This window comes from Pseudomonas sp. RG1 (genome assembly GCF_025910115.1).
GTDB classification, from domain to species: Bacteria; Pseudomonadota; Gammaproteobacteria; order Pseudomonadales; family Pseudomonadaceae; genus Aquipseudomonas; species Aquipseudomonas atacamensis.
Genome location: NZ_JAPCIK010000046.1, coordinates 286,379 through 331,730 on the forward strand (window position 1 = coordinate 286,379; position 45,352 = coordinate 331,730).

The 45,352-nt window shown below is 60.5% G+C and carries 43 protein-coding genes, 2 tRNA genes and 1 pseudogene (1 of these 46 only partly in view); 27 read left to right on the forward strand and 19 right to left on the reverse strand.

All coding sequences use genetic code 11. From position 1 onward, the window contains the following. The 8 genes in view from phrB to OK411_RS23515 are tightly spaced (at most 52 nt apart) and all read left to right on the forward strand, a layout consistent with a single transcriptional unit that may run on beyond the window. Nucleotides 1–730 carry the 3' portion of a deoxyribodipyrimidine photo-lyase gene (gene phrB, locus OK411_RS23480; protein ID WP_136492720.1) on the forward strand. It extends 716 nt beyond the left edge of the window, so only the last 730 of its 1,446 coding nucleotides appear in the window; the start codon falls outside the window, past its left edge; it ends in the stop codon at nt 728–730. After that, the gene (locus OK411_RS23485; protein ID WP_016773220.1) at nt 723–1,145 is read left to right on the forward strand and encodes a nuclear transport factor 2 family protein; all 423 of its coding nucleotides are present in this window, start codon (nt 723–725) and stop codon (nt 1,143–1,145) included. The genes phrB and OK411_RS23485 overlap by 8 nt, the downstream gene beginning before the upstream one ends. Next, nucleotides 1,142–1,924, forward strand: coding sequence for an SDR family NAD(P)-dependent oxidoreductase (locus OK411_RS23490; RefSeq protein WP_016773219.1), 783 nt, complete (start codon nt 1,142–1,144; stop codon nt 1,922–1,924). Before OK411_RS23485 ends, OK411_RS23490 begins: the two co-directional genes overlap by 4 nt. Further along, on the forward strand, nt 1,921–3,168 hold the full coding sequence (locus OK411_RS23495; RefSeq protein WP_136492719.1) for an NAD(P)/FAD-dependent oxidoreductase: 1,248 nt from the start codon (nt 1,921–1,923) through the stop codon (nt 3,166–3,168). The genes OK411_RS23490 and OK411_RS23495 overlap by 4 nt, the downstream gene beginning before the upstream one ends. Beyond that, nucleotides 3,165–3,980, forward strand: a complete 816-nt coding sequence (locus tag OK411_RS23500) for a DUF1365 domain-containing protein (RefSeq protein WP_136492718.1) — start codon at nt 3,165–3,167, stop codon at nt 3,978–3,980. Before OK411_RS23495 ends, OK411_RS23500 begins: the two co-directional genes overlap by 4 nt. After that, nucleotides 3,967–5,232, forward strand: a complete 1,266-nt coding sequence (locus tag OK411_RS23505; protein WP_024014288.1) for an SAM-dependent methyltransferase — start codon at nt 3,967–3,969, stop codon at nt 5,230–5,232. The genes OK411_RS23500 and OK411_RS23505 overlap by 14 nt, the downstream gene beginning before the upstream one ends. Beyond that, on the forward strand, nt 5,225–5,716 hold the full coding sequence (locus OK411_RS23510) for a DUF2878 domain-containing protein (protein WP_136492717.1): 492 nt from the start codon (nt 5,225–5,227) through the stop codon (nt 5,714–5,716). Before OK411_RS23505 ends, OK411_RS23510 begins: the two co-directional genes overlap by 8 nt. A 52-nt stretch (nt 5,717–5,768) precedes the next feature. After that, a complete protein-coding gene (locus tag OK411_RS23515) occupies nt 5,769–6,074 on the forward strand; it encodes a YkgJ family cysteine cluster protein (RefSeq protein ID WP_024014290.1) in 306 nt (101 codons plus the stop codon). Between the two features lie 135 nt (nt 6,075–6,209). On the opposite strand, the gene OK411_RS23520 is transcribed toward OK411_RS23515, so the two are convergent. The 6 genes from OK411_RS23520 to hemA form a co-directional block, all read right to left on the reverse strand. Then, the gene (locus OK411_RS23520) at nt 6,210–6,728 is read right to left on the reverse strand and encodes an acyloxyacyl hydrolase (RefSeq protein ID WP_122507863.1); all 519 of its coding nucleotides are present in this window, start codon (nt 6,726–6,728) and stop codon (nt 6,210–6,212) included. Between the two features lie 111 nt (nt 6,729–6,839). After that, nucleotides 6,840–7,631 (reverse strand): glutamate racemase, encoded by a 792-nt coding sequence (gene murI, locus OK411_RS23525; RefSeq protein ID WP_264365754.1) that lies wholly within the window; start codon nt 7,629–7,631, stop codon nt 6,840–6,842. After that, nucleotides 7,624–8,379, reverse strand: coding sequence for a molybdopterin-synthase adenylyltransferase MoeB (locus tag OK411_RS23530; protein WP_264365755.1), 756 nt, complete (start codon nt 8,377–8,379; stop codon nt 7,624–7,626). The genes murI and OK411_RS23530 overlap by 8 nt, the downstream gene beginning before the upstream one ends. Next, on the reverse strand, nt 8,373–9,203 hold the full coding sequence (gene prmC, locus OK411_RS23535; protein WP_264365756.1) for a peptide chain release factor N(5)-glutamine methyltransferase: 831 nt from the start codon (nt 9,201–9,203) through the stop codon (nt 8,373–8,375). The genes OK411_RS23530 and prmC overlap by 7 nt, the downstream gene beginning before the upstream one ends. Then, nucleotides 9,204–10,286, reverse strand: coding sequence for a peptide chain release factor 1 (gene prfA / locus OK411_RS23540; protein WP_016773210.1), 1,083 nt, complete (start codon nt 10,284–10,286; stop codon nt 9,204–9,206). It abuts the gene before it with no gap. After that, entirely contained in the window at nt 10,283–11,569 is a 1,287-nt protein-coding gene (hemA, locus tag OK411_RS23545) for a glutamyl-tRNA reductase (RefSeq protein WP_016773209.1), read from the reverse strand. The genes prfA and hemA overlap by 4 nt, the downstream gene beginning before the upstream one ends. 182 nt (nt 11,570–11,751) lie before the next feature. On the opposite strand from hemA, the gene OK411_RS23550 reads away from it, so the two are divergent. From OK411_RS23550 to ychF, 8 genes are all read left to right on the forward strand, one after another. Next, entirely contained in the window at nt 11,752–13,476 is a 1,725-nt protein-coding gene (locus OK411_RS23550) for a tetratricopeptide repeat protein (protein WP_041480005.1), read from the forward strand. Between the two features lie 3 nt (nt 13,477–13,479). Beyond that, nucleotides 13,480–14,097, forward strand: coding sequence for a lipoprotein insertase outer membrane protein LolB (lolB, locus tag OK411_RS23555; protein WP_123444159.1), 618 nt, complete (start codon nt 13,480–13,482; stop codon nt 14,095–14,097). A gap of 3 nt (nt 14,098–14,100) precedes the next feature. Further along, the gene (gene ispE, locus OK411_RS23560) at nt 14,101–14,952 is read left to right on the forward strand and encodes a 4-(cytidine 5'-diphospho)-2-C-methyl-D-erythritol kinase (protein WP_264365757.1); all 852 of its coding nucleotides are present in this window, start codon (nt 14,101–14,103) and stop codon (nt 14,950–14,952) included. Between the two features lie 37 nt (nt 14,953–14,989). After that, a tRNA-Gln gene (locus OK411_RS23565) sits at nt 14,990–15,064 on the forward strand. Nucleotides 15,065–15,109: 45 nt separating this feature from the next. Continuing rightward, entirely contained in the window at nt 15,110–16,051 is a 942-nt protein-coding gene (locus OK411_RS23570) for a ribose-phosphate pyrophosphokinase (RefSeq protein WP_003171603.1), read from the forward strand. Between the two features lie 141 nt (nt 16,052–16,192). Then, nucleotides 16,193–16,795 carry a 50S ribosomal protein L25/general stress protein Ctc gene (locus tag OK411_RS23575; RefSeq protein WP_264365758.1) on the forward strand — a complete coding sequence of 201 codons (603 nt, stop codon included), beginning with the start codon at nt 16,193–16,195 and terminating at the stop codon, nt 16,793–16,795. 171 nt (nt 16,796–16,966) lie between these two features. Beyond that, nucleotides 16,967–17,551 (forward strand): aminoacyl-tRNA hydrolase, encoded by a 585-nt coding sequence (gene pth, locus OK411_RS23580; protein WP_016773203.1) that lies wholly within the window; start codon nt 16,967–16,969, stop codon nt 17,549–17,551. Between the two features lie 22 nt (nt 17,552–17,573). Next, a complete protein-coding gene (gene ychF / locus OK411_RS23585) occupies nt 17,574–18,674 on the forward strand; it encodes a redox-regulated ATPase YchF (RefSeq protein WP_016773202.1) in 1,101 nt (366 codons plus the stop codon). A gap of 182 nt (nt 18,675–18,856) precedes the next feature. Here ychF and OK411_RS23590 read toward each other — a convergent pair whose 3' ends face one another. After that, a complete protein-coding gene (locus tag OK411_RS23590) occupies nt 18,857–20,074 on the reverse strand; it encodes an MFS transporter (protein ID WP_264365759.1) in 1,218 nt (405 codons plus the stop codon). Nucleotides 20,075–20,405: 331 nt separating this feature from the next. On the opposite strand from OK411_RS23590, the gene OK411_RS23595 reads away from it, so the two are divergent. After that, a complete protein-coding gene (locus tag OK411_RS23595) occupies nt 20,406–22,463 on the forward strand; it encodes a methyl-accepting chemotaxis protein (protein WP_136492709.1) in 2,058 nt (685 codons plus the stop codon). A 115-nt stretch (nt 22,464–22,578) separates the two neighbouring features. Continuing rightward, a tRNA-Met gene (locus tag OK411_RS23600) sits at nt 22,579–22,655 on the forward strand. Nucleotides 22,656–23,017: 362 nt separating this feature from the next. Here OK411_RS23600 and OK411_RS23605 read toward each other — a convergent pair. Continuing rightward, nucleotides 23,018–23,242, reverse strand: coding sequence for a type I toxin-antitoxin system SymE family toxin (locus OK411_RS23605; RefSeq protein ID WP_264365760.1), 225 nt, complete (start codon nt 23,240–23,242; stop codon nt 23,018–23,020). A gap of 76 nt (nt 23,243–23,318) precedes the next feature. Then, on the reverse strand, nt 23,319–23,711 hold the full coding sequence (locus OK411_RS23610) for a helix-turn-helix domain-containing protein (protein WP_232013042.1): 393 nt from the start codon (nt 23,709–23,711) through the stop codon (nt 23,319–23,321). 364 nt (nt 23,712–24,075) lie between these two features. Between OK411_RS23610 and OK411_RS23615 the strand changes: the two genes are divergently transcribed. Together OK411_RS23615 and ggt are read left to right on the forward strand one after the other, a co-directional pair. Further along, nucleotides 24,076–24,531: a hypothetical protein gene (locus OK411_RS23615; protein ID WP_264365761.1), complete on the forward strand. Its 456-nt coding sequence runs from the start codon at nt 24,076–24,078 to the stop codon at nt 24,529–24,531. Between the two features lie 183 nt (nt 24,532–24,714). Beyond that, a complete protein-coding gene (gene ggt, locus OK411_RS23620) occupies nt 24,715–26,547 on the forward strand; it encodes a gamma-glutamyltransferase (RefSeq protein WP_264365762.1) in 1,833 nt (610 codons plus the stop codon). Nucleotides 26,548–26,600: 53 nt separating this feature from the next. Here ggt and OK411_RS23625 read toward each other — a convergent pair whose 3' ends face one another. The 4 genes and pseudogenes from OK411_RS23625 to OK411_RS23635 all read right to left on the reverse strand — a co-directional run bounded on the left by OK411_RS23625 (nt 26,601) and on the right by OK411_RS23635 (nt 30,162). Next, entirely contained in the window at nt 26,601–27,200 is a 600-nt protein-coding gene (locus tag OK411_RS23625; protein ID WP_264365763.1) for a flavin reductase family protein, read from the reverse strand. A gap of 217 nt (nt 27,201–27,417) precedes the next feature. Beyond that, a complete protein-coding gene (locus OK411_RS27250) occupies nt 27,418–27,978 on the reverse strand; it encodes a methyl-accepting chemotaxis protein (RefSeq protein WP_241663599.1) in 561 nt (186 codons plus the stop codon). Continuing rightward, nucleotides 27,958–28,734, reverse strand: a pseudogene (locus tag OK411_RS27255) (PAS domain-containing protein); the annotation flags it as partial. The pseudogene OK411_RS27255 and the gene OK411_RS27250, both read right to left, overlap by 21 nt. 114 nt (nt 28,735–28,848) lie before the next feature. Continuing rightward, nucleotides 28,849–30,162 (reverse strand): MFS transporter, encoded by a 1,314-nt coding sequence (locus tag OK411_RS23635; RefSeq protein WP_264365764.1) that lies wholly within the window; start codon nt 30,160–30,162, stop codon nt 28,849–28,851. Between the two features lie 350 nt (nt 30,163–30,512). Between OK411_RS23635 and OK411_RS23640 the strand changes: the two genes are divergently transcribed. The 3 genes from OK411_RS23640 (at nt 30,513) to OK411_RS23650 (ending at nt 33,960) form a co-directional block, all read left to right on the forward strand. Beyond that, the gene (locus OK411_RS23640; RefSeq protein ID WP_125917584.1) at nt 30,513–31,931 is read left to right on the forward strand and encodes a short-chain fatty acid transporter; all 1,419 of its coding nucleotides are present in this window, start codon (nt 30,513–30,515) and stop codon (nt 31,929–31,931) included. Between the two features lie 157 nt (nt 31,932–32,088). Then, nucleotides 32,089–33,261, forward strand: coding sequence for a hypothetical protein (locus OK411_RS23645; RefSeq protein WP_264365765.1), 1,173 nt, complete (start codon nt 32,089–32,091; stop codon nt 33,259–33,261). Between the two features lie 174 nt (nt 33,262–33,435). Then, nucleotides 33,436–33,960: a lysine methyltransferase gene (locus tag OK411_RS23650; RefSeq protein WP_110602981.1), complete on the forward strand. Its 525-nt coding sequence runs from the start codon at nt 33,436–33,438 to the stop codon at nt 33,958–33,960. Between the two features lie 9 nt (nt 33,961–33,969). On the opposite strand, the gene can is transcribed toward OK411_RS23650, so the two are convergent. Then, nucleotides 33,970–34,614 carry a carbonate dehydratase gene (gene can / locus OK411_RS23655; protein WP_039761245.1) on the reverse strand — a complete coding sequence of 215 codons (645 nt, stop codon included), beginning with the start codon at nt 34,612–34,614 and terminating at the stop codon, nt 33,970–33,972. A 140-nt stretch (nt 34,615–34,754) separates the two neighbouring features. On the opposite strand from can, the gene OK411_RS23660 reads away from it, so the two are divergent. Further along, nucleotides 34,755–35,159, forward strand: coding sequence for a serine kinase/phosphatase (locus tag OK411_RS23660; protein WP_264365766.1), 405 nt, complete (start codon nt 34,755–34,757; stop codon nt 35,157–35,159). Nucleotides 35,160–35,280: 121 nt separating this feature from the next. On the opposite strand, the gene rimI is transcribed toward OK411_RS23660, so the two are convergent. Continuing rightward, a complete protein-coding gene (gene rimI / locus OK411_RS23665; protein ID WP_016773192.1) occupies nt 35,281–35,733 on the reverse strand; it encodes a ribosomal protein S18-alanine N-acetyltransferase in 453 nt (150 codons plus the stop codon). Then, the gene (locus tag OK411_RS23670) at nt 35,726–36,472 is read right to left on the reverse strand and encodes an energy transducer TonB (protein WP_110602976.1); all 747 of its coding nucleotides are present in this window, start codon (nt 36,470–36,472) and stop codon (nt 35,726–35,728) included. Before OK411_RS23670 ends, rimI begins: the two co-directional genes overlap by 8 nt. Before the next feature lie 242 nt (nt 36,473–36,714). Here OK411_RS23670 and mksB point away from each other — a divergent pair, with 242 nt between their 5' ends. Genes mksB through mksF form a run of 3 tightly spaced genes read left to right on the forward strand, consistent with a single transcriptional unit; the run spans nt 36,715 to nt 41,523 of the window. Then, on the forward strand, nt 36,715–37,995 hold the full coding sequence (gene mksB, locus OK411_RS23675) for an Mks condensin complex protein MksB (protein ID WP_160768349.1): 1,281 nt from the start codon (nt 36,715–36,717) through the stop codon (nt 37,993–37,995). Beyond that, nucleotides 37,985–38,686, forward strand: coding sequence for an Mks condensin complex protein MksE (gene mksE, locus OK411_RS23680; RefSeq protein WP_016773189.1), 702 nt, complete (start codon nt 37,985–37,987; stop codon nt 38,684–38,686). The genes mksB and mksE overlap by 11 nt, the downstream gene beginning before the upstream one ends. Next, on the forward strand, nt 38,683–41,523 hold the full coding sequence (gene mksF / locus OK411_RS23685; RefSeq protein WP_264365767.1) for an Mks condensin complex protein MksF: 2,841 nt from the start codon (nt 38,683–38,685) through the stop codon (nt 41,521–41,523). Before mksE ends, mksF begins: the two co-directional genes overlap by 4 nt. Before the next feature lie 177 nt (nt 41,524–41,700). Here the strand turns inward: mksF and OK411_RS23690 are convergent, their stop codons facing one another. From OK411_RS23690 to OK411_RS23700, 3 genes are read right to left on the reverse strand one after another with little or no spacing between them, the layout of a single operon-like run. Next, a complete protein-coding gene (locus OK411_RS23690; RefSeq protein WP_016773187.1) occupies nt 41,701–44,004 on the reverse strand; it encodes an intermembrane transport protein PqiB in 2,304 nt (767 codons plus the stop codon). Beyond that, entirely contained in the window at nt 43,997–44,620 is a 624-nt protein-coding gene (locus tag OK411_RS23695) for a paraquat-inducible protein A (RefSeq protein ID WP_071173597.1), read from the reverse strand. Before OK411_RS23695 ends, OK411_RS23690 begins: the two co-directional genes overlap by 8 nt. Continuing rightward, entirely contained in the window at nt 44,607–45,266 is a 660-nt protein-coding gene (locus tag OK411_RS23700) for a paraquat-inducible protein A (protein WP_024014315.1), read from the reverse strand. Before OK411_RS23700 ends, OK411_RS23695 begins: the two co-directional genes overlap by 14 nt. Nucleotides 45,267–45,352: the final 86 nt, after the last annotated feature.

Genomic DNA, 45,352 nt, shown 5'->3' on the forward strand with positions numbered 1-45,352 from the left:
GTCGGCGTACCTCGCCGCCGGGGTGATCTCGCCACGCCAGTGCCTGCACGCTGCACTGCAAAGCAATCAGGGCGAGTTCGAAAGCGGCAAGGTCGGCGCGGTGACCTGGATCAACGAGCTGCTGTGGCGCGAGTTCTATAAACACATTCTGGTCGGCTATCCACGCGTCTCCCGGCATCGCGCCTTCCGCCCGGAAACCGAGGCGCTGGCCTGGCGCGATGCGCCGGAAGAGCTCAAGGCCTGGCAGGAGGCACGCACCGGACTGCCGATCATCGACGCGGCGATGCGCCAATTGCTGGAAACCGGCTGGATGCACAATCGCCTGCGCATGGTCGTGGCGATGTTCCTGACCAAAAACCTGCTGATCGACTGGCGCGAGGGCGAACGCTTTTTCATGCGCCACCTGATCGACGGCGACCTGGCGGCCAACAACGGTGGCTGGCAGTGGAGCTCGTCGACCGGCACCGACTCGGCGCCGTACTTCCGTATCTTCAACCCGCTGAGCCAGTCGGAAAAATTCGATGCCGAAGGCGTGTTCATCAAGCACTGGTTGCCGGAACTGGCCGGGCTCAACAAGAAGGAAGTGCACAATCCGGCGGCAGCCGGAGGGCTGTTCGGCGTGGCCGATTATCCGGCGCCGATCGTTAACCTCAGCACTTCACGCGAGCGTGCGCTGACGGCGTTCAAGAACCTGCCGTCGCGCCAGCCTGTGGGCGGCAGCGATGAGTGAATTCCTGCGCAGCTTCGCCCGCGAGTTTTCCGGGTTGAACAAAGACAACCTGTATCGCCTCGGTGAGCTGTACAGCGACGACATTCATTTCACCGATCCGCTGCACGAAGTTCAGGGCCTGGCACAACTGCAGGATTACTTCAGTGAGCTGTACGCCAACGTCAGCGATCTGCGCTTCGATTTTCATGGTTTCGACCAGATCCGCGAAGGTGAGGGTTACCTGCGCTGGGTCATGAGTTATCGCCATCCGCGCCTGGCCAAGGGCCGGGAAATCAGGGTCGGTGGCTGTTCGCACCTGCTCTGGCGCGACAAGGTTTATCGCCATCGGGATTATTTCGATGCCGGGGCGCTGCTGTATGAACACTTGCCAATATTGGGCCGGGCGATTGCCTGGCTGAAAAGGAGAATGGGATGAGTCGTACACCTCCACGGCGGTATTGGTTGACCGGCGCCAGCAGTGGCATCGGCGCAGCATTGTGTGAGGACATTCTGAAAAGCGGCGCGCACCTGGCGGTCAGCTCGCGCTCGGCCGCGCCGCTCAAGGTTTTGTCCCAGCGTTATCCGGGCCAGGTGCTGGTGGTGCCCGGCGATCTGACCAACAGTCAGACCGTGCGCGAAATCGGTGAGCAGATCGCCGAGGCCTGGGGGTCGCTGGACAGCGTGATTCTCAACGCCGGCACCTGTGAATATGTCGACGCGCGCCAGTTCGATTCGTCGATCATCGAGCACGTGGTGCGCACCAATCTGCTCGCCAGCAGCTATTGCATCGAAGCCGCCCTGCCGCTGTTGCGCAAAGGCACCGCGCCGCATCTGGTCGGCATGGCCAGCTCGGTGACTTACCTGCCACTGCCACGGGCCGAGGCCTATGGCGCGTCGAAGGCCGGGCTGCGTTACCTGTTCGAATCGCTGCGCATCGATCTGGCGGATGAAGGCATTGAAGTCACCATCATCAGCCCGGGTTTTGTCGAAACGCCGCTGACCGAAAGGAACGATTTCCCGATGCCGCTGAGCTGGCCTGCGGATAAAGCGGCGCGGCACATCTTCGCCAAACTCAAGGACCGTCCGCTGGAAATTGCCTTCCCGGGGCTGTTCATGGCCGCGCTGTGGCCGCTGTCGAAACTGCCCGCTCGCGCGCAACTGGCGATCGGCAAACGCATGGTGCGCAAGAACCCTCCGCAGCGGGACCCGATATGAAAATCGCCGTAATTGGCAGCGGTATCGCCGGGCTCACCTGCGCCTACCTGCTGAACCGCCGCCACGACATCACTGTGTTCGAAGCGAGTGACTGGGTCGGCGGCCATACCCACACCGTACCGGTCAGCGTGGCCGGGCAATCGTTCGCCATCGATACCGGTTTCATCGTGTTCAACGACTGGACCTACCCGAACTTCATTCGCTTGCTCAACCAGCTCGGCGTGGCGTTCAAGCCGACCGAAATGAGCTTTTCGGTAACCGACCCGGACACTGGCGTGGAGTACAACGGCAACAACCTCAACAGCCTGTTCGCCCAGCGCAGCAATCTGTTGTCGCCGGGGTTCTGGGGCATGCTGCGCGACATTCTGCGCTTCAACAAAGAAGCGCAGCGCGACCTGATCGAACTGCGCATCGCCGCCGACACCACCCTCGACGATTACCTCAAGGCTGGCGGCTACAGCGAGCGTTTCATACTGCATTACATCGTGCCGATGGGCGCGGCGATCTGGTCGATGCCGATGGCGGAAATGCTCAATTTCCCGCTGCAATTCTTCCTGCGTTTCTTCAAGAATCATGGCCTGCTCTCAGTCAGCGATCGTCCGCAGTGGCAGGTCATTGAAGGCGGTTCCAGTGCCTATGTGGCGCCGCTGACTGCTTCATTCAGCGACAGGATTCGTCTGAACTGCCCGGTCAAGCGCGTCGAGCGCAACCAGCACGGCGTAGTTATCCACAGCCCGGCCGGCCTCGAACATTTCGACAAAGTGGTGTTCGCCTGTCACAGCGATCAGGCGCTGAACCTGCTGGCCAACCCGAGCGACGCCGAGCGTTCGATTCTCGGTGCCCTGCTCTACGCCGACAACGACGTCGTGCTCCACACCGACACGCGCCTGCTGCCAACGCGCAAACTGGCCTGGGCCAGCTGGAACTATCGCCTCGGCGGCGCCGGCCATACCCGCGCGGCGGTCACCTACAACATGAACATCCTGCAGGGCATCGAGAGCGACACCACGTTCTGCGTCAGCCTCAACCAGACTGCCGGCATCAGCCCGGATAAAGTGCTGGCCCGCTATACCTACGCCCACCCGCAATACACCCTCGCCGCAGCGGCCGCGCAAAACCGTTGGGGCGAACTCGATGGCGAGCAGCACACGCATTATTGCGGCGCCTACTGGGCCAACGGCTTTCATGAAGATGGCGTGGTCAGCGGGCTGCGCGTAGCCGCCGCGTTCGGTGAAACCCTGTGAACAGCGCTCTGTACAACGGCGTCATCGGCCACCGACGTTTTTCGCCGCGCCGCCACGAATTCCGCTATCGCATCGGTTTGCTCTATCTCGACCTGAGCGAACAGGACGCCGTGCTGGCGCTGTCGCCACTGGCCGGGCGCAGCCGCTTTGCGCCGCTCTCGTTTCGCGAAACCGATTACCTGAAAGCCTTCACCGGCAAGGGCATGCGCCTGATCGACGCCGTGCGTCAGCAGGTCGGCGCAGCCATCGGTCATGAGCCACAAGGCGCGGTGTGCCTGCTGACCCAGCCGCGCAGTTGGGGGCTGTCGTTCAATCCGGTGAGTTTCTTCTACTGCCATGAAGCCGACGGGCAACTGGCGGCGATCGTTTGTGAAGTGACCAACACGCCGTGGCGCGAGCGTTATCACTATGTGCTGCCGGCGCAGACGCCGACCAGCCTGGTGGATTTCCATCAGCATTTCGCTGTGGCCAAGGCGTTTCACGTCTCGCCGTTTCTGCCCCGCGACCTCGAATACCGCATGAGCTTCAGCCCCGCTGCGCAAAGCCTTGGCGTGCACATGGCCGATTGGCAGGGCAACGAGAAACTGTTCGACGCCACGCTCAATCTGCGCCGTGAACCGCTCGATCGTCGCAGCCTGCATCGCTACCTGCGGCGCTTTCCGTGGATGACCGCAAAAACCGCTCTGGCGATTTATTGGCAAGCACTGCGACTGCTGCTCAAGCGCGCGCCGATCTTCCCTCACCAGGCTGCCGACGGCAGCTTTAAAACCGCCACTGTGCCTCCGAAGGAGCCGCACCATGAAATCCTCTAGCCTGCCGCTCGGTCGCTTCAGCACCAACGGTTTGACCGGCTCGCTGCTGCGCCGTGGCGTGTTGCGCCAATTGGCCCAGCTCAAACACGGACAATTGATGGTCGTCGAGGATGGCGAACAAATGCTTTTCGGCACCCCGGGCAGTGCTCTGCTCGGCGAAGTCCATGTACTCGACCCGGCCCTGTGGGGCATGGTCGCCAGCAGCGGCTCGATCGGCGCCGGCGAAGCATTCATCCACGGCTATTGGAGTTCGCCGGACCTGACTGCTGTGGTGCGCGTGTTCGTCAGCAATCTCGATGTACTCGATGCCATGGAAGGTGGCTTGGCGCGTCTGGGCCGGCCCTTCGTACAAGGGCTGCACTGGCTCAATCGCAACACGCGCAAGGGTTCGCAGAAAAACATCGCCGCGCACTACGACCTCGGCAATGAACTGTTCGAACAGTTTCTCGACCCGACCATGATGTATTCCGCCGCCCAGTTCCTTTCGCCGAGCGACACCCTGGAACAGGCGCAATTGAACAAACTTGAACGCATCTGCCAGAAACTCGCGCTCAAGCCCAGCGACCACCTGCTGGAAATCGGCACCGGTTGGGGCAGCATGGCCCTGTACGCAGCGCAGCATTACGGTTGCCGCGTGACCACTACGACGCTGTCGAAAGAGCAGTTCGCGTTCACTGCCAAGCGCATCGAACAACTCGGCTTGCAGGATCGCGTCACCCTGCTGCTCAAGGACTACCGCGACCTCAGCGGCGAGTACGACAAACTGGTGTCGATCGAGATGATCGAAGCGGTCGGCCATCGGTTCCTGCCGACCTACTTCAAGCAATGCGCGCACTTGCTCAAGAGCAACGGCCTGATGCTGCTCCAGGCGATCACCATTCGCGAGCAACGCTACGAACAGGCCAAGCGCAGCGTCGACTTTATCCAGCGCTACATCTTCCCCGGCGGCGCACTGCCCTCGGTGCACAAGATGCTCGATGTGGTCAGCCGCGAAACCGACATGAACCTGCTGCACATGGAGGATTTCGGCCTGCATTACGCCAAGACACTGCGCCTGTGGCACGAGAACTTTCGCCTCGCCCACGGTCGCCTGAGCGAACTGGGCTACGACGATTATTTCCTGCGTTTGTGGGAGTTCTATCTGTGCTACTGCGAGGGCGGATTCCTCGAACGCACCATCGGCACCGCGCAATTGCTGCTGGCCAAACCGGCGGCGATGACCGCGCCGTTGCTCGGGCGCTTCGATGCGTGAGCGAATCGCCAATGCCGTGCTGTTTCAGCTCGGCTGGCTGGCCTGCGTGCTCGGCGGCAACAGTTTGTGGCTGTTGCTGGCGGTGGCGGCGCTGGTGATTCATCTGCGCTGGATCAGCAGTTGGGCGGCGGAAGGTCGTTTGATTCTGTGCATAGTGATTGTCGGCACGGCGGTGGACAGTGTCCTACGTTACCTCGACGTGTTCCGCTTTGCAGACGCCTCACCGCTGATTCCGCTGTGGCTGATGCTGCTCTGGGCGCTGCTCGCCACCACGTTGCGCCACTGCCTGGCCTGGAGCGCGCGGCCATGGTGGCTGGCCAGCGCACTTGGCGCGGTGGGCGGCGCACTGTCGTACTACGCTGGCGGACGCCTGGCGGGCGTGCAATTTCCCTATGGCGAGGCGGCGACGCTGATCGTTATCGGGCTGCTCTGGGCAGGCTTGTTCCCACTGCTGCATTTGATGGCGCGGCGTCTGGCGCCGTGAGCGTCCGTCAGCGCTTTCACACCCACGGCGATCACTGCCTTACACTGCCACGATGAAAACCATCCCCCACACCCAAATTGCCGAACCGGCGGTCACCTGCTCGACCTGTGCGGCGTGCTGCTGCCAGCTCGAAGTGATGCTGATCACCGACACCGGCGTGCCTGATCGCTTTATCGATACCGATGAATGGGGCGGTGAAGTGATGCTGCGTCTGGACGACGGCTGGTGCGCGGCGCTGGATCGCGACAGCATGATGTGCACGATCTATGAACGACGCCCGCTGATTTGCCGCGAGTTTGAAATGGGCGCGCCGGAGTGCATCGAAGAGCGCCGGGGTATTGCGACAGCCTACCGCTGATTTCTTTGACAACGCAGAAACAACTGTGGGAGCGAGCCTGCTTGCGAAGGCGGTGTGTCAGCCACCATTTGAATTGACTGACACTCAGCTTTCGCAAGCAGGCTCGCTCCCACGTCGGTTCCGCGTAGCGGCGTGTTACAGCGGCATTGTGTAATGCAGCGCGTAGCTTTCTACACCATCGTTGTCGCTGGACAGGCCGGCGTTGGAGTAGTGCGTGGCGCGGATGCCGACTTCGTGGCCGCCGTTGAAGCGCAGGCCGACACCGATGCGGTCTTCGAACTGGAAGGACCCGCCCAGCTTGTTGCTCTCATATTCGGTGTTGGAGAAGAACGCCGCGCCGATACCCGCTTCAACGTACGGTTTGACCGACTGACCGGCAAACTCGTAAACGAATACAGGCGAGAACGACAGGCTGTTGTTGCTGGAAGTCTTGTCACCTTCCCAGTACGTGTAGGCACCGCTCCAGTAGCCAGTCAGGCGACCGACGTCGCTCTGCAGCCAGCTCTTGTCCCAGTCGAAATTCATGCCTAAGCGATACGTCATTGTCGAATCGCTGGTACCGCCGACGGCGAATTCAACGCCAGCGGCTTGTGCAGAAATGCTTTGCCCCATCAGTGCGGCCGCAATCGCGGCCAAGCAGAATAGTCGCTTCACTTTGAAACTTCCTTTTCCGGAACGATCGTTTGGTTTTTAGTTGCTGCTGTCGCTATAGAAATCCGCGCTTGGTCAGAAGTTCAGCGTTTTTTTAGTTATTTCACATTTTTTTTACAAGTCGAAGTTTTGCACATTCGACGCAGTTTGGCCCAGCAACGGTAGGATTTTTCTGAGGGATTGCGGATCGCCGCTGGTCCAGAACTTCACCGGATGGCTCGGACGTTGCGCCAGCAGATCACGCTCGGCGAGCAAGCGCTGCAACTGCCGGGCCACGGCAGCTCCGGTATCGATCAGGCTGACATCGTCGGCGATCATCGACCTGAGTAACGGCTTGAGGAAGGGATAATGGGTGCAGCCAAGAATGATTGTGTCGCAGTTTTGCGCGAGCAATGGAGCGACGTAACCTTGCAATAAAGCGCGTAATTCGGCGCTGTGCAGTTCACCCGTTTCGATCAGTTCGACCAGTCCCGGACAGGGCTGGGTGATGACTTTTATGTCAGCCGCGAAACGATCCAGCAACGCGGCAAACTTTGCGCTCTGCAATGTGCCGGTCGTGGCCAGGACGCCAACCACGCCGCTTCGCGTGGCCGCTGCGGCCGGTTTGACCGCCGGTTCCATGCCGACAATCGGCCAGTCGGGAAAGTCGCGACGCAAGTCGGCAACACCGGCCACGGTCGCGGTATTGCACGCCAGCACCAAAGCCTTGGCACCCTGCTCGCGAAAAAATCCTGCCATCGCACTGCAACGCTGGCGGATGAATTCCGGGGTTTTCTCGCCGTAAGGAATGTGCCCGCAATCGGCGACATAAAGCAGCGACTCGTTAGGCAGCAAGCGCTGGATTTCGCCGAGGACCGACAAGCCGCCGACCCCGGAATCGAACACGCCGATCGGCGCTTCACGCATGGCGGGCGCCACAGACGCTGCAGCCCGGATCGCGCTTGACCCGCAGCTCACGGAAGCGCGAACCCAGAGCGTCGATCAGCAACAAACGCCCCACCAATGGCTCGCCAAAGCCGACCAGCAGTTTCAACGCTTCCAGCGCCTGCAAGCTGCCGACCAGACCGACCAGCGGCCCGACCACGCCGGCCTCGCTGCAGGTCAGTTCGGCTTCGCTGCCGTGTCCGTATAGGCAGTGGTAGCAAGGGCTCTCGCCACGCCGTGGATCGAACACCGACAGCTGCCCTTCCAGACGAATCGCCGCACCGCTGACCAAGGGCTTGCGCGCGGCAACACAGGCGGCGTTGACTGCCTCACGGGTAGAGAAGTTGTCCGAGCAATCGAGCACCAGATCCACCGCCGCCACCGCTGCGGCGAGGGAATCGTCGTCCAGCGCCTGACGATGGGCGACCAGTTGAATTTCGGGATTGATCGCGCCCAGGCGCTTGAGCGCCGAGTCGACCTTGGACATGCCGACACTGTCGGTGTCGTGAATGATCTGCCGTTGCAGGTTGGTCAGATCGACCGTGTCGAAATCCGCCAGATGCAATTCGCCGACGCCCGCTGCTGCCAGATACAGCGCCACTGGCGCGCCGAGGCCGCCGAGGCCAACGATCAGCACGCGGCTGTCTTTGAGCTTCAGCTGCCCGTCGATGTCGATGTGTTGCAGCAGAATCTGCCGGCTGTAGCGCAGCAATTCCTGATCATTCAGCACGGCAGGCGCCCCAGACTGATGCGTTGATGGCCGCCCAGATCGGTGCGGCTGTGGACTTCTTCAAAGCCACGAGTGAGCAGCAGATCACGCACGGCTTCGGCCTGATCATAGCCGTGTTCGAGCATCAGCCAGCCGCCGGTTTCAAGATGATCCGGCGCCTGCGCAACAATCAGGCGCAGATCATCGAGGCCATCTTCACCGGCGACCAGCGCACTGGCCGGTTCGAAGCGTACATCGCCTTCGACCAGATGCGGATCGGCGGCGGCAATGTACGGCGGGTTGCTGATGATCAGTTGAAAGCGCTGGCCCTCAAGGGCGCTGAACCAATGGCTGCTCAGCACCTTAGCGTTGTTCAAGTGCAGACGCTGGCGGTTGCGCTCGGCCAGGGCCACGGCTTCGAGCACGCGATCCACGGCGGTGACTTTCCACGCCGGGCGCTCGCTGGCCAAGGCCAAAGCAATCGCGCCACTGCCGGTGCCCAGATCAAGAACCTTGGCCGGAGTTGCCGGCAGCAGCTCAAGGGCTGCCTCCACCAGCAATTCGGTGTCGGGACGCGGAATCAGCGTGTGCGGCGCGACTTCCAGATCGAGTTTCCAGAAGCCCTGCTGGCCGAGAATATAAGCTACCGGTTCACCGCTGCGCCGCCGTTGCAAGTACTCGGCAAAGGTCAGCGCAGCCTCGCTCGGCACGATGCGCTCGGGCCAGGTGTGCAGGAAGCTGCGCGACTTGCCCAGTGCGGCGGCCAGGAGCAATTCAGCGTCCAGACGTGCAGTCGGCGAGTCCGGCAACTCGGCAGCGCGCAACAGGCTGGCGATGATGGTCATTTATTCACCTATCGCTGCGAGTTGGTCAGCCTGATATTCGGCCAGCAGCGGCTCGATCACGGCTTCGACGCCACCGGCGAGAATTTCATCCAGGGAATACAGGGTCAGGTTGACGCGATGGTCGGTGACCCGGCCCTGGGCGTAGTTGTAGGTGCGGATACGCTCGGATCGATCACCGGAGCCGACCAGCAACTTGCGCTCACTGGCAATCGCGTTGGCCGCCGCTGCGTTCTGCTGATCGTTGAGTTTCGCCGACAGCCACGCCATCGCCCGGGCACGGTTCTTGTGCTGGGAACGTTCTTCCTGACACTCGACGACGGTGCCGGTCGGGATGTGGGTAATGCGGATCGCCGAATCGGTGGTGTTGACGTGCTGACCACCGGCCCCGGAGGAACGGTAAGTGTCGACACGCAGATCCGCCGGGTTGATCTCGATGGCTTCGCGCTCGTCCGGCTCGGGCAATACCGCCACGGTGCAGGCCGAGGTGTGGATCCGGCCCTGGGATTCGGTGGCCGGTACGCGCTGGACGCGGTGTGCGCCGGATTCGAATTTCAACTTGCCGTAAACGTTGTCGCCTTCGATGCGCGCGATGACTTCTTTATAGCCACCGTGTTCGCCTTCGTTTTCCGAGAGGATCTCGACGCGCCAGCCACGCCGCTCGGCATAACGCGAGTACATGCGGAACAGGTCGCCGGAGAAGATCGCCGCCTCGTCGCCACCGGTGCCGGCGCGAATTTCGAGGAACACGTTGCGCCCGTCATTCGGATCTTTAGGCAGCAGCATGCGCTGCAGATCGGATTCCAGGGTGACCAGCAACTCCTTGGCTTCGCGAACTTCTTCCACGGCCATTTCGCGCATGTCCGGGTCGTTGTCCTTGAGCAGCGCCTGCGCGCCTTCAAGATCGCTTTGTACGCCGAGCAGCTTTTTATAGGCGGCCACTACCGGCTCGAGTTCGGCGTACTCCTTGGAATAGGCGCGGAATTTGGCCTGATCGGCAATGACTTCACCGTCGCCGAGCAGCGCGGTCAGTTCCTCGAAACGGTCCTGGAGAATGTCCAGCTTGTTGAGCAGTGACGCTTTCATTGCGGTTTTTTATCCGAAAAACTATCCGGTGAGCCCTCAAGGGCAAAGAGTTCCTGGGCCATGGCCAGCGCATCGAGGCGGCCTTCGGCAGACAGCTTTTTCAACTGCACGCTGGGCGCATGCAAGAGTTTGTTGGTCAGGCCACGGGCCAGTTGCCCGAGCACGTCTTCGGCGTTGCCGCCGTTGGCCAGCAGACGCAGGGCCTTCTGCAATTCCTCGTCACGCAAGCGTTCGCTCTGTTGACGATAGGCCTTGAGCACATCGACTGCCGCCAGTTCGCGCAGGCGCACCATGAAATCGTCGGCGCCGACCGAGACCATTTCCTCCGCCGCTTGCGCAGCGCCCTGACGGCTCTTGAGGTTCTCGGCGACCACTTCGTGGAGATCGTCGACGCTGTACAGGTAAACGTCGTCCAACTCGCCGACTTCAGGCTCGATATCGCGCGGTACGGCAATGTCGACCATGAAAATCGGCTTGTGCTTGCGCAGCTTCAGCGCACTTTCCACCGCGCCCTTGCCCAAGATCGGTAACTGGCTGGCGGTCGAACTGATGACGATATCGCTGCGCACCAGCTCCGCCGGAATGTCCGAGAGCAGCACCGCATGAGCGCCGAACTGCTCGGCCAACTGGCTGGCGCGCTCCAGCGTGCGGTTGGCAACGACGATGCGCTTGACTCCCAGCTCATGCAAATGGCGCGCGACCAGCGTAATCGTCTCGCCGGCACCGATCAGCAGCGCCTGGCTGCGTTGCAGATCGCTGAAAATCTGTTTCGCCAGGCTCACTGCGGCAAACGCCACCGACACCGGATTCTCGCCGATCGCGGTATCGGTACGCACTTGCTTGGCGGCATTAAAGGTCGCCTGAAACAGCCGGCCCAGCAGCGGGCCGATGGTGCCGGCCTCGCGGGCCACGGCGTAGGCCGATTTCATCTGACCGAGAATCTGCGGTTCGCCCAGCACCAGCGAGTCAAGCCCGGAGGCGACGCGCATCATGTGACGAACAGCCGCATCGTCTTCATGCACATAGGCACTGGCGCGCAGCTCGTCCAAGCTCAGATGGTGATAATCGGCCAGCCAGCGCAGCACGACATCGGCCGAGAGCTGATCCTGTTCTATATAAAGCTCACTGCGATTGCAGGTGGAGAGGATCGCGGCTTCGCGGCTGTCGGTCAGTCGGCAGAGCTGCTGCAAGGCCTCCACCAGCTGCTCAGGGGTAAAGGCCACGCGCTCGCGGACGTCTACTGAAGCAGTCTTGTGGTTAATACCGAGTGCAAGGAAGGCCATTCAAGGTCGCTGGTGGTGACGTGAAGCCGGCAATTGTCCTACTTCGAAAGATTCAGAACAACTACCGCTGACTATTGTCCCAATCGTCAGCCCCTATAATGGCCACAATTGAGTCTCGGTTATGTTTGGCCGAAGGCTTGTGTCATGATGATCCGACCGCAGGTTAGTCGTCCTCTTCCTATATGAATAGATCTTCCGCGTTGCTCCTCGCTTTTGTCTTCCTCAGCGGCTGCCAGGCCATGGCGCCCGTTGCGCCGGACGGCACCCCGCCGGTCGAAGACACCACGCCCGCACCTGAAAAGCCCAAGGTTTACGGCTCATTCAGCGAGGAAACCGTGTTCAGTCTGCTGAGCGCCGAACTCGCCGGCCAGCGCAATCGTTTCGACATTGCCCTGGACAACTACGTGACCCAGGCCATCAACACCCAGGATCCGGGCGTTTCCGAGCGTGCGTTCCGCATCGCCGAATATCTGGGCGCCGATCAACCGGCCCTCGACACCGCGCTGATCTGGGCGCGCAATGCCCCGGACGATCTCGAAGCGCAACGCGCCGCCGCCGTGCAACTGGCCCGCGCCGGGCGTTACGACGACTCCATGGTCTACATGGAGAAAGTCCTGCAGGGCAAGGGCGACACCCATTTCGATTTCCTCGCGCTGTCGGCGGCCGACACCGATCAGGAAACCCGCAACGGCCTGATGAAAAGCTTCGACCGTTTGCTTGAGCGCCACCCGAACAACAATCAGCTGATTTTCGGCAAGGCTCTGCTGCTGCAGCAGGACGGCGACAATCAAGGCGCGCTGACTCTGCTTGAAGACAATCCGCCGGAAGACGGCGAAATCGCACCGATCCTGCTGCGTGCGCGCCTGCTTCAGTTGCTCAACCGTGGCGACGAAGCGCTGCCGCTGTTACAGAAAAGCATCAGGAAATACCCGGAAGACAAGCGCCTGCGCCTGACTTACGCGCGCATGCTCGTCGAACAGGACCGCATGGACGACGCCAAGGCCGAATTCTCCACCCTCGTTCAGCAATACCCGGAAGACGATGAACTGCGTTATTCGCTGGCGCTGGTGTGCCTGGAAGCCAAGGCGTGGGATGAAGCCAAGGGTTATCTGGAAGACCTGATCGCCCGCGAAAGCCACGTCGATTCGGCACACCTGAACCTCGGCCGGATTGCCGAAGAGCGCAATGACCCGCAAGGCGCGCTCATCGAATACGCCCAGGTCGGCCCGGGCAATGACTATCTGCCGGCACAGCTGCGTCAGGCCGATATCCTGATGAGCAACGGCAAGACCGCCGAAGCGCAAAGCAAACTGGCGGCCGAGCGTGACGAGCAACCGGATTACGCGATCCAGCTGTATCTGATCGAATCGGAAAGCCTGTCAGCCAACAAACAGGACGACAAGGCCTGGAAGGTTCTGCAACAAGCGCTGCAGAAATACCCGGACGATCTCAACCTGCTTTACACCCGCGCCATGCTCGCGGAGAAACGCAATGATCTGGCGCAGATGGAGAAAGACCTGCGCCTGATCATCAAGCGCGACCCGGACAACGCCATGGCGCTCAATGCACTGGGCTACACCTTGTCCGATCGCACCACCCGCTACGCTGAAGCGAAAACGCTGATCGAGCAGGCGCACCAGATCAATCCGGAAGACCCGGCGGTACTCGACAGCCTCGGCTGGGTGAACTATCGCCTGGGCAATCTGGACGACGCGGAGAAATACCTGCGCCAGGCGCTCGAGCGTTTCCCCGACCATGAAGTCGCCGCGCACCTTGGCGAAGTCCTCTGGGCCAAGGGCAATCAGCGCGAAGCCAAACAAGTGTGGGGCAAGTTCCTCAAGGATCAGCCCGACAGCACCATTCTGCGCAGCACCATCAAGCGCCTGACCGGATCCGAGAATCTTTAAACCATGCTTTTGCGCCACGTTATTGTTTTCAGCTTCATCGCCCTGCTCGCCGGCTGCTCGGGTTTCGGCACTCGCGAATCGGTCGAGGGCCACGGCAGCCCGGCCCAGTGGGCGGCAAACAAACAGCAACTGACCGGCCTCGACGGCTGGCAGATCGACGGCAAGATCGGCATCCGCGCGCCGAAGGATTCCGGCAGCGGCACACTGTTCTGGCTGCAGCGTCAGGACTACTACGACATTCGCCTGTCCGGCCCGCTGGGTCGTGGCGCGGCACGCTTGACCGGGCGTCCGGGCAAGGTGTCGCTGGAAGTCGCCAATCAGGGCCGCTACGAATCGCAATCTCCTGAAGCCCTGCTCGAAGAACAGCTGGGCTGGAAATTGCCGGTATCCAATCTGGCCTGGTGGGTTCGTGGCCTGCCCGCTCCGGAAAGCAAAAGTCGCTTGAACCTGGACGCCAACAGTCGTCTGGCCAGCCTTGAGCAGGACGGCTGGAAAGTCGAATACACCGCCTACACCGAACAGAATGGTTACTGGCTCCCCGAGCGCATCAAGCTGCACGGCACCGACCTCGACGTGACGCTGGTGATCAAGACCTGGCAACCGCGCAAGTTGGGGCAATAAAGCATGACCGCTGCACGTCTGACCCTGCCCTCGCCGGCCAAACTCAACTTGATGTTGCACATTCTCGGTCGCCGTGAAGACGGTTATCACGAATTGCAGACGCTGTTTCAATTCCTCGATTACGGTGATGAAATCATTTTCGCCGTGCGCGATGACGGCGTGATTCAACTGCACACCGAATTCGCCGGCGTGCCCCACGACAGCAACCTGATCGTGCGCGCAGCGAAGATGTTGCAGCAACAATCCGCCTGCGCGCTCGGCATCGACATCTGGATCGACAAAGTCCTGCCCATGGGCGGCGGCATTGGCGGCGGCAGCTCGAATGCGGCGACGACCCTGCTCGGGCTAAACCATTTGTGGCAACTGGGCTGGGATGAAGATCGCCTGGCGGAACTGGGCCTGTCACTCGGTGCCGACGTACCGGTGTTCGTCCGTGGCCATGCAGCATTTGCCGAGGGCGTCGGCGAGAAACTGACCCCGGTCGAACCCGAAGAACCGTGGTATTTGGTGCTCGTGCCGCAAGTCGCTGTTAGTACGGCAGAAATTTTTTCCGATCCTTTGTTGACACGTAACACACCGCCCATTAAAGTGCGCCCCGTTCCCGAGGGAAACAGTCGAAATGACTGCTTGCCGGTGGTAGCAAGGCGTTATCCAGAGGTACGTAACGCATTGGATTTGTTAGGTAAATTTACCGAAGCAAAGCTCACCGGAACTGGAAGTTGTGTGTTTGGGGGCTTCCCAAGCAAAGCTGAAGCTGATAAAGTCTCGGCCCTTCTGACAGAGACCCTTACAGGGTTTGTAGCGAAAGGAAGCAACGTTTCGATGTTGCATCGCAAGCTGCAAAGTCTGCTCTAAAGGAATCAAGTGCCCGGCACTTGAAAGCAACAAATACAGGGGCGTCGCCAAGCGGTAAGGCAGCAGGTTTTGATCCTGCCATGCGTTGGTTCGAATCCAGCCGCCCCTGCCATTTTCTCTACTCATCCAGGTTACCCTCAGCCTCTAGGTACTGCGCGTGTCCAAGATGATGGTCTTTACGGGGAATGCCAACCCCGATCTGGCTCGGCGTGTCGTACGTCAGCTGCATATCCCTCTCGGTGACATCTCTGTCGGCAAGTTTTCCGACGGCGAAATCACAGCCGAGATCAATGAAAACGTTCGCGGTAAAGACGTCTTCATTATTCAGCCGACCTGCGCTCCGACCAACGATAACCTGATGGAACTGGTAGTGATGGCTGACGCCTTCCGCCGCTCCTCGGCTACTCGTATCACTGCTGTTATTCCTTATTTTGGTTATGCCCGCCAGGATCGCCGTCCGCGTTCCGCACGTGTGGCTATCAGCGCGAAAGTCGTTGCTGACATGCTTACCGTAGTCGGCATCGACCGTGTTCTCACGGTTGATCTGCATGCTGACCAGATTCAGGGCTTCTTCGATATTCCGGTAGATAACATCTACGGCTCCCCGGTTCTGGTGGATGACATCGAAGATCAGCGCTTCGAAAACCTGATGATCGTGTCCCCGGACATTGGTGGCGTCGTGCGTGCACGGGCTGTTGCCAAGTCGCTGGGCGTCGATCTCGGGATCATCGACAAACGCCGTGAGAAAGCCAATCACTCTGAAGTGATGCATATCATCGGTGATGTCGAAGGGCGTACCTGTATTCTCGTCGATGACATGGTCGATACCGCCGGCACCCTGTGCCACGCGGCCAAGGCCCTGAAAGAGCATGGCGCAGCCAAGGTCTTTGCCTACTGCACACACCCTGTGCTGTCGGGCCGGGCCATCGAGAATATCGAAAATTCCGTGCTGGACGAGCTGGTGGTGACCAACACCATCCCGCTGTCCGCTGCAGCACAAGCCTGTGCACGTATCCGTCAACTGGATATCGCACCGGTTGTTGCCGAAGCGGTTCGCCGCATCAGCAATGAAGAATCGATCAGCGCGATGTTCCGTTAAGGGCCCTGCCCTTCGCGAAATGTCTCGTTGACGAAAAGCGCCCCGCCCCGGCATTCCTGTCGGGGCGGGGCTTTTTTGCCCATACCGTGTTCGGCGCTGGTCGCAAACGCCACTCGGTCATGGCTATTTTGGAGATACAAAATGAACGATTTTACTCTGAATGCTGAAGTGCGTTCCGACCTGGGGAAAGGTGCGAGCCGCCGCCTGCGTCGTCTCGCAAGCCTGGTTCCAGCTGTAGTTTACGGTGGCGACAAAGCCCCTGAATCCATCAGCATGCTGGCCAAAGAAGTTGCCAAACTGCTCGAAAACGAAGCGGCTTACAGCCACATCATCGAGCTGAACGTTGGTGGCACCAAGCAGAACGTAATCATCAAGGCTCTGCAGCGTCACCCGGCCAAAGGCCACGTGATGCACGCTGACTTCGTACGCGTTGTTGCCGGCCAGAAACTGACCGCCATCGTGCCTGTACACTTTGTTGGCGAAGAAGCTCCAGTGAAGAAAGGCGGCGAAGTTTCGCACGTTGTTGCTGAAATCGAAGTGACCTGCCTGCCAAAAGATCTGCCTGAGTTCATCGAAGTCGACCTGTCGAAAGCAGAAATCGGCACCATCATCCACCTGTCGGACCTCAAAGCTCCTAAAGGTGTTGAGTTCGTTGCTCTGGCACACGGCGATGACAAGGCTGTTGCCAACGTCCACGCTCCACGTGTTGCTGCAGAACCTACCGAAGAAGGCGAAGCAGAGTAATTCACTCTGTCATGCCGGAGTGAGCAAGTAACATCGCGGACTGGAACGTAGCGAGAAAGCGGGCGAGAACGCGGAGTTTACATCCATGGTAAATGAGCATTTTTCGTCCACTTTCGCCGCTTTCCCCGATCGCGGCGATGTTATCCACCACTCCAAGGAAGGGCCCCTATCGTGACTGCCATCAAACTGATCGTTGGCTTGGGAAATCCAGGCGCTGAATACGAACAGACCCGGCATAACGCAGGGGCCCTTTTTGTTGAGCGCATCGCCCACGCACAGAATGTGAATCTTGTGGCCGATCGCAAATATTTCGGCCTGACCGGGCGCTACTCGCACCAGGGTCAGGATGTTCGTCTGCTGATTCCCACCACCTACATGAACCGCAGCGGCCAGGCCGTGGCGGCACTCGCCGGTTTCTTCCGCATCAAGCCTGAAGAAATCCTCGTGGCGCATGACGAACTCGACTTGCCTCCGGGCGTTGCCAAGCTCAAGCAGGGCGGCGGCCATGGCGGTCACAATGGGTTGCGCGACATCATTGCGCAACTGGGCAATCAGAATACGTTCTACCGCCTGCGGCTTGGCATCGGCCACCCGGGCGTTGCCAGTATGGTTTCAAATTTCGTCCTGGGTCGTGCGCCACGCGCCGAACAGGAAAAACTCGATGCCAGCATCGACTTTGCCCTCGGCGTGCTGCCGGATATCCTCGCCGGGGAATGGAACCGCGCGATGAAAAACCTGCACAGCCAGAAGGCCTGACTTTTACCCGAGGGGAAACACCATGGGATTCAATTGCGGCATCGTCGGCCTGCCTAACGTCGGCAAGTCCACCCTGTTCAACGCCCTGACCAAATCCGGTATCGCGGCCGAGAACTTCCCCTTCTGCACCATCGAGCCGAACAGCGGCATCGTGCCGATGCCTGATCCACGTCTGGAAGCGCTGGCGGCCATCGTCAATCCCAAGCGCATCCTGCCGACCACCATGGAATTCGTCGACATCGCCGGCCTCGTCGCCGGCGCCTCGAAAGGTGAAGGCCTGGGCAACAAGTTCCTGGCCAACATCCGCGAAACCGACGCTATCGCTCACGTGGTGCGCTGCTTCGAAGACGACAACGTGATCCACGTGTCCAACAGCGTCGACCCGAAACGCGACATCGAAATCATCGACCTGGAACTGATCTTCGCCGACCTCGACAGCTGCGAGAAGCAACTGCAGAAAGTCGCGCGCAACGCCAAGGGCGGTGACAAGGACGCCGTGGTTCAGAAGGCTCTGCTCGAGCAACTGATCGCGCACTTCACCGAAGCTAAGCCGGCACGCAGCCTGATGAAGAACATGAGCGCTGACGAAAAGGCAGTGATCAAGGGCTTCCACCTGCTGACCACCAAACCGGTCATGTACATCGCCAACGTGGCTGAAGACGGCTTCGAGAACAACCCGCACCTGGACGTGGTCAAGGCCATCGCCGAAGAAGAAGGCGCCATGGTCGTTCCGGTGTGCAACAAGATCGAAGCGGAAATCGCCGAGCTCGACGACGGCGAAGAGAAGGACATGTTCCTCGAGGCCCTGGGTCTGGAAGAGCCTGGCCTGAATCGCGTAATCCGCGCCGGCTACGAAATGCTCCACCTGCAGACCTACTTCACCGCCGGTGTCGAAGAAGTCCGCGCCTGGACCGTCAAGGTCGGTGCCACCGCCCCACAGGCCGCCGGCGTGATCCACACCGACTTCGAAAAAGGCTTCATCCGTGCCGAAGTCATCGCCTACAACGACTTCATCCAGTACAAAGGCGAAGCCGGCGCCAAAGAAGCCGGCAAATGGCGCCTGGAAGGCAAGGATTACATCGTCAAGGACGGCGACGTGATGCACTTCCGCTTCAACGTCTAAGCAACAGCCGGGCAACAAAAAGCCGCGTTTGATACGCGGCTTTTTTGTGCCTGAAATTCAGTGACTGCGTACATTTCCCTGTGGGAGCGAGCCTGCTCGCGAATGTGGCGTGTAAGCTAAGCATTCGTCAACTGACCCATCCATTCGCGAGCAGGCTCGCTCCCACAGTTCGATTCGTCTGTTCAGGCCTTTCTGGTACGCGGTAAAAAGATCGCCAACACACCAAACAACGGCAAGAACGAGCACAGGAAATACACGTACTCAATCCCGTGCACATCCGCCAGATGCCCGAGCAGCGCTGCGCCAATCCCGCCGAAACCAAACATGAGCCCGAAGAAAATCCCGGCAATCATCCCGACATTGCCTGGCACCAGTTCCTGCGCGTACACCACGATCGCCGAGAATGCCGACGCCAGAATGAAGCCGATCACCACGCTGAGAATGCTAGTCCAGAACAGATCGACATGCGGCAGGATCAGGGTGAACGGCGCGACGCCGAGGATGGAAAACCAGATCACTGCCTTACGCCCGATCTTGTCCCCGATCGGCCCGCCGAAGAACGTCCCCGCCGCCACTGCGCCCAAGAACAGGAACAGATGCAATTGCGAGCTGGCCACCGACAGGTCGAACTTCTCGATCAGGTAGAAAGTGAAGTAGCTGGTGAAACTGGCCATGTAGAAATACTTGGAGAACACCAGTAGCCCGAGCACCACCAGCGCACTGGTCACCCTGCCCTTCGATAAGCCGTGCGTCGCGGCTTGGCCGGCCTTGAGCTTGAACAGGTTCAGGTGGTTGGCGTACCAACGGCTGATGCGGTACAGCACGAACAGCGCAAACACTGCGAACAGACCGAACCACGCCACATTGCCCTGGCCGTAGGGAATGATGATCGCCGCCGCCAGCAACGGGCCAAACGCGGAACCGGCATTGCCGCCGACCTGAAAGGTCGATTGCGCCAGACCAAACCGGCCGCCCGAGGCCAGTCGCGCAACACGCGAGGCTTCCGGGTGAAAGGTCGACGAGCCAATGCCGATCAGCGCCGCCGCCAGCAGAATCAATGGGAAGCTGCCGACCACCGACATCATCAGAATGCCGATCAACGTACACACCGTGCCCGCCGGCAATAGCCACGGCTTGGGGTGGCGATCAGTGTGGTAACCGACCCACGGCTGCAACAGCGACGCGGTCAACTGAAAGGTCAAGGTGATCAGGCCGACCTGGGTGAAGGTCAGGCCATAGTTGGCCTTGAGCATCGGGTAGATCGACGGCAGAACCGACTGGATCAGGTCATTGATCAGATGCGCCAGCGCCACCGCGCCGATGATGCGCATCACCAAGGGGCTGCTTTGCGGAGCAGCGGTCGCCGAGGCAGCGGCGGTCTGAACGTTGCTGATAGCCATGGAAATTCCGGACAGCAGATGGGTGCCCTAAGGCAGGTGCGTCAATGTGCCATTTTTCGGTGCGCTCGCGCCATCCCCTTAGGCAGCTAACTAACTGACTGGTCGTCGAGCAAACGGTGATAGCGCAACGCCATGGTCTGAATCTTGCCTTGCTTCTGCCCTTGAACACGATCGCCTTACAAAGGCGCTCGACAATGGGAAGTTTCGCTACAGAGCCGGCCTACAGAGCGGGCATGGGTGAACTTTCGAGGCCTTTTAGAGGGCACAGGTCGCAGCCGAAAGGTTCGCGATGCACGCCAATGGTGCGTGGTGTCCAGAGGAGTCATGAGGCATGCAGGCTTTCCTTTCACCGGGGATCAAATTGCTGGGGCGGTTTGGCTTCGCAGGTAAATTCCAATTGTTGTTTCTGCTGTTCATTCTGCCGCTGGCCGGCAGCCTGTTGATGATCGGCCATGACTATCGCGAGAAGCTCAATCTGATCGCCGGCGAACGTGCCGGCGTGCGTCAGCTGCTCGCGCTGGATGCGCTGGACAACCTGCTCGCCGCTCAACGCGACCGCGCCGCCCGCTGGCGCGCCACCGAGACCAATCGTCAGCCGACACCGGCCACCCTCGCCGCCATGGCTGCCTTCGACGGCGTGCAACCGGCGGTGCTGCAAGCCACCACCGAGCTGGGCAATGCTCTGAACCAGCAAGGCGCCGACGGCGCAATCCTCGAACGCTTTCAGGCGCTGCAAACCGCACTCAATGGCCTTGATTCGAAAAGCCTCAGCAGTGTCGGCTGGTGGCCGGACGGTTATGACCGCTTCACCAATGCCCTGGGCGCGCTGCAAGCCTTACGCGAGCAGATCGTCATGGACAATCGCCTGACCCTCGCGCCGTGGCTGGAAACCTACCTGCTGACGCAGATTTCCACGCAACACGCGCCGGACCTGATCGAGCGGGTCGGCCGTCTCGCCGCGGTCGGCCAGGCTTCGGTCGTCTCCGGGCAGTTCACCCTGCAGAGCCGCCTGCAGTTGCGCGACCTGCGCAGTCGCATCGGGGACGCCCGCGAGCAACTGGCGAAAACCGCCGGCCTGCTGGAGGCGCGTCTGCCAGCCGAGCTGCAAGCCTGGGCTGGCCAGTATCACGACAGCCTGAAACACCTCGACAGCGGCCTGAAAGTTCTCGACGACGGTGTGTTTGGCGGCAGCATCAACCTCAAGCCAGAGGACTTCGAACGCAGCCTCGACGCGCTGCTCACCGACCTTGCTTCCCTGCGCCAGCAATCCCTGGTCGCGCTGGATCAGCGACTCGATGCTTATTACAGCTCGGCGATCCGCCAGTTCATTGTTGTCGCTGCAATCTTCGGTTGCTTGCTGTTGGCCGCGTTATACCTGTTTGTCTGCCTGCAAGCCTCGATCCGCCGCAGCGCCAGCGGCATCACCCTACTCGCCGAAGCTTTGCGCGACGGCAACCTGAGCCTGCAAGTGCCGGTGGTGGGGCGCGATGAGCTGGCAGCGATCAGCACCGCGCTCAACGTCGCCGTGGTGCAACTGCGCAGCAGCATGCTTGGCGTCGACCACGAGACCTCGCAGTTGAGCAACGCGGTGCGCAGCCTCAACCAACACTCCAGCGGCGCCCTGAGCGAAGTCGAGGCGCAGCAGTTGCAGATCAGCCAGATCGCCGCTGCCGCCACACAACTGGCCGCCACCTCGCAAGGCGTCGCGCAGAGTTGCGAACAGGCCTCCGGCAGCGCCCAGCAGACCCGACGCATCGCCGCCGACAGCAGCCGCGACAGTCAGCGCACCACGGCCAGCATTCAGCAGCTCAATCAGCGCCTGAACGACACCGCCGCCGCGCTCGGCCGGGTCAGCGAGCAAGGCCAGCAGATTCAACTGGTCGTGGACACGATTCGCGGCGTCGCCGAGCAGACCAACCTGCTCGCACTCAACGCCGCCATCGAAGCCGCCCGCGCCGGCGAACAGGGTCGCGGCTTTGCCGTGGTCGCCGACGAGGTGCGCAGCCTCTCGCAACGCACGCAATCGTCCACCGCGCAGATCGCCGGCACTGTCGACAGCCTGCGCGCGACGGTCAACGAAGCGGTGAGCCTGATGGAAGCCGCCTGCGGTCAGGCGCAATCGGATGCCGAAGCGGTCACCGGCCTCGGGGAACGTCTGGGTGAAATCGCCAGCGCCGTGCAGAGCGTCACCGACACCCTCGCGCAGATCGCCACGGCGGTTGAAGAGCAGGCGAGCACCGCCGATGAAGTCAGCGGCAATATCCAGCAGGTCGATCAAGCGGCGGTGCGTTTGCTTGAAGGCGCACGGGCGGTGAACCTCGCGGCCGACACCTTGAGCCAGGGCAGCGAAGCCCTGAGCGCCAATACCGCCAGATTCCAACTGCGCTGACGCCCTCCCCGGCCCCGATTTTCGGGGCTGGAGGATAAGCGGTTGAAAACAGGAAGAAATATTTTCGATTTACGCTTGACGCTTTGCCATTTCAGGGGAATAATGCGCGCCACTTGGCTACATAGCTCAGTTGGTTAGAGCATAGCATTCATAATGCTGGGGTCCGGGGTTCAAGTCCCTGTGTAGCCACCAAGTACTAAAAACGGCTTACCGAAAGGTAGGCCGTTTTTTTATGCCTGCAATAATCTCCCCTCCGGTTCCCCACCAACAGAAGGTCTATCTTCAGCCCTTTCGATTGATCAGTGGGCTCGCAGCCGCTCATCCGTCAGACGTTCTTACAGTTTGCAATTCGCCTTTTTTCACATAAGCCAAATATCAAATTCAAAATAATGCCTTCCTCACAACCAGGCTCTTAGCCAGGTATTACAGGCCCCACCCGCCATAAAATTCTAAATAATCAAAAGCGCTATTTCAGAAAAAACGCCGCTATCCCTTGAGGGTTAGCGGCGTTTTTCCTACGCAACTGGCGTTGCGGCTGTACTTGGACGATTCATCTATTCCGCTGTAATCACCAGACACCCTTTCATCACACGCACTTTGACGTTCTCGTTCACCTCGAATCCTGCCTGCCGTAACCACAGGCCGCGCAGTCTGATCCATGGTACGGGTTTGGCGGGGCTGTAGGTTTTTTCCTTGGTGTGGACCGGGTAAAAATCAGCGGCGATTTTCAACCGGCGTTCAGTGATGGGGGTTGATGACGTATGCTTGGTTTTAGCCATGATCAGCTCCTGTTTAGCTGCTTGTGGTTAGCGGAGCCAGGGTGTTGGCGCACCCTGGTTCCGCGTTCTTAGGGTTTCAAATTTCTCTTTCTTCGTTGCTTGTTTTGGTAGCTGCCTGTGCGATCAGCGCGTCAAGCATCTGCGCAATCACCTTCTGTTGGACCTTCGAAAGCTCATTGATGGACTGCAGCCTTCGATACCACGTCGAGGTCAAGCTGCGCCTGGGCGTCTCCGTGTACGAGGGAACCCCGAGCAGGTCTTCAACGGGAACGCGAAGCGCAAATGCCATCTTCACCAGTGTCGTGACCGGCATGCTGCGCGTGCCCTCCTCGTAACCCTGAAAGGTCTGCCGGGAAAGACCTAAAGCCCTTGCAAACCGCGTCTGTGTTATCTCGTGCACCGTACGTAAATGTGCAATGCGACTGCCCAACGCAACCAGAAAATCACGATCCTCATTGGAAATGCTCATGACAGCGGCCGACTGAAAATAAAATCGAATGGCAACGGACTCATCCTCTTCATCTGATATCCATCCTGGAAAAACTACAGAAACCATCCTCAGGCAACGCCGCGTAGGCTGTCGACCTGAATAATCTGTAAGAGAAATCCGGCGTAGTCAGCGATTCAAAGGAAAAGACTACAGGCGCGACCGACGATAATTTCGCCTGACCCAGGCGCAAAACCGATTGACTAAGATAGCCCTGTAGGAAGCAGGCTTTGCTCACGTAAGAACTGGATTTTTCATCACTTCAAGCACCCGCCCCTCTCTCCCCGAATTGCCCTTCGACCGACAAGCTCCCCTGGCTCGATTCAGCGCCATGCAGGGAGTTGGCATGCCTCCATACAAATACCTTCTCGACGATGACTGGTTTTTAAATCCGTATAGCGGTGGCAGGGCCTGGTTTACTTTGCTTCCACCGAAAGCGCCGGAGCCGGTGTACATCGAGAAGGATGAGTGGCCTGCGCCCAAGCCAGGCGAAGACAAGGTATTTGCCAAGTCCTGCACGCCGGACAACTGGTGTCGCACGGACGCTGGCACTGCCAAGGAGCCAGCCAGCAACTTCGGCAACATCATGGTCGCCGGCGCCATGCTCATGCCATCCGCCAGCACCGCGATCGCGACGGCAATAGGCGCCGACCTGGCTTTGGGGCGTCTGGCCGGCGGCGGGATTTTGCAACAGCGCCTGAACTGGGCCATCCGTGGCGCCGGCGGGCCGGCCAGCGTGTTTGTGCTGGGAATGCTGCCGAGCAAAATGGCCGACGGCACACTTCACACGACTAAGAACTAAGAAAATAGCACCGCCTGAGCTACCGCTTTCGCGAGCAGGCTCGCTCCCACACGGGCATCGTTTTCGGCCAATCGATTGGCGCGGCCGCTGAGCGGGAGTGCTGTAATCCCCACGCGGTTTGCACCCCGCCGGCCCGCTCGATAAAGTCCTCCATGACTTTTACCCCACGGACGGAGAGCCAGCGTGTTTCCAGCCCAGCCCTTGAAGCGCTTTCGCCTGCCAGCCCTGACACTGCTTGTCAGCGCTCTGACCCTCACCGCATGCAACGCCCCACCCTCTTCTTCCTTGCCGCTGGCACCGGAAGCCGCTTCCGGTTACCGCACTGATCTGCAAACCCGTCACGCCAATAAGCACATGGCCGCTGCTGCCAATCCGCTCGCGGCCGAAGCCGGGCGGGAGATGTTGCGTCAGGGTGGTTCGGCGATTGATGCGGCGATTGCGATGCAGGCGGTGTTGACGCTGGTTGAGCCGCAGTCTTCCGGGATCGGTGGCGGGGCGATGATTGTGTTGTGGGATGGCAAGCAGGTGCGCACCTATGACGGCCGCGAAACGGCCCCGGCCGGGGCCACCGAGAAGCTGTTCCTGAAGGCTGACGGTAAACCGATGGCCTTTACGCAAGCGCAGATCGGCGGCCGCTCGGTCGGTACGCCCGGAGTATTGCGGGCGCTGGAGCTGGCGCATCGGAAGCACGGTCGCTTGCCTTGGGCGAAGCTGTTTGAGCCAGCGATCAAACTGGCCGAGCAAGGCTTTGCGATTTCCCCGCGTCTACATTCGCTGCTGACTGCCGATCCACTGATACGCCAGTCGCCAGACATGGCTGCGTACTTCCTGAATGACGATGGCAGCGTCAAAGCTGTCGGCACGCGCCTGCACAACCCGAAGTTGGCCGCCGTGTTCAAACGCATCGCCAGCGAAGGTGCCGATGCGCTGTACAAAGGTCCGATCGCCGAAGAGATCGTCGCCAAGGTTCAACAGCACGCCAACCCCGGCAGCCTGTCGCTGAACGATTTGCAGCGTTATCAGGCCAAGGAACGCGCGCCGCTGTGTACCGACTACAAGCGTTGGCAGGTCTGCGGCATGCCGCCACCATCGTCAGGCGGAATTGCCGTAGCGCAGATTCTCGGCACGTTGCAGGCGCTGGAGACTCGCGATCCACGCCTGTCGCTGACCCCGCTCAAACCAGTGAACAGCAATAGGCCAGCCGGGATCGAACCGGCGCCGCAAGCGGTGCATCTGATCGCCGAGGCTGAACGTCTGGCCTATGCCGATCGCGCGCAATACGTGGCCGACACCGACTTCGTCCCGGTGCCGGTCAAAGGGTTGCTCGATCCTGCCTATCTGGCCAGCCGCGCCAGCCTGATCGGCGAGCGCAGCATGGGCAGCGCCAAACCGGGCACACCGCCGGGCGTACAGGTTGCCTACGCACCGGACCGCTCGCCGTTGCGCATCTCGACCTCGCAAGTGGTCGCGGTGGATGATCTCGGCGGCGCCGTGTCGATGACCACCACCATCGAAGCCGCGTTCGGTTCGCACCTGATGGTTCAGGGTTTTCTGCTGAACAACCAGATGACCGACTTCTCGTTCATCCCCGAAGAGAACGGGCAGAAAGTCGCGAACCGCGTCGAACCGGGCAAACGCCCACGCTCGTCGATGGCGCCGACGCTGATCTTTGATCGCAACACCGGTGAATTTGTCGCCACGGTCGGCTCCCCCGGCGGCTCGCAGATCATCGAGTACGTGGCGAAAACCACCATCGGCCTGCTCGACTGGAACCTCGATGCACAAAGTGCGATCAACCTGCCCAACTTCGGCAGCCGCAATGGCCCCACCGAACTGGAACAGGGACAGTTCAGCCCAGCGCTGATTCAGGCACTCAAGGACAAGGGCCACACGCTCAGCGAAATCGACATGACCAGCGGCACCCAAGCGATCGTGCGGGTGAAGGATGCGCAGGGCAAAGCGACATTGACGGGGGGTGCCGATCCTCGGCGTGAGGGAGAGGCGTTGGGGGACTGAAACACTGCATTGAAAAAGGCCTGCCGAGCAGCAGGCCTTCTCCCGGGAGTAAATCAGACCGCCAACGTCTTGCCATCCACTCCATCCCCAATCTTCAGGAAATGCCCGCCCGCCACGTGGTGCAAGGTACGCAATCCATCCTGCCCTTCGAAATGCCAGCGCCCATCGCTGAACACACGCTCATCGGCCTGGGCGGCGATGACTTCGGCGAGGAACAGGTCGTATTGCTCGTGATTGCGCGGCTCCGGCAGCAGGCGGCATTCGAGCCAGGCGACACAGCCCTCAAGCAGCGGCGCTTCAATCTGTTCGCCAGCGAAGGTTTGCAGGCCGTACGCCTGAAACTTGTCCTGACCTTGGTTGCGGGTGATTTCCAGGCCGGAGGTGTTGCCGACGGTTTGCACGATATCTGCCTGATTGACGCAAGGCACATTCAGCACAAAAGTGCCGGAGGCTTCGAGCAACTGGCGAGTCCAGGTGGATTTGTCGAGGACGACGGCGGCTTTTGGCGGTTCGAAATCCAGCGGCATGGCCCAGGCGGCGGCCATGATGTTGCGTTGGCCGTCGTGAGCGGCGCTGACCAGCACGGTCGGCCCGTGGTTGAGCAGGCGGTAGGCTTTGTTCAGGGGCACCGGACGGCGGTGGGAGACGCTCATGGGGATCTGCTCCGGAAGAAAAGGAGCCGATTGTAGCGCTGTCACTGGAGAATCACAGAACCTGTGGGAGTGAGCAGATGCGGCGCTGCCCCTCGGTGATCGTTCCCACGCTCTGCGCGGGAATGCATCCTGTGACGCTCTGCGTCACGCCAGCGAAGGAACGCGGAGCGTCCCGGGCGGCATTCCCACGCAGAGCGTGGGAACGATCAGTGCGGTGTCAGTGAGAGAGCTGATTGGCAAACTGCCCCACCGCATCCACCACTTTCTGCGCACCGTCCTGAATCTCGACGATCACCGTGCCCGCCTCCGCCGCCAGCGCCAGGCCCTGTTCAGCCTGAAGCTTGCCGTCGGTCATCAGTGCCACGGCATTGCGCGCCATTTCCTGGTTCTGCCGTACCACGCCGACGATTTCGTCCGTCGCTTGGCTGGTGCGCGAGGCCAGTTGCCGAACCTCGTCCGCGACCACGGCGAAACCACGGCCCTGCTCGCCGGCCCGGGCGGCTTCGATGGCAGCGTTGAGCGCCAGCAGGTTGGTCTGTTCGGCAATGCCGCTGATGGTTTTGACGATCGTGCCGATCACCAGCGACTGCTCGTTCAGCGCCTCGATACCTTCGCCGGCGGCTTGCATGTGCCGCGACAAATCACGCATCACGTTCACCGCTTCGGTGACGACCGTGGTGCCCCGTTGTGCGGTGCTGTCGGTTTGTTGCGAGGTGCTGTAAGCGATGCTGGCCGCGTCGGCAACCGCCTGCTCGCGGTTGACCTGATCGGTGATCACCGTGGCGAATTTCACCACTTTGTACAGTTTGTCGTTGGCATCGACCACCGGGTTGTAGGACGCTTCCAGCCACACCGTACGACCATGGCTGTCGATACGCTTGAAGCGGCCTGCGACGAATTCGCCGCTGTTCAAGCGCCGCCAGAAGTTCTGGTACTCGGCGCTGTTGTACTCATCCGGGGCACAGAACGTGCGGTGATGTTTGCCTTTGATCTGCGCCAGGCTGTAACCCATGCCGCTGAGGAAGCGATCATTGGCGCAGAGCACATTGCCGTTGAGGTCGAACTCGATCACGGCGGTGGAGCGCACCAGCGCGCCGATTAGGTTCTCATGCTCGCGGGAGGCTTCGATGGTGCGGGTCAGGTCGCTGGCGTAGAAGGAAATGTGTCTGATCCGGCCATCGGACGAGCGCACCGGTTGCACGATGGAACGCAGCCACGCCTCGTCGCCATTGCCGCGCAACAGGCGCACGGCGCCGGCAAAATGCTCGCCACGGCTCATCGAGTTTTTGAAGCGCTGATGGAATTCGTCGGTTTTGACGTGGGCCGGCACGATGTCTTCAATTGCCCGGCCGACCAGGTCCTGGCTCTTGTAGAGCATTTCATCGAGAAAATTCTGGTTGACCGAACGAATCCGCCCGTCGGGCTCAAGGGTCAGCGCGAGCATTTCGCTTTCCAGGCTTTCCTTCACTTGTACAAGGCTGGAGAGTTCTTCGCGCAGAGCGGCCAGCTCTTGTTTCAAGCGTTTATTGAACATGGGAAAGCACCGATGGCAGGGTAGTTAGCGGATACAACCTAGCCATCGGCCTTGCGCAGCTTTTCTGAAGCCAGCTTCAGACCCGTCAGTCGAAAATAATCCGGCGCTTGCGGTTCAGGCAGCGCCGGCAGCCTGACACGGTCCGGTACGTGGCATGCGCGCACCGAAATACGCCGCCGTCACAATCCCCACCGCGCCCATCACTGCACAGAAGAACACGCAGATCCATGGGCTCCACGGCATCAGACCAATCAGCAACAGCGGCGTGATACTTGCCCACGCCGCGTACGCAATGTTGTAGGTGAAGGAAATGCCCGACACGCGAATCCGCGCCGGGAACAACCCGACCATCACCGAAGGCACCGCACCCACTACCCCACAAGCGAGACCGGCGACCGCATAGGCCATGCCGATCCAATGGCCGCCCATGATCAGACAGCCATACAACACGCCAATGCCCAGCGGCAGCAACAGGCTGTAGAGCATGACCGTGCGCCAGGCGCCGATGCGGTCGACCAGCAGACCGGCGATCACGCAGCCGATATTCAGAAAAACGATGCCCAAGGCACTGAGGCCGAAGGTGTGGCTGGCGGTCATGCCGAAGGTTTTCTGCATCATGGTCGGGGTGATGACCACGAAGACCACCACCGCCGAGGTGAGTACGCAGGTGAGCAACATGGCCGGGAGCATGGCCAGACGATGTTCACGCAACACCGTGCGCAACGGCAGTTCGACTCGCGCCTCGCGCTGCGCTTCCATGGCCATGAACACCGGGGTTTCGCTGAGCCAGCGGCGCAGATAAACGCCCACCACGCCGAACACGCCACCGAGCAGAAACGGATAGCGCCAGGCGTAATCGAGAATTTCGGCAGGCGTGAAAAGCTGCGCCAGGAAGGTCGCCGTGAGTGCGCCGATCAAGTAACCGAACGTCAGTCCGGCCTGCAGAAATCCCAAGGCGTAACCACGATGGCCGGTCGGGGCATGCTCGGCGACGAACACCCAGGCACTCGGCACTTCACCACCCACCGCAGCGCCTTGCAGGATGCGCAGCGCCAGCAACAGCAAGGGCGCGAAATAGCCGATCTGCGCGTAGGTCGGCATGATCCCGATCAGCAGGCACGGCAGCGCCATCATCAGGATGCTCAGGCTGAAGACCTTTTTGCGGCCCAGACGATCGGCGAAATGCGCCATCAGAATCCCGCCCAGCGGCCGCGCCAGATAACCGGTGACGAAGATGCCAAAGCTTTGCAGCAAACGCAGCCACTCGGGCATTTCCGGGGGGAAGAACAACTGACTCAGGGTCAGTGCGAAGAATACGAAAATGATGAAATCGTAGATTTCCAGCGCCCCGCCGAGCGCCGCAAGGCCGAGGGTCTTGTAGTCGGCACGGCTGAACGGCGCCGGTCGGGCTGGGGAGTTGGCAGTCATGACAAAGAACTCAGGCATCGGCAAAAACCAAGGCGCTCATGGTCTACGCAAAAGCGCGGATCGACAACCCGTCAGACCATAGTCTCGGTTTGCGAAAACCTGCTCAACAAAAGGGCGGCGCTTGATTTACTGTTAGCGCCTGTCTGCTGGGCCACAGCTTACAAAGCACGATGAATCCCTGTGGGAGCGAGCTTGCTCGCGAAGAGGCCGGTACATTCAACATCACTGTTGACTGACCTGACGCCTTCGCGAGCGAGCTCGCTCGCTCGCTCGCTCCCACAAGGTACGGTGACAATGCTGAAATTGTGGCCAGAGACCAAAATAACCATAAAAAATCCGAGGTACTTCCCGTGGCCGTTGATATCGAAGATAGCCGCTCCGCGCGCTTTGCCCTGCGCTGTTCCAGTTTTGCCGAACGCTGGTTTCCCGATTCCTGGGTATTCGCCGCGCTGGCCGTGATCATCGTTGCACTGGCCACGCTGGCCATGGGCGCCAAACCCACCGCTGCAGCGATGGCCTTCGGCGACGGCTTCTGGAGCCTGATCCCGTTCACCATGCAGATGGCCTTCGTGGTGATCGGCGGCTACGTCGTCGCTAGCTCTCCGCCCGCAGTCAAGCTGATCGACAAACTGGCACGCATCCCGAAAAACGGCCGCTCCGCCGTGGCCTGGGTAGCGTTGATTTCGATGGTCGCCTCGCTGCTCAATTGGGGTCTGTCGCTGGTATTCGGCGGGCTGCTGGTACGCGCCCTCGCCCGCCGCACCGATCTGAAAATGGATTACCGCGCGGCCGGTGCTGCGGCATACCTTGGCCTTGGCGCGGTGTGGGCGCTGGGCTTGTCATCGTCGGCCGCACAGTTGCAGGCCAACCCGGGCAGCCTGCCGCCGTCGATCCTGTCGATCACTGGCGTGATCCCTTTCACCGAAACCATTTTTCTCTGGCAGTCCGGGATCATGCTGCTGGCGCTGATCGTGATTTCGATCATCATCGCCTACGCCACCGCGCCCGGGCCGAATTCGGCACGCGACGCCAAGGCCTGCGGCATCGACCCGGCGTTCAACCTGCCGCCACTGCAACCGCGCACTCGCCCCGGCGAATGGCTGGAGCACAGCCCGTTGCTGATCATTGTGCTGGTGCTTCTGGCGGCGGGCTGGCTTTTTCACGAGTTCTCGACCAAACCGGCGATCACTGCGATTTCCGGCCTGAACACCTATAACTTTCTGTTCATCATGCTCGGCGCGCTGCTGCACTGGCGCCCGCGCAGCTTCCTCGATGCGGTGGCCCGTGCGGTGCCGACCACCACTGGCGTGTTGATCCAGTTTCCGTTGTACGGCTCGATCGCCGCACTGATGACTACGGTCAAAGGCGCCGATGCACAAACCCTCGCGCATCACATCTCGACCTTCTTCGTCAGCATCGCCTCCCACGACACCTACGCGCTGCTGATGGGCGTGTATTCGGCGATTCTCGGTTTCTTCATCCCGTCCGGCGGCGGCAAATGGATCATCGAAGCGCCCTACGTGATGCAAGTCGCCAATGACCTGCAATACCACCTCGGCTGGGCAGTGCAGATCTACAACGCCGCCGAAGCCTTGCCGAACCTGATCAACCCGTTCTATATGCTCCCGCTGCTGGGCGTGCTCGGGTTGAAGGCGCGGGATCTGATCGGCTTCTCGTTTGTGCAACTGCTGGTGCACACGCCACTGGTGCTGCTGCTGTTGTGGGCGTTGGGGACGACATTGGCGTATACGCCGCCGGTGATGCCGTAGCAAAAACGAGCCAGGCCTGTGGGAGCGAGCGCTCGCTTGCACAGGTCTGGCGTGGAAATCATGAAATCCATACTCAACCGCTTTTCTGTCAAACACCACTGATCCACTATGAAGCGCCCCCAAATCGAGGGGAACCCACGCTGAAAAGGATCTGAGCATGTTCAAACTCGCAGGACTTACCCTCGTTGCACTGACGCTAAGCGCCGCCGCTCACGCCGATGTCGACGTGAAACTGGGCAGCACCGAGCGCGTCACCCGGCTCTTCGCCTACCCCAACAATTGCAGTGTGATCTGCTTTCGCAACTGGACGCTGGAGCAGACCGTTGCTCACTATCTGAGTCAGAGCGTCCAGCGCGACGGTTACGCCGATGCCAAGGTGCTGGTGAAGACCGACAACGATCAGCTCTATGCCGAGATCACCGGAGTGCCGGACGGCTATGACAAGCCGCTGTCAGCGTTGCTCGACGCCGGCGACCTGGCTTATGCCGGCGCCGGCAAGCTCAATGCCGATGGCAAATGGGCCTATAGCTGGTATCTGTTCCTGCCGCTGGGCATGGCCTTGGAAAATCGTAAAAGCGTCGAGCTGCTGCACTTCCCGCCCGATTACTCGCTGACGCAGGCGCAGGATTATCTGCGCTCGAACACCACCGATCGCTGGGCGACGTTGCTGACCGATAACGGCATCCCCGCCGGGCAGACGCCGGCTTACCAGACCATCATCGACATCGCGCCGATCGCCGCGCCGTCCAATGCCGGCGGGGATCTGGAGGACGTCTACGACTACTTCAAGGATTACCAGACCACGCTGGTCAAGCAGTTTAGCCAGACCGCCAGCGGCACGACGCTGCCGATGGTTGCGTTCGGGGCGCCGGTGCGCAACTGGATCAAGGAACAATATGGGCCGACGGTGGGCGTATTGGGGCTGGCAAGCATCAGTCCGGCCGAAGGGGTGAATGTGCCAGTGCTCGGTTCCAACCATCCGAGCTATATCTGGTACGCCGCCGATCCGAAGAGCTATACCGGCGACGATGCCCAGGCCAAGGCTGACGCGGCGGGCCTGAAAGTCATGGGCCAGGATTTGAGCGCGGCTTGCTGGCAGGCCGGGATGGGCAGCAAGCCGGGCAGCGATGCGCAGGCCACGCTGAACAGTTGCACGCAAACATGGCAGGTGACGCAAAAGGTCAAAACCTGCGAGTTGTTCTACACCTCGATCCGCAACCTCAGCGTCGAAGAAGCGGCTGCCAAGTGCGCCACGCCACCAGTCAAGACGCAACTGCAACAGCTGAAAGCGCCCTTGCCTGCGGCCGCCGTGCCCGCACCCGCTCTGTAATCGCTGCCGGAGCCCCCCGTGTCAGCCAATGCTGACGCGGGCCAACGGTGATCGCGCCTGTCAGGTTTGACAGTAGACCGGTACCTTCAATTGCGCGACGCTTGGATCCAATCATGCTTCGCCTGGCGAGGCATGGGCACAACCCGGAGGCAACACTCAACAACAAGGATCGTTATGAACAATCAAGCCGTGGGCCGGCACCTGCCGCGCGACACAGAAGGCATCTATCCGTTCGCCGGACTTCCGGTGCGGCTGGGTTTTCCATCCTGCGACGACTTCCAGATCATCCACAACGAACGAGGCGTCGCCACGGCAGTGGTCGCGCGCCGTGAGTTTCTGCGCATCAGCCGAATGTGCCGGGTTTCCGGGCAATTGCTGCCCTATCGCTGTCGACAGACCCGTCAGCTGCAAACCGGCATTCACGTTTACGATCCGCGCTTTTGCGGGGTGTTGGAACACGCCTGCGACCCGAATGTATTTCTCGACATGAGCGAATTGTGGCTGTGGGCCTTGAAAGATATCCACAGCGGCGAACATCTGAGCATCGATTACGCATCGACCGAAGACAAACTGCTACGCCAGTTCGCCTGTGATTGCGGTTCGTCGCGCTGCCGTGGCTGGATCACCGGTTACGACGAACCACCCACGCCTGAAGGCCAGCGCTTTTTACAGCGCTGGCGGCATCCAGGCCGAAGCTGAAAGCTGCGGTTACGGCGCGCCGACCGGACGCAAACGGTATTGCGGCGGCAACTGTTCGAAACCACTGATGGTGGTATTGAGACTTTTCCAGCGGCCATCCTTGATGCCGTAGATGCAGCCGTGGATCGACAGCGGCTGCCCGCGATGCCAAGCGTTCTGAATGATGCTGGTGTGCGCGACGTTGGCCACTTGCTGGATCACGTTGAGTTCGCACATGCGATCGACCTGCTCTTCTTCGGTCGCCAGCTTGGCCAGTTCTTCGCGTTTCTCGTAGTACAGATCGCGGATCGAGCGCAGCCAGCCGTCGATCAGGCCGAACTGGCGATCCTGCATCGATGCGCGCACGCCGCCGCAGCCGTAGTGGCCGGTGACGAGGATGTGTTTGACCTTGAGCACATCCACCGCGTACTGGATCACGGACAGGCAGTTGAGGTCGGTGTGCAGCACGACGTTGGCGACGTTGCGGTGCACGAACAGATCGCCCGGCAGCATGCCGACGATTTCATTGGCCGGTACGCGTGCGTCGGAGCAGCCGATCCATAGATATTCCGGAGTCTGCTGGCGCGCCAGTTTGGCGAAGAAATCCGGGTCTTCCTTGGTGATCGCGTCAGCCCAACGCTCGTTGTTATCAATCAGGTCTTGTAGATCGTGCATGGATAAGGCCTCAAGAAAGATGCGCAGGTTTGATAGACGACCCCCCGTCGAAGTCACGCCGCCAGCGCAAAGTGTTTTCGTTGGAATTCTCGCGCGCCCGGTGAGTCCACTCAGTAAGGCCCACACTATGAGGAATTGCCATGACTGATTCACGACGCCCTTATGATGCGGTGCAACCGGAACCCATCGATGATAACGAAGACCGCATGGGCTCGGTGCACGAGCTGGACTTTGACGACGAAGAGCCCAGCGCGAAGATCGGCGATGAGCTGCCCGAGCGTGAACGTGAACAATTGATGCCGGCTGAGCGAGTGCGTGAGGCGGGTATGACCGGGGCCTCGGTGGACGATCACCAGCCGACTGACGATGACCTGAGCCCGGAAACGTTGATTCGCGAGGATGGTGCGCGCGATGCCGAGGAAGTCGGCGATGGTAATCAGGCGGATTGGGATCTGAGCGTGGTCGATGAAAATGACATCGGCGGCGGTGACGGGCTGGATGAGGCGGAACTGGCGGATCTGGATCCGCTGGATGGCAAGCGCTGATCCGCTGACTTGAAATTTGCCCCCTGTAGGAGCTGCCGAAGGCTGCGATCTTTTGATTTTTCTTTGGATCTTACAAAAACAGGATCAAAAGATCGCAGCCTTCGGCAGCTCCTACATGGCCTCAGTCAACCAGGGTACAGACCATCACCACCGCATCTTCACGCCCACCCACCGCCGGATAATAATCGCGACGCCGGCCGATCTCGTTGAAGCCATACCGCTCATACAACTTGAACGCAGCCGTGTTGCTGTCGCGCACTTCAAGAAAACACTCCCGAGCCTCAGCCGCATACGCACGCGACATCAAATGCTCAAGCAACGTCAGGCCCAACCCGCGCCCCTGATTTTCCGGCTTGACGGTGATATTGAGCAGGTGCGCCTCATCAAGAATGATCTGCACCACACCGTGGCCCACCTGCTGCTGCCCTTCGAACATCAGCCAGATCTGGTATTTGCCCAGGCCATCGAGGAAAATCCCCCGGGTCCACGGATGGCTGTACGCGGCGTATTCGATCTTCAACACAGCGTCCAGGTCCGCCTCGGTCATCGGGCGAAAGGTTACAGCCTCACTCATCGGATTGTTTCCAGCGCGCCATCAGCCGACGCATGGCTTGCCACACAGCGGCCTTGCGCTGTGGCTCTTCCATTAACAGTTCCAGACCGGGAATCGCCCAGGCCAGGCCCAGACCTTCGATCTGCAATTCACTATTGAACGCTTCGGCGTCCGCTTCCCCGGCAAACTTCACCGCCGGCAGGCCGATCAGCCACAGACAGGCGCAGGGCGCCGCTTCCATTTGCACCGAGAGGAAGCCTTGCACGAAGTCGCGCGCCGCTTCCGGGCCTTGATCCAGCGTGCCGCGATTGAGCCAAGGCCAGCGCACCGGTTCGCCGACGATCTGCGGCGCATCCGGCAAACCGGCGGCGCGCAGCATGTCCTTGAGCAGCAGGTAGGCCGGATCGCGACTCTGAAACGCTTCGCCTGTGGGTAACTCGACCAGCAGCAGGCAGCGCCCGGCGCGCAGCAGTTGCAGGGCGAACCGCGGCGGCGGCACTGGCGCAGGCTTGACCACCACCGGCGTGTCGTCGACTTCCTCCACCGGTTTGGCGCCGTTGCGAGTGCTGGCCAGCGACGGACGCGGCACCTCGATTTTCGGTCGCTCGGCCTGACGCGCGGCAGGCTGCGCCGGTGCTTCGGCCAGAGGTGCCGGAACAACCGGTACCTCAAGCTCAGGCTCGGGCATCTCCAACAGCTCGGGCCGCGACGGTGCGGCGAAAGGCAGTTCGGTGCGCGGCAGCCAGTTGACCACCTGCATGGCGTTCAAATAGGCGCGGCGGCGGGACTCGATAAGCAAAGGTCGGCCACTTGTGGATAACGGAAAGTGCGCTGATTCTACCGCCCTTCGCACAAGATCGCTCGCTGTTGATCGATACCCCGCGCTGCGCTGCGCCGCTGCCCTTTGGGCAAAGAATGCGACAGCCCGTCCCGAGAGTGAATCGCCGCGCCTGTGATGCAGTACAATCGCCGCTTTTAATCGCCAACCAGCCGGCCATTCCGATGATCGAACCCAAGCGCGTCTTGCGCGCCCTCGCTGAACACTGGGCACTTCTGGAGCCACTGTGCGAGCACTTCGACCAAGGCACCCTGAGCCTCAACGAACTGCGCACGCAACTGGCCGCCCAACAACTCGACAGCACGCCGCAGGACATCACCAGCCTGCTCGACGTGTGGATTCGCCTCGATATTCTGGTTCCGGTGGCGAAAAGCCCGAACCGTTTCGAGCTCAACGCGCAGATCCACGACTTCCTCGCCTACCTGCGCCGCGAACACCGCCTCGGTCTGTGCCTGGAAATCGAAGCCTATTTGCGTCACCTGGAGCGTCTGGCCGGTTATATCCAGGACGCTTTCGATGTTCGTGACGGCAACGATCTGGCGCGCCAACTGCGCTTGCTCGACATGCGCGTGCGCGACGTACTGAAGAAACTCGACAACGATGAACAGGCCTTGGTGGCAGTCGCCGAACGGGCGAAGACCAGCGACCGGCAGATTCCGCTGCGTCAGCGTTACGCCGAAGTACTGGCGACGTGGGACGAATACGTCGAGCCGATGATTGATCTGGTCAACGCCGACGGCGCCTTCGAACAAGGCGTGCGCAAGGTCGAAACGGTGCTACTGAAGATGCTCAGCGAACAGCAGCGCCTCGGCCATCTGGTCGATGACGACATGCTCCTGCGCACCCACGCGCGCATTCTCGAGATGCAGACCAGCGCGCAATTGACCCTGCGCCATGCCCGCGAACTGCTGCTGCCATTGCGTGAAGAAGCGCGTCGGCATAACGCCGTGACCCGTGGCGCCGCACTGGCGCTGGCGGCGATCCGGCGTAAAGGCATCGACGCCGTGCCGCAAGCGGCGATGCCGCTGTTCACCCGCCCACAGAGCACTTTCCTGGGCAGCGCCAGTCAGGTCGAAGCCTACGTTTATGCGCTGGCTCGTTTCGAGCCGAAACCGGCGCGCTTCCCCAAGGCGCACAAAACACAAAAGGCTGGCGACGCGCCACGTGCACCGCGCACCGTGCGCGAGATGGTCGATCGGTGCGAAGAGTCCCTGCCGATGCCGGACCTGATGACCTGGCTGCTGGAGCAGGAACCGGACGGCGCCACCGACGAGTTGCTTTACTGGTTCTCGCGCCTGTCGCGGGAAAAACGCTTCAAGCGCGAGCGTCTGGAACGCCGCGAATACCACACTCACGAGCACCAGGTCAGCCTGCGCTCCTTCGCCCTGCTCTCGGCCAGCGACACCGCCGCCGAGGATTCTGCGAGCATCCCAAATGCATCTTGATCTTTCCGAACTGTCGCAACTGGCGCCGATCTTCCGCGAGTTGTTCAAGGGTTACCACGTCAGCCGCCGTGATCCCGAGCTGTACGCACAACTGTCGAATTTCCAGGACCAGTACCGCACGCTGTTCAAGGCGCTGGGCTTTGAACTGGTCTGCGACACCCGTGGTTTCTACTACTTCGTGCCGGACATGGCCGCCGCAGCGGTGAACAAGACCGCCCAGCGTCTGGCGCTGTTCACCTTCATCCTCGTCGAGCACCTGGCCGATCAGGGCCGCGACCCGATCGCCGTGCTCGACGGCGGCAGCCTCGGCCGCGAAGAATTGCCGTCGCTGCTGGACAAGTACCGCGACCTGTTCATCCAGGCCGAAGTGCAGACTGTTGAAGAACTCGAAGAAAAGATCATGCGCCGCATGACCCAGCTCGGTTTTGCCGGCGAAGAAAACGGCGTCTACCGCTTCCTGCCGCCGATGCACCGTTTCCTCGACGTGTGCCTGTCGGTACAACAGGACCGCGACCTGGCAGCCAGCGTCCACAGCGTTCTGCCGCTGCCGGCGCCGGTGCTGATCGACGAAGAAGCCGAAGCGAAATTCCTCGAAACCGACGATCCGCTCGATCTTTCCGAATTTGAAGAAGAAAGCGAAGAAGACGCACTGGCCCGCGCCATTGCCGAAGAACAGGAGTCCGATGCATGAGCCAGGAACGCTACGGCATCCGCCGCTTTGCCCTTTTGAACACCGCCGGTTACAGCCTTGGCCTGTTCCCGCTGGAGGAACCGCTGTCGGTTTACGGCGCGAACAACCTCGGTAAATCAGCGTCGATCAACGCCTTGCAGTTCCCGATTCTGGCGCGCATGTCGGACATGAGTTTCGGCAAGTACAGCCTCGAACAATCGCGGCGCTTCTACTTCGCCTCCGACACCAGTTACATCCTCGTCGAAGTCAACCTGCCCCACGGCCCGCACGTGATCGGCGTGGTCGGTCGCGGCCCGGGTGGCGGTTTCGGTCACCAGTTCTTCGCCTATGCCGGCAAGCTCGATCTGGCCCATTACCAGAAAAACGACACCTGCCTGCGCCAGAAAGAGCTGTTCAGCAATCTTGAAAAAGAAGGCTTGAAGGCTTACGAACTCAAGCCGGATGAACTGCGCCGCTTGCTGGTTGGCGGCCACACTTCGATCCCGCTCGACCTGACGCTGATCCCGCTGCGCTCTACCAGCGAGCAGAGCCTGAAGACGTTCCGCGCGCTGTTCATCAACCTGCTGCACATGCGTGAAATCACCGCGGCCAAGCTCAAGCAACTGTTCCTCGATGCTTTCGAACACAGCCTGCGTTCGGGCAGCGTCGATTACATCGCCGCGTGCGAAGAAGCCTTCCGCGATGTGCGGCGCATGGAGCAGGACTACAACTCGCTGGTCGCCGCCGGTCCATTGGTTGAAGCGCTGGCCAACGGCGTGAAACAGCGCGATGTGCTGCGCGGCAAACTGCATCGCCTGTCGCCGCTGCTCGATTCCTTGCTCGGCACCTGGTCGGACTACGCCACGGCGCGCAAGGAAGAGCTGACCATCCAAGCTGAGCACTACCGCCGCGAGCAGGACGATTTGCAAAATGATCAGCGCGGCGGCACTCAGGAACTGATGCGTCTGGAGCGGGAAATTTCCGGCATCCAGCGCTGGCTCGGTGAGCTGTCGGTGCTGAAGAACCGCTTCGCCCTGGTCGATGACGTCAAAGTGCTCGAGCAACAATTGCTCGCCGCCAAGGATGCTCACGATGAACTGGCAGGTGCCCTGGCGCAGTCGCGTCAGTTCAGCGCCGAAGATCTCGAAGAGCGTCTGCGCGATCTGGAAAAACGCCTGAAGTCGGTGAAGCAGCAACTCGATCACGCTGATAACAACAGCTACGCCCGTCTGCGCGAAGAGTTCTCGCAACAGGACGTCGAACGCCTGATGCGCCTGTTCAACAGCGCGCTGTTCAGCCTGCCGCTGGGTGAACATGGCATCACCCTCGACGAGAACGGCGAGTGGGTCAAATCGGTCGAGCTGATTCTTGACGGCTTCAAGGGCGAGCGCTTCGAAGTGCCGGGCCTGTCCATCGACATCTCGCACATCGAGCCGCCGGCCCTGCAAGCGCTGGCCGACCGCGCCGCGTTGCGCGATCAGAAGGAGCGTCTGGAAAAAGAGCTCAAGCAACTGAAAACCCAGCAAGCCGTGGCCGCCGACCGCGCCGCAAGCAAGACTCAGACCGAGGCGCTCTATCAGCAGGTGCTGGACGCGCAGAAGGCGCTGGAAGATTTCCGTCGCACCCAGACACTGAGCGCCGAGGAAAGCGACAAACTCGAACAACTGGCGCAGATGGAAGCTGCGCAGGACGAACTCAAGCGCTCCAGCGATGCCTTCACCGAGCGCGTCCAGCAACTGTCGGCCAAGCTGCAACTGGTCGGCCGCCAGATCGCCGACATGGAAGCCAAGCAGCGCACCCTCGACGACGCGCTGCGCCGTCGCCAGTTGCTGCCGGCGGATCTGCCGTTCGGCACGCCGTTCATGGATCCGGTCGATGATTCGATGGACAACCTGCTGCCGCTGCTCAACGACTATCAGGACAGCTGGCAGGGTCTGCTGCGCGCCGATGGGCAGATCGAGGCGCTGTACGCGCAGGTGCGTCTGAAAGGTGTGGCCAAGTTCGACAGCGAAGACGACATGGAGCGGCGTCTGTCGCTGCTGATCAACGCTTACGCACACCGCACCGATGAAGCGCTGACCTTGGGCAAGGCGCGGCGCGCGGCGGTCACCGACATCGCCCGCACCCTGCGCAACATCCGCAGCGATTACGACAGCCTCGAGCATCAACTGGCGCTGTTCAACCGCGAGATCAACAAGCGTCAGGTTTCCAACCTGCAGAGCTTCCGCATCGTCCTCGCGCCGAACAAGGAAGCGCTCAAGCACATCGACCAGATCATCCACAGCGCCGGCCAGTATGAGGAAGGCGAAACACTGTCGGTGTTCGACCTCAGCCAGAGCGCCGAGCAGGACAACAAGAACGAAGAGGCCAAGGAATACCTCGCGCGGCTGGTGGCAGCGAACCACAACCAGCTCGGCCTCAAGGACTTGTTCGAACTGGCCTTCGAGATCACCAAGGTCAATGGTCAGCCAGTCATCCACACCGACATCGACGGCGCGGCCTCAAACGGTACGACCATGACCATCAAGGCACTGACCAACATGTATTTGTTGCTGCACTTGATGGATCGCGACCTGGCCGGCCGCGTGCGTCTGCCGTACTACCTCGACGAGGCGGCGGACATCGACGAGAAGAACCAGGCGGCGCTGCTGGAAACCAGTCTGCAACTGGGCTTCGTGCCGATTCTGGCGAGTGTGAAGCCGCAAGTCTGCGCCAGTGTCGCGATCGACCTGGAAGGCGGCAGCGGCCCGGCAGGCATCTACATCGATGAAGCGGACTGGAAGTACATCCGCCGCCATGATGTGGTCAAGGCCACGCTGAATATGCAGGCCGATGAGCCGGAGCTGGATGCGGTTTGATCGGCTTTAGCTGAAGGCAAAAAAAGGGCCGCGATCTGATGGGATCGCGGCCCTTTTTTATCGCCTGGATTTTGTGTTGATATGGCTGGCCCCTTCGCGAGAAGGCTCGCCCCCACGATTGGAATGCGTTCCCCTGTGGGAGCGAGCCTGCTCGCGAAGGCGTCTCAACAGACGCTGCTATTTACCAAGCTGAATCTTCGGCGCCCAGGTCAGCCATTCATCCTCGAACTTGTCGAACAACGGGAACGTCTGCTCGGCCCGAGCCGGATTGCCCATGCGTTCACCGTCCGGGGTGGCGAAGGCAATCCCACCCTGAATCAGTGTCTCCAGCGACTCGGTGCGCACCGTCACGCCCTTGAACAACCCATAATCGAAGCCCACGCCGCTGGTGTTCCAGAAGCGGCTGCCGCTACGCACCAGTGGCGCGTACTTCGGCTCGATCAGGATGTGCACCAACACACGGTCAGCTGTCTGGCCCAATTCATAACCGGTCACCTTTCCGACGGTGATCTCACGGTAGGTCACTGGTACGCCAGGCTTAAGCGAACCACGACGTGCGGCGCTCAACACCAGACTCAGACCCGCTTCTTGCTTGGTGACTTCCGGCGCCTCGGCCAAGGCAACGAAGTTCTTCTGCGGGCCGAGATTCTTTGCCGCCGGCTGGACTTCGATGTATTTACCGGTGACCAGCGTTTCCAGATTCTGCGTCTTGATCAGGCCCAGTTCCGGCTTGACCACCCAGAACTGACTGCCGACTCGGGCGATCTTTTCCGGTACTTCGGTGATGCGTGCGGTGAGGATTACCGACTGCATGTCATCGGTCAGATCAACGCTTTCAATCTTGCCGACATCCAGCCCCTTGAAACGCACCGGCGTACCGCTGCTCAAGCCGTCAGCGCGATCAACCTTGATCGTCACTACCGCGCCTTTCTTGTTTGCCTCATCGTGGTCGGCGAACAGACGGAAGCGCGGGATGCGTTTCTTCAACGGCGCATTGGCTTGCGGCGTTTCGAACGCGATACCGCCGGCCATCAGGGTTTGCAGGGATTCACTCTTGACCTGAATGCCCCCGGTCAAGCCACCCGTGAGGGTAATGCCGCTGACGTTCCAGAAGCGCGTCGAGGCGTTGACCAGGTTTTCGTATTCCTTCTCGATGTGCACGCCGATGACCAGCTGCTTCTTGGTTCGGGAGAACTGGTAGCTCTGCACCGAACCGACCTTGACCTGCTTGTACAGAATCGGACTGCCGACATCTATCGAACCCAGCGAATCGGTAAACAATACCAGATGCAGGCCCGGCGAACGCAGATCTAGCGGCGGTGCTTTCGGTCGCGCTTCGAATTCGCGTTTCGGCGCAGCGCCTTTGTCGCCCGGACGCACGGCGATGTAGTTACCTTTCACCAGCGCTTCCAGGCCGGTAATACCGGCAAGGGATATCGACGGTTTGACCACCCAGAACTGCGTGCCCTCAACCAGATAGTCTTCGGCCAACGGATCAAGCGTCAGCTCGGCTGTTGCACTGTTCAGGTCCGGATCGACTTTGAGCGCTTTCAGGTTGCCGACCTGAATGCCTTTGTACATCACCGGTGTGCGACCCGCCTGCAGGCCCTCGAAATCACTGAGTTTGACCTTCACGCGAATCCCGGCGGCGGCGGCGTCGAAGTCTTCATAGAGACGGAACGGCAGGCTCGGATCGGTCGCTGGGCTGTCCTTGCGATTCTCCGGCGTGGCGAACGCGATACCACCGGCGACGATGCTGGCCAAAGACTCGCTACGGACTTTCACACCGGACAGGTTGGCGTCGATGCTGATGCCGCTGGCGTTCCAGAAACGGGTATGTTTGCGCACCAGTTTGGCGTAGGTCGGCTCAATGAACACCTTCAGTTCAACGGTGCTCTGATCCTCGGAAAGCACGTAGCTTTTGACCTGACCGACCTTGATCTGCTTGTAGAACACCGGGCTGCCGCGATTCAGCGAGCCGAGGCGATCGGCCTTGATGGTCAGGTGCAGACCGGGCTTGGCGTCGGACAGCGGCGGCTCTTCGGCGAGTGCCTTGAACTTGCGCACGGGCTCGCCTTCACCGGGACTGATCGCAACATAGTTACCCGAGACCAGCGTTTCCAGACCAGTGATACCGGCCAGGGTCACGCTCGGTTTGACCAGCCAGAACCGCGTGCTGGTCTTCAGGTATTGCTCGACGTCCTTGTTCATTTCGATAGTGGCGATCACTCCTTTGGAGTTGCCTTCATCGTCGAGCTTGAGCGTCTTGACCTTGCCGACCGGCATGCCTTTGTAGACCACTTCGGTCTTGTTGGCCTGGATCCCTTCGCCGCTTTCGAAGCGCACCTGAATTTCGATACCGGTCTCGGAATAAGCACGCCAGCCGAGCCAGCCGCCGATGATCAAAGCGATCAGAGGCAGCACCCAAATGGCCGACCAGTTCGAAGCCGGTCGGGTTTTCGCTACAGGCAAATCAGTCATGGTCGTCGTCCGACTCCGTGTTATCCCAAATCAGTCGGGGATCGAAAGTTACTGCGGCGAGCATCGTCAAAATCACCACAGAGGCGAAGGCGACGGCGCCCAAATTGGCTTCGACACTGGCTATACGGCCGAAGTTAACGACCGCCACGAGAATAGCGATCACGAAAATATCGAGCATCGACCAGCGGCCAATGAACTCGATGAAACGGTACATCCAGATGCGCTGACGGGCCGACAATGGCTGCCGGCGCTGCACGGAAAACAGCAACAACGCGATGCCGACCAGTTTGAACGTGGGCACCAGAATACTGGCGATGAACACCACGCTCGCGATCGGAATCATGCCGTGCTGCACCAGTTCAATCACGCCGGACATGATGGTGCTCGGTTCACCCTGGCCCAGGGAGCTGACCGTCATGATCGGCAAGACGTTGGCCGGAATATAGATAATGGCTGCCGTGATTAACAGCGCCCAGGTGCGGGTCAGGCTGTTGGGACGGCGAGCGTGAACCTGCGCGCCGCAGCGGGTACAGCTTTGCTCATCGACGTCAGCTTCCTGCTTGTTCAGTTCGTGGCATTCGGTGCACACCAGAATGCCCGCATCAATCGCCCGCATGGGCATCCTCTCCTGATAATGCCTGCCAGATCTGATGCGGTGACATCACCACCTCCAGCCAGACTTGTACCAACAACAAGCCAATGAAACATGCCAGCCCGAGGCCGACGGTGATTGCTGCCATATCCGCCAGCTTCACGATCGCGACGAGGACGCCCATGAGGTAGACCTCGAGCATGCCCCAGTCTCGGAGGTGGTGGTAAATACGATAGAGCAACAAGCCATAACTACGACCGACATTGAAGCGGATCGTCAGTAGGACAAACAGCTGGCACAACAACTTGAGTAACGGTATGGCCATGCTGCAAAGGAAGACGACGATCGACACACCTTGCATGTCGGTGCTGAATAGACCGACCACGCCGCTCCAGACCGTATCCTGCGAAGATTGCCCGAGGATATTGAGTTGCATGATGGGTAAAAAGTTTGCCGGCACGTAAAGTAATAAAGCCGCGATCACCAGAGCGAGGCTGCGCTGCACAACGTTATGGCGGTGGGCATATAACTCGTAGCCGCAGCGCGGGCAGAGCGCTTTCTCACCATGGGCAAGTGTCGGCTTGCGCATCAGCAGGTCGCACTCGTGGCAGGCTATCAAGTCTTCCAGCGGTAAATCTGACAGCCCGGGGGCGTCAACCGATTCTGACATACAGGCTCTGACTCCGATAAAGATGGGGCTATTCTAGTGTTCTGCTTCGAAAATAACTGTGCAATTTTGTTCGCCATAGCGCTGAA

Coding starts and splice junctions, on each gene's coding strand:
- murI (WP_264365754.1), bottom strand. CDS start 7,631: ATGCGTGAAGCGCCGATCGGCGTGTTCGATTCCGGGGTCGGCGGCTTG.
- OK411_RS23690 (WP_016773187.1), bottom strand. CDS start 44,004: ATGACTGATTTGCCTGTAGCGAAAACCCGACCGGCTTCGAACTGGTCG.
- OK411_RS23610 (WP_232013042.1), bottom strand. CDS start 23,711: ATGAGCATTTCCAATGAGGATCGTGATTTTCTGGTTGCGTTGGGCAGT.
- OK411_RS23590 (WP_264365759.1), bottom strand. CDS start 20,074: ATGGCTATCAGCAACGTTCAGACCGCCGCTGCCTCGGCGACCGCTGCT.
- can (WP_039761245.1), bottom strand. CDS start 34,614: ATGCACGATCTACAAGACCTGATTGATAACAACGAGCGTTGGGCTGAC.
- rimI (WP_016773192.1), bottom strand. CDS start 35,733: ATGAGTGAGGCTGTAACCTTTCGCCCGATGACCGAGGCGGACCTGGAC.
- prmC (WP_264365756.1), bottom strand. CDS start 9,203: ATGACCATCATCGCCAGCCTGTTGCGCGCTGCCGAGTTGCCGGACTCG.
- prfA (WP_016773210.1), bottom strand. CDS start 10,286: ATGAAAGCGTCACTGCTCAACAAGCTGGACATTCTCCAGGACCGTTTC.
- OK411_RS23700 (WP_024014315.1), bottom strand. CDS start 45,266: ATGTCAGAATCGGTTGACGCCCCCGGGCTGTCAGATTTACCGCTGGAA.
- OK411_RS23635 (WP_264365764.1), bottom strand. CDS start 30,162: ATGACTGCCAACTCCCCAGCCCGACCGGCGCCGTTCAGCCGTGCCGAC.
- lolB (WP_123444159.1), top strand. CDS start 13,480: ATGCTTTTGCGCCACGTTATTGTTTTCAGCTTCATCGCCCTGCTCGCC.
- OK411_RS23595 (WP_136492709.1), top strand. CDS start 20,406: ATGCAGGCTTTCCTTTCACCGGGGATCAAATTGCTGGGGCGGTTTGGC.
- mksF (WP_264365767.1), top strand. CDS start 38,683: ATGAGCCAGGAACGCTACGGCATCCGCCGCTTTGCCCTTTTGAACACC.
- OK411_RS23510 (WP_136492717.1), top strand. CDS start 5,225: ATGCGTGAGCGAATCGCCAATGCCGTGCTGTTTCAGCTCGGCTGGCTG.
- OK411_RS23550 (WP_041480005.1), top strand. CDS start 11,752: ATGAATAGATCTTCCGCGTTGCTCCTCGCTTTTGTCTTCCTCAGCGGC.
- OK411_RS23575 (WP_264365758.1), top strand. CDS start 16,193: ATGAACGATTTTACTCTGAATGCTGAAGTGCGTTCCGACCTGGGGAAA.
- mksB (WP_160768349.1), top strand. CDS start 36,715: ATGATCGAACCCAAGCGCGTCTTGCGCGCCCTCGCTGAACACTGGGCA.
- OK411_RS23515 (WP_024014290.1), top strand. CDS start 5,769: ATGAAAACCATCCCCCACACCCAAATTGCCGAACCGGCGGTCACCTGC.
- ispE (WP_264365757.1), top strand. CDS start 14,101: ATGACCGCTGCACGTCTGACCCTGCCCTCGCCGGCCAAACTCAACTTG.
- OK411_RS23605 (WP_264365760.1), bottom strand. CDS start 23,242: ATGGCTAAAACCAAGCATACGTCATCAACCCCCATCACTGAACGCCGG.
- OK411_RS23695 (WP_071173597.1), bottom strand. CDS start 44,620: ATGCGGGCGATTGATGCGGGCATTCTGGTGTGCACCGAATGCCACGAA.
- OK411_RS23615 (WP_264365761.1), top strand. CDS start 24,076: ATGCCTCCATACAAATACCTTCTCGACGATGACTGGTTTTTAAATCCG.
- OK411_RS23625 (WP_264365763.1), bottom strand. CDS start 27,200: ATGAGCGTCTCCCACCGCCGTCCGGTGCCCCTGAACAAAGCCTACCGC.
- hemA (WP_016773209.1), bottom strand. CDS start 11,569: ATGGCCTTCCTTGCACTCGGTATTAACCACAAGACTGCTTCAGTAGAC.
- OK411_RS23485 (WP_016773220.1), top strand. CDS start 723: ATGAGTGAATTCCTGCGCAGCTTCGCCCGCGAGTTTTCCGGGTTGAAC.
- OK411_RS23495 (WP_136492719.1), top strand. CDS start 1,921: ATGAAAATCGCCGTAATTGGCAGCGGTATCGCCGGGCTCACCTGCGCC.
- OK411_RS23505 (WP_024014288.1), top strand. CDS start 3,967: ATGAAATCCTCTAGCCTGCCGCTCGGTCGCTTCAGCACCAACGGTTTG.
- OK411_RS23660 (WP_264365766.1), top strand. CDS start 34,755: ATGACTGATTCACGACGCCCTTATGATGCGGTGCAACCGGAACCCATC.
- OK411_RS23650 (WP_110602981.1), top strand. CDS start 33,436: ATGAACAATCAAGCCGTGGGCCGGCACCTGCCGCGCGACACAGAAGGC.
- mksE (WP_016773189.1), top strand. CDS start 37,985: ATGCATCTTGATCTTTCCGAACTGTCGCAACTGGCGCCGATCTTCCGC.
- ychF (WP_016773202.1), top strand. CDS start 17,574: ATGGGATTCAATTGCGGCATCGTCGGCCTGCCTAACGTCGGCAAGTCC.
- OK411_RS23645 (WP_264365765.1), top strand. CDS start 32,089: ATGTTCAAACTCGCAGGACTTACCCTCGTTGCACTGACGCTAAGCGCC.
- OK411_RS23490 (WP_016773219.1), top strand. CDS start 1,142: ATGAGTCGTACACCTCCACGGCGGTATTGGTTGACCGGCGCCAGCAGT.
- OK411_RS23670 (WP_110602976.1), bottom strand. CDS start 36,472: ATGCAGGTGGTCAACTGGCTGCCGCGCACCGAACTGCCTTTCGCCGCA.